Source organism: Leifsonia sp. NPDC080035 (genome assembly GCF_040050925.1).
Classification (GTDB): domain Bacteria; phylum Actinomycetota; class Actinomycetes; order Actinomycetales; family Microbacteriaceae; genus Leifsonia.
This window is the reverse complement of sequence record NZ_CP157390.1, coordinates 111,811-167,121: the sequence shown is the minus strand read 5'-3', so window position 1 is coordinate 167,121 and position 55,311 is coordinate 111,811. Positions and strand designations below refer to the sequence as shown.

Annotated in this window: 53 protein-coding genes and 1 riboswitch (2 of these 54 cut by a window edge); of the genes, 30 read left to right on the top strand and 23 right to left on the bottom strand. The window is 72.2% G+C overall.

Translation table 11 applies throughout. The features are described from left to right. Positions 1-671, top strand: the end of a protein-coding gene (locus AAME72_RS00830; RefSeq protein WP_348788368.1) for an aromatic amino acid lyase. Its footprint begins 778 nt before the window's first position; only the last 671 of its 1,449 coding nucleotides appear in the window; the start codon falls outside the window, past its left edge; its stop codon occupies positions 669-671. Positions 672-741: 70 nt separating this feature from the next. Here the strand turns inward: AAME72_RS00830 and AAME72_RS00825 are convergent, their stop codons facing one another. Beyond that, positions 742-1,251 carry a GNAT family N-acetyltransferase gene (locus AAME72_RS00825; RefSeq protein WP_348788367.1) on the bottom strand — a complete coding sequence of 170 codons (510 nt, stop codon included), beginning with the start codon at positions 1,249-1,251 and terminating at the stop codon, positions 742-744. Between the two features lie 219 nt (positions 1,252-1,470). Between AAME72_RS00825 and AAME72_RS00820 the strand changes: the two genes are divergently transcribed. From AAME72_RS00820 to AAME72_RS00805, 4 genes are all read left to right on the top strand, one after another. Continuing rightward, positions 1,471-2,370, top strand: coding sequence for an ABC transporter substrate-binding protein (locus AAME72_RS00820; RefSeq protein WP_348788366.1), 900 nt, complete (start codon positions 1,471-1,473; stop codon positions 2,368-2,370). 5 nt (positions 2,371-2,375) lie between these two features. Next, positions 2,376-3,362, top strand: a complete 987-nt coding sequence (locus AAME72_RS00815; RefSeq protein WP_348788365.1) for an amino acid ABC transporter permease — start codon at positions 2,376-2,378, stop codon at positions 3,360-3,362. Beyond that, a complete protein-coding gene (locus AAME72_RS00810) occupies positions 3,359-4,135 on the top strand; it encodes an amino acid ABC transporter ATP-binding protein (protein ID WP_348788364.1) in 777 nt (258 codons plus the stop codon). Before AAME72_RS00815 ends, AAME72_RS00810 begins: the two co-directional genes overlap by 4 nt. An 82-nt stretch (positions 4,136-4,217) precedes the next feature. Then, positions 4,218-4,970, top strand: coding sequence for an SDR family oxidoreductase (locus tag AAME72_RS00805; protein WP_348788363.1), 753 nt, complete (start codon positions 4,218-4,220; stop codon positions 4,968-4,970). Positions 4,971-5,060: 90 nt separating this feature from the next. Here the strand turns inward: AAME72_RS00805 and hrpA are convergent, their stop codons facing one another. Beyond that, the gene (gene hrpA / locus AAME72_RS00800; protein WP_348788362.1) at positions 5,061-8,921 is read right to left on the bottom strand and encodes an ATP-dependent RNA helicase HrpA; all 3,861 of its coding nucleotides are present in this window, start codon (positions 8,919-8,921) and stop codon (positions 5,061-5,063) included. Positions 8,922-9,065: 144 nt separating this feature from the next. Here hrpA and AAME72_RS00795 point away from each other — a divergent pair, with 144 nt between their 5' ends. Beyond that, positions 9,066-10,634, top strand: a complete 1,569-nt coding sequence (locus tag AAME72_RS00795; RefSeq protein WP_348788361.1) for a long-chain fatty acid--CoA ligase — start codon at positions 9,066-9,068, stop codon at positions 10,632-10,634. Positions 10,635-10,716: 82 nt separating this feature from the next. Here AAME72_RS00795 and AAME72_RS00790 read toward each other — a convergent pair whose 3' ends face one another. From AAME72_RS00790 to AAME72_RS00775, 4 genes are all read right to left on the bottom strand, one after another. Beyond that, the gene (locus AAME72_RS00790; RefSeq protein ID WP_348788360.1) at positions 10,717-11,127 is read right to left on the bottom strand and encodes a hypothetical protein; all 411 of its coding nucleotides are present in this window, start codon (positions 11,125-11,127) and stop codon (positions 10,717-10,719) included. A gap of 34 nt (positions 11,128-11,161) precedes the next feature. Further along, positions 11,162-11,404 (bottom strand): toxin, encoded by a 243-nt coding sequence (locus AAME72_RS00785; protein WP_348788359.1) that lies wholly within the window; start codon positions 11,402-11,404, stop codon positions 11,162-11,164. Continuing rightward, positions 11,401-11,661, bottom strand: a complete 261-nt coding sequence (locus tag AAME72_RS00780) for a ribbon-helix-helix domain-containing protein (RefSeq protein WP_348788358.1) — start codon at positions 11,659-11,661, stop codon at positions 11,401-11,403. The genes AAME72_RS00785 and AAME72_RS00780 overlap by 4 nt, the downstream gene beginning before the upstream one ends. Positions 11,662-11,791: 130 nt before the next feature. Beyond that, positions 11,792-12,625 (bottom strand): aldo/keto reductase, encoded by an 834-nt coding sequence (locus AAME72_RS00775; protein ID WP_348788357.1) that lies wholly within the window; start codon positions 12,623-12,625, stop codon positions 11,792-11,794. 37 nt (positions 12,626-12,662) lie between these two features. Here AAME72_RS00775 and AAME72_RS00770 point away from each other — a divergent pair, with 37 nt between their 5' ends. The 12 genes from AAME72_RS00770 to AAME72_RS00715 all read left to right on the top strand — a co-directional run bounded on the left by AAME72_RS00770 (position 12,663) and on the right by AAME72_RS00715 (position 27,174). Further along, a complete protein-coding gene (locus AAME72_RS00770; RefSeq protein ID WP_348788356.1) occupies positions 12,663-14,540 on the top strand; it encodes a DUF255 domain-containing protein in 1,878 nt (625 codons plus the stop codon). Between the two features lie 125 nt (positions 14,541-14,665). Continuing rightward, positions 14,666-15,715, top strand: coding sequence for a LacI family DNA-binding transcriptional regulator (locus tag AAME72_RS00765; protein WP_348788355.1), 1,050 nt, complete (start codon positions 14,666-14,668; stop codon positions 15,713-15,715). After that, entirely contained in the window at positions 15,712-16,662 is a 951-nt protein-coding gene (locus AAME72_RS00760; RefSeq protein WP_348788354.1) for a sugar ABC transporter permease, read from the top strand. Before AAME72_RS00765 ends, AAME72_RS00760 begins: the two co-directional genes overlap by 4 nt. Continuing rightward, the gene (locus tag AAME72_RS00755; RefSeq protein WP_348788353.1) at positions 16,659-17,534 is read left to right on the top strand and encodes a carbohydrate ABC transporter permease; all 876 of its coding nucleotides are present in this window, start codon (positions 16,659-16,661) and stop codon (positions 17,532-17,534) included. Before AAME72_RS00760 ends, AAME72_RS00755 begins: the two co-directional genes overlap by 4 nt. 31 nt (positions 17,535-17,565) lie before the next feature. After that, positions 17,566-18,858, top strand: a complete 1,293-nt coding sequence (locus tag AAME72_RS00750) for a sugar ABC transporter substrate-binding protein (RefSeq protein WP_348788352.1) — start codon at positions 17,566-17,568, stop codon at positions 18,856-18,858. Positions 18,859-18,907: 49 nt separating this feature from the next. After that, positions 18,908-20,062 (top strand): ADP-ribosylglycohydrolase family protein, encoded by a 1,155-nt coding sequence (locus AAME72_RS00745; protein ID WP_348788351.1) that lies wholly within the window; start codon positions 18,908-18,910, stop codon positions 20,060-20,062. After that, positions 20,062-21,441 (top strand): ADP-ribosylglycohydrolase family protein, encoded by a 1,380-nt coding sequence (locus AAME72_RS00740; RefSeq protein ID WP_348788350.1) that lies wholly within the window; start codon positions 20,062-20,064, stop codon positions 21,439-21,441. Before AAME72_RS00745 ends, AAME72_RS00740 begins: the two co-directional genes overlap by 1 nt. Then, positions 21,438-22,364 (top strand): ribokinase, encoded by a 927-nt coding sequence (locus AAME72_RS00735; RefSeq protein ID WP_348788349.1) that lies wholly within the window; start codon positions 21,438-21,440, stop codon positions 22,362-22,364. Before AAME72_RS00740 ends, AAME72_RS00735 begins: the two co-directional genes overlap by 4 nt. After that, a complete protein-coding gene (locus tag AAME72_RS00730; protein ID WP_348788348.1) occupies positions 22,342-24,435 on the top strand; it encodes an SUMF1/EgtB/PvdO family nonheme iron enzyme in 2,094 nt (697 codons plus the stop codon). Before AAME72_RS00735 ends, AAME72_RS00730 begins: the two co-directional genes overlap by 23 nt. Next, positions 24,432-25,619 carry a CoA transferase gene (locus AAME72_RS00725; RefSeq protein ID WP_348788347.1) on the top strand — a complete coding sequence of 396 codons (1,188 nt, stop codon included), beginning with the start codon at positions 24,432-24,434 and terminating at the stop codon, positions 25,617-25,619. The genes AAME72_RS00730 and AAME72_RS00725 overlap by 4 nt, the downstream gene beginning before the upstream one ends. Further along, the gene (locus AAME72_RS00720; RefSeq protein WP_348788346.1) at positions 25,616-26,404 is read left to right on the top strand and encodes a CoA ester lyase; all 789 of its coding nucleotides are present in this window, start codon (positions 25,616-25,618) and stop codon (positions 26,402-26,404) included. Before AAME72_RS00725 ends, AAME72_RS00720 begins: the two co-directional genes overlap by 4 nt. Next, positions 26,401-27,174 (top strand): alpha/beta hydrolase-fold protein, encoded by a 774-nt coding sequence (locus tag AAME72_RS00715; RefSeq protein ID WP_348788345.1) that lies wholly within the window; start codon positions 26,401-26,403, stop codon positions 27,172-27,174. The genes AAME72_RS00720 and AAME72_RS00715 overlap by 4 nt, the downstream gene beginning before the upstream one ends. Here AAME72_RS00715 and AAME72_RS00710 read toward each other — a convergent pair. The 4 genes from AAME72_RS00710 to AAME72_RS00695 form a co-directional block, all read right to left on the bottom strand. After that, positions 27,152-27,766 carry a dihydrofolate reductase family protein gene (locus AAME72_RS00710; RefSeq protein WP_348788344.1) on the bottom strand — a complete coding sequence of 205 codons (615 nt, stop codon included), beginning with the start codon at positions 27,764-27,766 and terminating at the stop codon, positions 27,152-27,154. The two genes, AAME72_RS00715 and AAME72_RS00710, sit on opposite strands and share 23 nt — an antisense overlap. 12 nt (positions 27,767-27,778) lie before the next feature. Next, the gene (locus tag AAME72_RS00705) at positions 27,779-28,114 is read right to left on the bottom strand and encodes a hypothetical protein (RefSeq protein ID WP_348788343.1); all 336 of its coding nucleotides are present in this window, start codon (positions 28,112-28,114) and stop codon (positions 27,779-27,781) included. A 143-nt stretch (positions 28,115-28,257) separates the two neighbouring features. Beyond that, positions 28,258-29,148: an aminodeoxychorismate lyase gene (locus tag AAME72_RS00700; protein ID WP_348788342.1), complete on the bottom strand. Its 891-nt coding sequence runs from the start codon at positions 29,146-29,148 to the stop codon at positions 28,258-28,260. A gap of 38 nt (positions 29,149-29,186) precedes the next feature. Next, positions 29,187-29,471 carry an acylphosphatase gene (locus AAME72_RS00695; protein ID WP_348788341.1) on the bottom strand — a complete coding sequence of 95 codons (285 nt, stop codon included), beginning with the start codon at positions 29,469-29,471 and terminating at the stop codon, positions 29,187-29,189. Between the two features lie 23 nt (positions 29,472-29,494). Between AAME72_RS00695 and AAME72_RS00690 the strand changes: the two genes are divergently transcribed. Continuing rightward, positions 29,495-31,015, top strand: coding sequence for a methyltransferase (locus AAME72_RS00690; protein ID WP_348788340.1), 1,521 nt, complete (start codon positions 29,495-29,497; stop codon positions 31,013-31,015). Positions 31,016-31,088: 73 nt separating this feature from the next. Here AAME72_RS00690 and AAME72_RS00685 read toward each other — a convergent pair whose 3' ends face one another. Then, entirely contained in the window at positions 31,089-31,604 is a 516-nt protein-coding gene (locus AAME72_RS00685) for a metallophosphoesterase (protein WP_348790188.1), read from the bottom strand. 41 nt (positions 31,605-31,645) lie between these two features. Here AAME72_RS00685 and AAME72_RS00680 point away from each other — a divergent pair, with 41 nt between their 5' ends. After that, positions 31,646-32,677 carry an aldo/keto reductase gene (locus AAME72_RS00680; protein WP_348788339.1) on the top strand — a complete coding sequence of 344 codons (1,032 nt, stop codon included), beginning with the start codon at positions 31,646-31,648 and terminating at the stop codon, positions 32,675-32,677. Positions 32,678-32,764: 87 nt separating this feature from the next. Here AAME72_RS00680 and AAME72_RS00675 read toward each other — a convergent pair whose 3' ends face one another. Next, positions 32,765-33,190 carry a hypothetical protein gene (locus AAME72_RS00675; RefSeq protein ID WP_348788338.1) on the bottom strand — a complete coding sequence of 142 codons (426 nt, stop codon included), beginning with the start codon at positions 33,188-33,190 and terminating at the stop codon, positions 32,765-32,767. An 8-nt stretch (positions 33,191-33,198) separates the two neighbouring features. Continuing rightward, positions 33,199-33,792, bottom strand: a complete 594-nt coding sequence (locus tag AAME72_RS00670; RefSeq protein ID WP_348788337.1) for an NADPH-dependent FMN reductase — start codon at positions 33,790-33,792, stop codon at positions 33,199-33,201. Between the two features lie 183 nt (positions 33,793-33,975). Between AAME72_RS00670 and AAME72_RS00665 the strand changes: the two genes are divergently transcribed. Beyond that, positions 33,976-34,287, top strand: coding sequence for a hypothetical protein (locus tag AAME72_RS00665; protein ID WP_348788336.1), 312 nt, complete (start codon positions 33,976-33,978; stop codon positions 34,285-34,287). A gap of 73 nt (positions 34,288-34,360) precedes the next feature. Further along, a complete protein-coding gene (locus AAME72_RS00660; RefSeq protein WP_348788335.1) occupies positions 34,361-37,276 on the top strand; it encodes an AAA family ATPase in 2,916 nt (971 codons plus the stop codon). 43 nt (positions 37,277-37,319) lie between these two features. Here AAME72_RS00660 and AAME72_RS00655 read toward each other — a convergent pair whose 3' ends face one another. Beyond that, a complete protein-coding gene (locus tag AAME72_RS00655) occupies positions 37,320-37,733 on the bottom strand; it encodes a TraR/DksA family transcriptional regulator (protein ID WP_348788334.1) in 414 nt (137 codons plus the stop codon). 68 nt (positions 37,734-37,801) lie between these two features. On the opposite strand from AAME72_RS00655, the gene AAME72_RS00650 reads away from it, so the two are divergent. Then, the gene (locus AAME72_RS00650) at positions 37,802-38,092 is read left to right on the top strand and encodes a hypothetical protein (protein WP_348788333.1); all 291 of its coding nucleotides are present in this window, start codon (positions 37,802-37,804) and stop codon (positions 38,090-38,092) included. Positions 38,093-38,113: 21 nt separating this feature from the next. Here AAME72_RS00650 and AAME72_RS00645 read toward each other — a convergent pair whose 3' ends face one another. The 3 genes from AAME72_RS00645 to AAME72_RS00635 form a co-directional block, all read right to left on the bottom strand. Then, entirely contained in the window at positions 38,114-38,602 is a 489-nt protein-coding gene (locus tag AAME72_RS00645; protein ID WP_348788332.1) for a glutathione peroxidase, read from the bottom strand. Between the two features lie 98 nt (positions 38,603-38,700). Beyond that, positions 38,701-39,621, bottom strand: a complete 921-nt coding sequence (locus AAME72_RS00640; RefSeq protein WP_348788331.1) for a rhodanese-like domain-containing protein — start codon at positions 39,619-39,621, stop codon at positions 38,701-38,703. A gap of 123 nt (positions 39,622-39,744) precedes the next feature. Further along, positions 39,745-41,130, bottom strand: coding sequence for an L-serine ammonia-lyase (locus tag AAME72_RS00635; RefSeq protein ID WP_348788330.1), 1,386 nt, complete (start codon positions 41,128-41,130; stop codon positions 39,745-39,747). 268 nt (positions 41,131-41,398) lie between these two features. On the opposite strand from AAME72_RS00635, the gene AAME72_RS00630 reads away from it, so the two are divergent. The 4 genes from AAME72_RS00630 to AAME72_RS00615 all read left to right on the top strand — a co-directional run bounded on the left by AAME72_RS00630 (position 41,399) and on the right by AAME72_RS00615 (position 44,176). Continuing rightward, positions 41,399-41,641: a helix-turn-helix domain-containing protein gene (locus AAME72_RS00630; protein WP_348788329.1), complete on the top strand. Its 243-nt coding sequence runs from the start codon at positions 41,399-41,401 to the stop codon at positions 41,639-41,641. Continuing rightward, positions 41,634-42,143 (top strand): Clp protease N-terminal domain-containing protein, encoded by a 510-nt coding sequence (locus AAME72_RS00625; protein ID WP_348788328.1) that lies wholly within the window; start codon positions 41,634-41,636, stop codon positions 42,141-42,143. The genes AAME72_RS00630 and AAME72_RS00625 overlap by 8 nt, the downstream gene beginning before the upstream one ends. 204 nt (positions 42,144-42,347) lie before the next feature. Continuing rightward, positions 42,348-43,361, top strand: coding sequence for an ATP-binding cassette domain-containing protein (locus AAME72_RS00620; RefSeq protein ID WP_348788327.1), 1,014 nt, complete (start codon positions 42,348-42,350; stop codon positions 43,359-43,361). Continuing rightward, positions 43,358-44,176 carry an ABC transporter permease gene (locus tag AAME72_RS00615; RefSeq protein ID WP_348788326.1) on the top strand — a complete coding sequence of 273 codons (819 nt, stop codon included), beginning with the start codon at positions 43,358-43,360 and terminating at the stop codon, positions 44,174-44,176. Before AAME72_RS00620 ends, AAME72_RS00615 begins: the two co-directional genes overlap by 4 nt. Before the next feature lie 183 nt (positions 44,177-44,359). Here the strand turns inward: AAME72_RS00615 and AAME72_RS00610 are convergent, their stop codons facing one another. After that, a complete protein-coding gene (locus tag AAME72_RS00610; protein ID WP_348788325.1) occupies positions 44,360-47,626 on the bottom strand; it encodes a BTAD domain-containing putative transcriptional regulator in 3,267 nt (1,088 codons plus the stop codon). 72 nt (positions 47,627-47,698) lie between these two features. On the opposite strand from AAME72_RS00610, the gene AAME72_RS00605 reads away from it, so the two are divergent. Continuing rightward, positions 47,699-48,280, top strand: a complete 582-nt coding sequence (locus AAME72_RS00605; protein WP_348788324.1) for a class I SAM-dependent methyltransferase — start codon at positions 47,699-47,701, stop codon at positions 48,278-48,280. A 31-nt stretch (positions 48,281-48,311) separates the two neighbouring features. On the opposite strand, the gene AAME72_RS00600 is transcribed toward AAME72_RS00605, so the two are convergent. Together AAME72_RS00600 and AAME72_RS00595 are read right to left on the bottom strand one after the other, a co-directional pair. After that, the gene (locus AAME72_RS00600) at positions 48,312-48,878 is read right to left on the bottom strand and encodes a CoA-binding protein (RefSeq protein WP_348788323.1); all 567 of its coding nucleotides are present in this window, start codon (positions 48,876-48,878) and stop codon (positions 48,312-48,314) included. 2 nt (positions 48,879-48,880) lie between these two features. Further along, a complete protein-coding gene (locus AAME72_RS00595) occupies positions 48,881-50,173 on the bottom strand; it encodes an O-acetylhomoserine aminocarboxypropyltransferase/cysteine synthase family protein (RefSeq protein WP_348788322.1) in 1,293 nt (430 codons plus the stop codon). Between the two features lie 89 nt (positions 50,174-50,262). Further along, a riboswitch (guanidine-III (ykkC-III) riboswitch) is annotated at positions 50,263-50,328 on the top strand. Between the two features lie 11 nt (positions 50,329-50,339). Between AAME72_RS00595 and AAME72_RS00590 the strand changes: the two genes are divergently transcribed. Further along, positions 50,340-50,654, top strand: a complete 315-nt coding sequence (locus AAME72_RS00590) for a multidrug efflux SMR transporter (RefSeq protein WP_348788321.1) — start codon at positions 50,340-50,342, stop codon at positions 50,652-50,654. A gap of 24 nt (positions 50,655-50,678) precedes the next feature. Here AAME72_RS00590 and AAME72_RS00585 read toward each other — a convergent pair whose 3' ends face one another. From AAME72_RS00585 to AAME72_RS00575, 3 genes are read right to left on the bottom strand one after another with little or no spacing between them, the layout of a single operon-like run. Further along, a complete protein-coding gene (locus tag AAME72_RS00585) occupies positions 50,679-51,701 on the bottom strand; it encodes a putative sulfate exporter family transporter (protein WP_348788320.1) in 1,023 nt (340 codons plus the stop codon). A 30-nt stretch (positions 51,702-51,731) separates the two neighbouring features. Beyond that, entirely contained in the window at positions 51,732-53,333 is a 1,602-nt protein-coding gene (locus AAME72_RS00580; RefSeq protein WP_348788319.1) for a S53 family peptidase, read from the bottom strand. A 29-nt stretch (positions 53,334-53,362) separates the two neighbouring features. Beyond that, positions 53,363-54,997 (bottom strand): phospholipid carrier-dependent glycosyltransferase, encoded by a 1,635-nt coding sequence (locus AAME72_RS00575; protein ID WP_348788318.1) that lies wholly within the window; start codon positions 54,995-54,997, stop codon positions 53,363-53,365. 25 nt (positions 54,998-55,022) lie between these two features. Between AAME72_RS00575 and rsmI the strand changes: the two genes are divergently transcribed. Beyond that, positions 55,023-55,311, top strand: the beginning of a protein-coding gene (gene rsmI / locus AAME72_RS00570) for a 16S rRNA (cytidine(1402)-2'-O)-methyltransferase (protein WP_348788317.1). It continues 530 nt past the right edge of the window; 289 of the gene's 819 nt are visible here — the first part of the coding sequence; the start codon lies at positions 55,023-55,025; the stop codon falls past the right edge of the window.

Here is a 55,311-nt window from a genome sequence, read left to right as displayed (position 1 = left end):
TCGACGGCAGCGCCCTGCACGACGCCGATCGCACGGTGTCGGTGCAGGATCCGCTGGCCTTCCGTTCCGCACCGCAGCTGCACGGCGCGCTCCGCGAGGCGGTCGCGCGGCTGCGCGCCGAGGTGGATACGGAGCTCGCCGCGCGCGCGGAGAACCCGGTCGTCGACGCGGCGAGCGGCCGGATGGTCTCGGGAGGCAACTTCCAGGCGCTGCCGCTCGCGCTCGCGCTGGAGAACCTGCGGCTGGCGCTCGCGCACGTTGCGGCGGCATCCGAGCGGCGCACGGCCGCGCATTCGGCCGCGCTCGCGCCGGCGCGGTCGGCCGGGCGCACGCGCATCCCGGGACTCCTCCTCTATGCGGCCGCGGACGCCGCCGCCGAGGTGCGGCACCTGGCCGCGCCCGCGACCCTCGCGTCGACGACGCTCTCCGGGGTCGAGGACCATTCCTCGCTCTCCCCGCTGGCCCTGCGCCTTCTGCAGCGTTCGCTTGCGCTCACGGGCGAGGTGCTCGCGGTCGAGGCGCTGCACGCCGCCGACGCACTCGCCGTGACGGGCGTCACGCCGACCGGCGCGGGCACCGCCCCGCTCGCCCGCGGCCTTGACGACCTCGTCGCACGCACACTCCCCGCCGCCGACCTCACCCGGCACGCCGCCTCCCTCCTCGCCCCATAGGCGGCCGAGCACAGGAAAAGTGTCGCGATCCGGCCGGGATCGCGACACTTTTCCTGTGCTCGGCGGCCCCTCAGAGGGACTTGCGGAAGCCGAGGTAGGAGACCTCTTCCCAGTCGCCGTCGAGGTCGAACAGCGGGGTGTAGCCGAGGGAGAGGTACAGGCCGACGGCCTCGGGCTGACGCGCGCCGGTCGTGAGGACGACGGTGTGCACGCCCCGACGGGCCGCCTCCGCCTCGAGCTCGGTCATCACGCGGCGGGCGAGGCCCTGGCGGCGGAAGCCGGAGTGCGTCCACACCCGCTTCACCTCGACGACGCCGTCGCCCTCGCGCATGAACGCGCCGCCGGCGACCGGCTGCCCGTCGGCGTCCACCAGCAGCAGGAACGTGCCGCCCTGCTCGGCGGTGAAACGCTCAGCCGGGTAGCGGGACAGCTCGACGGAGGAGGGGATGCCGTCGTTCAGTCCGTAGCGCTGGTCGTACTCCCGCGACAGCTCCTCGACGAGGGGCGCGGCGAGCGGGTCGTCCGGGCGCGTCACGACGACACGCGCGGTGCTGGCGAGGCCGGGTTGCGATTGGGTCACGTCCCGACCCTAACCCGGACGCGGGCGATGACGGGTTCGGTCGTCACACGGCGTCGCCCACGACGGAATCCGCGCAATGAAACACGAAATGTTCTCGAAACGTGCAGGAAAAGGGGCGTTTCACGCGCGAATTAGTATGCATGCAATGCATGCAGCCTGGGGTATTCTCCCCTTACCCGTCCTGCATACCTTGCACCAGGAAGAAGGATAACTACCATCATGCGCATCCGAATTGCGGCCCCTGCGGTCGCTCTCGCCGCCGTCGCCGCGCTCGCGCTGACCGGTTGTGTCGACAACTCCACGCCCTCCGGCGGTTCAACGACGAACGCCGCGTCCAGTGTGAAGAAGGACGACACTCTCGCCAATCAGCTGCCCGACAAGATCAAGTCCGCCGGAAGCCTCACCGTCGGCATGGACAACACGTACCCGCCGAACGAGTACAAGGACGACAACGGCCAGCCCGTCGGCTGGGAGGTCGACTTCACCAACGCCATCGCCGCGAAGCTGGGGCTGAAGGTGAACTACGCGATCGCGAAGTTCGACAACATCATCCCGAGCGTCACCGGAGGCAAGGACGACTTCGGCATGTCCTCGTTCACGGACACAACCGAGCGCGAGCAGCAGGTCGACTTCGTCAACTACTACAACGCCGGCATCCTCTGGGCCTCCGCCAAGGGCAAGACCGTCGACCCCGACAACGCCTGCGGCCTGAAGGTAGCCGTGCAGTCGACGACGTACGAGGACACCGACGAGGTCCCCGCCAAGTCGAAGAAGTGCACGGACGAAGGCAAGCAGCCGATCCAAGCGCTCCGCTACGACAACCAGGACGACGCGACCAACGCCGTCATCCTGGGCAAGGCCGACGCGCTCAGCGCGGACTCGCCGGTGACGCTGTACGCGATCTCCAAGTCCAACGGCAAGCTCCAGGAGGCAGGAAAGACCTTCGACGAGGCGCCGTACGGCATCCCGGTCGCGAAGAACTCGAAGCTCACCCCGGTGCTGCAGAAGGCCATCCAGGCGCTGATCGACGACGGCACCTACAAGAAGATCCTCGACAAGTGGGGCGTCGCCGACGGCGCCGTGACCACCGCCGAGATCAACGCCGCCTCGAAGGGCTGAGTTCCATGTCGCAGGGCACCCCTGCCGGACCGGCGACGGGTTCCGTCCCGTCGCCGGCCGGCGCCCCGCCGTCCGAGCCGATCAAGGCGATCAAGCTCAGGCACCCCTGGCGGATCTTCTTCGCCGTCGTGCTGATCCTGCTCCTGGTGTGGTTCGTCGTGGACGCCGCCCAGCGCGATGCCTACGGCTGGCAGTACGTGGGCAAGTACGTGTTCGACAAGCGGATCAGCGCCGCCGCGCTCGTGACGCTCCAGCTGACGGTCTACTCGATGATCATCGGCGTCATCCTCGGCCTGATCCTCGCGGTCATGCGGCTCTCGCCGAATCCGGTGGTGAAGTCGATCGCCTGGCTGTACCTCTGGGTCTTCCGCGGGACGCCTGTCTACGTGCAGCTGGTCTTCTGGGGCCTGTTCTCGCTGATCTACCCGCACCTCTTCCTCGGCGTGCCATGGACGAACCTGGGCGTGAACCTCGACCTGGGCTTCATGCAGAACGCGTTCATCATCGCGGTCATCGGCCTCGCGCTCAACGAGGCGGCGTACATGGCGGAGATCGTGCGCGCCGGCCTGCTCTCGGTCGACAGCGGCCAGGAGGAGGCGGCGACCGCGCTCGGCATGTCCTGGTGGCAGACGATGACCAGGATCGTGATCCCGCAGGCGATGCGGGTCATCATCCCGCCGACCGGCAACGAGGTCATCTCGATGCTGAAGACGACGTCGCTGGTGGCGGCGATCCCGCTGACCACCGACCTGTACGGCGTCGCGCGCGACATCTCGGCCGTGACCTACACGCCCATCCCGCTGCTGATCGTTGCATCGCTCTGGTATCTGCTGTTCACGTCGCTCCTGATGATCGGGCAGTACTTCCTGGAGAAGCGGTTCTCGCGCGGCGTGAACGCGCGGCGACCCGACAAGCAGGAGCCGGCGCTCGCCACCGGTGCGCTGCCCGCCGCCGGGGCTCCCGACGGCAACGACCTGGGAGGCAAGGGATGACCGACACGACCGTGACCCCGATGGTGCTGGCCGAGGGCGTCTCGAAGAGCTTCGGCTCGAACGAGGTGCTCAAGTCCATCTCCCTGTCGGTGAGGCCGGGCGAGGTGCTCTGCATCATCGGCCCCTCCGGCTCCGGCAAGTCCACGTTCCTGCGCTGCATCAACCACCTGGAGCGGGTGGATGCGGGACGCCTCTCCGTCGACGGAGAAGTGGTCGGCTACCGGCAGCACGGCGACAAGCTCTACGAGCTGAAGCCGAAGGAGGCGAACCGCCAGCGCCGCGAGATCGGGATGGTGTTCCAGCGCTTCAACCTGTTCCCGCACATGACGGCGCTCGAGAACATCATCGAGGCGCCGATCCGGGTGAAGGGCCTGCCGAAGGCGCGCGCGATCGAGCGGGCGAACGAGCTGCTCGCCAGGGTCGGACTCGCCGACAAGGGCGACCACTACCCGTCGCAGCTCTCGGGCGGCCAGCAGCAGCGCGTCGCCATCGCGCGAGCGCTGGCGATGGACCCGAAGCTGATGCTCTTCGACGAGCCCACCTCGGCGCTCGACCCGGAGCTCGTCGGCGAAGTGCTCGACGTGATGAAGGGGCTGGCGGCGTCCGGCATGACGATGGTCGTCGTCACGCACGAGATGGGCTTCGCCCGCGAGGTGGCGGACGAGCTGGTCTTCATGGACGGCGGCGTCGTCGTCGAGGCGGGCGACCCGCGCGAGGTGCTCGCCAACCCGCAGCACCAGCGCACCCGCAGCTTCCTCTCGAAGGTGCTGTAGCCCCTCGCCATCGCTTCCGGAGTTCTGCACGCTCGCGCCCGGCGTGTCGCGTGCAGAACTCCGGAACGGATAGCATCGCGGGATGCGACCCGTCGTCTTCGTCACCGGTGCCAGTCGTCCAGGCTCGATCGGGGACGGCATCTGCCGGCGCCTCGCCGCGGACGGCTGGGACGTCGCCTTCGGCTTCTGGGACGACTACGACGCCGGGATGCCGTGGGGCACCGGCGTCCACGACGAGCTGGCGGACGACCTGCGTGCGCTCGGCGCCCGGGCCCTGCCGGTCGCGGTCGACGTCGCGCATCCGCAGGCCCCCGCCGAGGCCATCGCCCGGGTGCACGCGGGGCTCGGCCCGGTGCGCGCGCTGGTCGCCAGCCACGCGCACTCGGTGGACAGCGGCATCCTCGACACCAGCGTCGAGGCCTTCGACCGGCACTTCGCGGTGAACACGCGCGGCACCTGGCTCCTCATCAAGGCGTTCGCCGAGCGGTTCGATGGCCCGCGCGGGTCGGGGCGGATCGTTGCGCTGACCAGCGACCACACCGCGCACAACATGCCGTACGGCGCGAGCAAGGGCGCGCTCGACCGCATCGTGATCGCGGCCGCGGTGGAGCTGGCGGCCCTCGGCATCACCGCCAACGTGCTGAACCCCGGCCCGATCGACACCGGCTGGATGACGCCGGAGCTCGCCGACGCGCTCGCCGCCGAGACCGCGCTCGGCCGCCTCGGCCGCCCCGAGGACACCGCCGACCTCGTCTCGTTCCTGCTCTCCGACCGCGGCGGCTGGATCAACGGCCAGCTCCTGCACTCCAACGGCGGCTTCCACCTGCCCGTCTAGCCTCGCTTCGGGCCGCCGAGCACAGGAAAAATGTCGCGAATCGACCCGAAAGGCGACCTTTTTCATGTGTTCGGCAGCTCGCCGGGCGAATCAGGAGCCGAGGACCTTGCGGATGCGCTGGAGGGAGACGGTCTCGGCGGTGCCGAGGGACTGCGCGAACAGGGAGACGCGGAACTCCTCCAGCATCCAGCGGGCGTGCACGAGGTGCTCCGGCGCGTGCGGCGCGGGCGGGATGCGGCCGCCGGCGTCCGTGTAGAGCGCCACCGCCGTCTCCACCTGCGTCTGCCAGGCGCGGTCGCGTCCGGGGTTCGTCGGGAGCGCCTGCATGCGCTGGGTGATCCCGTTCAGGTAGCGGGGGAGCTGCGCGAGCTGCGGCAGGCCGGTCGCCGAGACGAATCCAGGATAGACCAGCCCCGCGAGCTGGCCCTTGGCGTCGTTCAGCGCGGGCAGGTAGGCCAGGGCGGTCGTGCCCGAGATCGCCTTGTCCGCGGCCCGGGCGGCGGTCAGGATTCGGGTGACGAGTGCGACGGTCTCGAACATCGAGTCCATCACCACGCCGGAGACCCGGTCGCGCACCGCCTCGAACTCGGCCCGCATGAACAGTTGGCCGTCCGGCTTCATCCGGTACAGCACCGAGTCGATCACCGCGAGCAGGCAGTCGTCGAACAGTGCCTTGGTATTCGGGTACGGGCTGGCCGCGAGGGTGAGCTTCTCGTTCGACGTGAGGTGCTGCTGCACGTACGCGACGGGCGACGGGATGCTCGCCAGCAGCAGCCGGCGTACGCCTCCCGGGATCGCCCGGGCCTGGTCGGCCGGCGTCGACATCAGCCGGATGCTCACGCTCTGGCCGTCGTCCACCAACGCGGGATACGCCCGGATGGTGTTCGTGGTGCCGTTCGGGCCCTTCTGCGTGCTGTCGAGGAACCGTGGCAGCTCGTCGAAGTCCCACGTCGTGAGCCCGGCGCGCTCCAGAGCGTTCGGGGTCCGCGCCTCCGCCACGCGCGCCACCGAGTCCCGCGCGCGCGACCGGAGCCGGTCCTGCAGCGCGCCGAGGTCCTTGCCGGAGGCGAGCGGGCGGCCGCGTTCGCCGATCACCTGGAAGGTCGGGCGCAGGTGCGCGGGCAGCCGCTCGAGGTCGAAGTCGCTTCCGCTGACGCGGGAGCCGGTGAGCCGCGAGATCGTCGCGGCGAGCGTGTCGGCGAGGGAGGCCGCGGGCTTCGCGCCGTCGTGTGCGCGCATCCCGGCGGCATCGGAGAGCTCGCCGAGCAGGCGCTGCGCCCAGTCGGCGGCGGGGACCACCTGGCGGCGGATCGCCTTCGGCAGCGACTTGATCAGCGCGGTCACGAGCTCGTGCCGGAGCCCGGGGACCTGCCAGTCGAAGCCGTCCGGCAGGAGGCCGGCGAGGAGGGGCAGCGGCACCTGGACGGTCACCCCGTCGTCCTCCGCGCCCGGCTCGAAGCGGTAGCGCAGCGTGAGCCGCTGGTCGCCCTGCCGCCACACGGGAGGGAACGCCTCCTCGTCGACGTCGGCGGCCTCCTCGTCGAGGAGCGCCTCCTGGGTCATCGTGAGCAGGTCCGGCGTCTCGTTCCTGGCCTTCTTCCACCATCCCTCGAACGTGCGGGTGGAGACGACGTCGGCCGGGATGCGGCGGTCGTAGAACTCGAAGACCGCCTCGTCGTCGTTCAGGATGTCGCGTCGCCTGGTGCGCTCCTCCAGCTCGCGCAGCTCGGCGCGCAGCTTCCGGTTGGCGCGGTCGAACGCCTGGTGCGAGTCCCACTCGCCGTCGACGAGTGCATGCCGGATGAACAGCTCCCGGGAGAGCTCAGCGTCGATGCGCGCGTACTGCACGCGGCGGCGAGAGATGATCGGGACGCCGTACAGCGTGACCCGCTCGTACGCGACGACCGCGCCCTGGTTCTTCTCCCAGTGCGGCTCGCTGTACTGCCGCTTGCAGAGATCCCCGGCGATCGGCTCCGCCCAGGCCGGGTCGATGGCGGCGTTGGTGCGCGCGAACAGCCGGGAGGTCTCCACCAGCTCGGCGGACATGATCGTGTTCGGCTGCTTCTTGGCGAGCGTCGATCCGGGGAAGATCACGAACCGCGCCTGCCGCGCGCCGAGGTACTCCGACTGCCGCGAGCCGCGCGCGCCGCCCTTGTTGCCGGAGGCGGTGAGGTCCTTGATGCCGATGTGCGAGAGCAGCCCGGCCAGCAGCGAGCGGTGGATGCCGTCCGGGTTCACCGAGGGCTCGCCGATCGTGAGGCCGAGCGGCTTCGCCAGCTGGCGAAGCTGCCGGTAGACGTCCTGCCACTCGCGCACCCGCAGGAAGTTCAGGTACTCGGCCTTGCACAGCCGGCGGAATGCGGAGGAGGAGAGCTCCTTCTTCTTCTCCTCCAGGTAGTTCCAGAGGTTCAGCAGGGTCAGGAAGTCGCTGGTCGGGTCGGCGAAGCGCGCGTGCTTCTCGTCCGCGCTGCCGCGCTTCTCGACCGGGCGCTCGCGAACATCCTGGATGGTGAGCCCGGCGACGATGGCCATCACCTCGCGGGAGGTGTTGTGCCGCTTCGACTCCACGACCATCCGGGCGAACCGCGGGTCGATCGGGAGCTGGGCGAGCGAGCGGCCGACCTTGGTGAGGGCGTTGGACCCGTCCTTCCCCTTCACCACCGCGCCGAGCTCCGCGAGCAGGTCGAGACCGTCCTTGATGCCCCGCGAGTCCGGCGGGGTGAGGAACGGGAACGCGGCGATGTCGCCGAGGCCGAGCGAGATCATCTGCAGGATGACCGCAGCGAGGTTGGTGCGCAGGATCTCCGGCTCGGTGAACTCGGGACGCTTCTCGAAGTCCTCCTGCGAGTACAACCGGATGGCGATGCCGTCGCTGGTGCGGCCGGAGCGCCCAGAGCGCTGGTTGGCGCTCGCCTGCGACACCGCCTCGATCGGCAGCCGCTGCACCTTCGCCCGCGTGGAGTAGCGGCTGATGCGCGCGGTCCCGGCGTCGATCACGTACTTGATGCCGGGGACGGTGAGGCTGGTCTCGGCGACGTTCGTCGCAAGCACCACCCGGCGCCGCACGCCCGGCATCGCCGAGGGCTGGAAGACGCGGTGCTGCTCGGCGGCGGAGAGCCGGCCGTAGAGCGGCAGCACCTCGGTGCCCGGCAGGTTCCTGCCGCGGATCGCGTCCGCCGCATCCCGGATCTCGGTCTCGCCGGAGAGGAAGACGAGCACATCGCCACCGGCCTCGCGGGCGAGCTCGTCGAGGGCGTCGTTGATGCCCTGCAGGTAGTCGCGGTCGGCGCCGGGGACGGGATCCGGGTCGTCCTCGTCCTCCTCCAGCTGCTCGGCGACGAGCGGCCGGTAGCGGATCTCGACCGGGAACGTACGGCCGGACACCTCGACGATCGGCGCAGGAGTGCCGTCGGCGGCGGCGAAGTGCGCGGCGAAGCTCTCCGGGTCGATCGTCGCCGACGTGATGATCACCTTCAGGTCGGGACGCTTCGGCAGCAGCTCCCTGAGGTAACCGAGCAGGAAGTCGATGTTGAGGCTGCGCTCGTGGGCCTCGTCGATGATGATCGTGTCGTATTTGCGCAGCAGCCGGTCGCGGTGGATCTCGTTCAGCAGGATGCCGTCGGTCATCAGCTTGATCCTGGTCGCCTGCGACACCCGGTCGGTGAAGCGGACCTGGTAGCCCACCAGCTCGCCGACGGACTGGCCGAGCTCCTCGGCGATGCGCTCGGCGATCGTGCGCGCGGCGATCCGCCGCGGCTGGGTGTGGCCGATCGAGGTGCGCCCGAGCTCCAGGCAGATCTTCGGCAGCTGCGTCGTCTTGCCCGACCCGGTCTCGCCGGCGACGATCACGACCTGGTTCTCGCTGATCGCGCGCGCGATGTCGTCCCGCCGCTGGCTGACCGGCAGCTCGGGCGGGAACGTGATGCGGGGGAGGGCGGCGGGGGCAGACATGAGCCCTCCAGTCTATCCGGCGGAGGGGGCGGGAGTGCAGCCGGGGCGGCCGCCCGCACGGGGGCGTTGCGGCGCGGGTGGCGGTGACGTAGGTTTCCCTCAACCCGAACGGGTCCTGTCAACGACGACGAAGGAGCCCCCGAAATGAACCACGGCTTTGCCACCATGTCGGTCGCCAGCATCCTGGCCGAGACCGCGCACCGGCTGCCCGACAACGTCGCCCTCGTCTTCGGCGGGGCGGAGATCCGGTACGGCGAGCTGTGGGAGCAGACCAGGCGCTACGCGGGGGCGCTGCGCGACCGCGGCGTCGGGCCCGGGGACCGGGTGGCTCTGATGATCCCGAACGTGCCGGACTTCCCGCGCGCCTACTACGGCGTCCTCGCGCTCGGCGCGGTGGTCGTCCCCATCCACGCGCTGCTGAAGGCGGAGGAGATCGTATACGTGCTGCGCGACTCCGGGGCGTCGCTGCTGATCTGCGCGGCCCCGCTGCTCGGCGAGGGTGCGAAGGGGGCGGCGCTCGCCGGGGTGGACACGCTCTCGGTGCTGGTGCCGGACGAGCTGGCCGACCAGCTGCCGTTCCCCCGGCTGGAGCAGGAGGCGGCCGCCGCGACGCCGATCGACACGTACCTGCCGCGCGACCCGTTCGACACCGCGACGATTCTGTACACGAGCGGGACGACCGGCAAGCCGAAGGGTGCGGAGGGCTGCCACTTCTCGCTCGTCGAGCAGGTGAACGTGCTCCTCGCCGGCGCGCTGGACGTGGAGCCGGAGGACCGCATCCTCGGCTGCCTTCCGCTGTTCCACACGTTCGGCCAGACGTGCGTGATGAACATGGGCTTCCGGGCGGGCGCGGCCGTCGTGCTCGTGCCGAAGTTCGACGGCGCGACCGCCCTGCAGCTCCTGAACGCGCACGGCTGCACGATCATGACCGGCGTCCCGACGATGTACATCGCGCTGCTGGAGGCGGCGAAGTCGAATCCGGAGCGGCCGCCGCTGCGCTACGGGATGAGCGGCGGAGCGGCCATCCCTGTCGCCGTCATCGAGCGGATGAAGGAGGTGTACGGCATCGACGTGCACGAGGGCTACGGGCTCACCGAGACCTCGCCCGTCGCGTCCTTCAATCACCGCGGGCTGCCGACCAGGGTCGGGACCGTCGGCACGCCGATCTGGGGCGTGGACGTCGAGATCGCCGACGCGGAGGTGGACGACCGGATCGAGCTGCTGCCGCGCGGGGAGCTCGGCGAGATCGTGGTGCGCGGCCACAACCTCATGAAGGGGTACCTGAACCTGCCGGAGGCGAACGCCGAGGCGGTCGTGGACGGCTGGTTCCGCACGGGCGACCTCGGCACCAAGAGCGACGACGACTACATCACCATCGTGGACCGCAAGAAGGACATGATCGTGCGCAACGGCTACAACGTGTACCCGCGGGAGGTGGAGGAGGTGCTGTCGACGCATCCCGCCGTCGCGATGGTGGCGGTGTTCGGCGTCGCGCACGAGACGCACGGCCAGGAGATCATGGCCGCGGTGACGCTGATGCCGGGCACGAGCGCCGAGGCGGAGGACCTGCTGGCGTTCGCTCAGGAGCACGTGGCGGCGTACAAGTTCCCGCGCCGGGTGGAGATCCTGGAGGCGCTGCCGCTCGGGCCGAGCGGCAAGGTGCTCAAGCGCGAGCTGGTCGCCCGCTACGAGGCGGAGACCCCGGTCGCCTGACCGTCGAGTACGCAGAAAATGCGCCCGAAACCGACGAGTACGGAGAGAATCTTCGTACTCGCGGGCTTCGCGCGGGCTGGGATCAGGGGGCGACGTCCATGCTGTGCAAGCGGTAGGAGGAGTGCAGGTAGAACACGGCGAGCAGCGCGTACGCCAAGAACGCGACCGCGGGCACGAACGCGTTCTCCGGCTTGCTGGAGAACGCCCCGACACCGGCGATGAACGCCAGGAAGGCGAGGATGCCGCCCAGCCAGAAGCCGGCCGCGGGGCGCGCGGTTGCCCGCCACCAGGCGCGCGGGTCGTCGCGGTTCTCGCCGGCGCCGCGGAAGGTGCGCACGCCCACGATCACGTAGGCCACGTTGAGCACGGCCACGATCAGCACGTCGATCGTCGGGTTCAGGTACGGAAAGAGGAACAACCCGTTCAGCACAAGGATGAGCCCGAACACGCCGACGATGTAGATGATCTTCCCGGTGATCGTCGTAATCCTCACCCCGCGAGCCTAGCCGCGGAAGCACGAAGCACGGTCAGTCGAGAAGCTCGTAGTACGCCGGTCGCGCCTTCATCGCGTGGATGAGCAACTCCTCGCCGCTGTCGAAGCGTAGGACGACGAGTTCGAGCAGGCGGCCCGCTGCGTCGAAACCGAGTCGGAATTCCCGCGCGGGGCTCTCATCGTCGAGGTCCGAAAAGAAGACGGCGTGCTCGGCCGCGTAGATGCCGTCGGTTTCGCTGATGTCGTGTTTCAGGGCCGACCTGTGCGCCCGGATCAAGCGGCGTCGATCCACGCCTTCACGGCGGCACGGATCGCCTCGGACCGGCTGACGTGATCGTGCGCGGCCCTGGCGCTCAGCGCATCCAAGAGTTCCTTGTCCATGCGCACGGGCACCACAGCGCCGGCCGTCGTGCCGACGGGCTTCCGTCCGCGCTTGCGCAGCTGGGGGACGGAATAACCCGCCTCGGCCTCGTCCGCCCATCGCTCGATCTCGGCGTCGCTGACCGGGCGCCCGTTCACCGTCTCACCATCCACGCACAAATCGTATTACACAATTCGAAAGTTCGGTACCCTCAGCACGAAGCGCACGTCGTTGTCGCTTTTCGCGGGCGAAAGCGACAACGACGTGCCCTTCGGCAGCCGAGGTGCGAGGTGCGAGGTGCGGTCAGTTGACCTCGTCGGGGTGGGCGCTGACGCGGCCCTCCCGCTCCATCGCCGAGATCGCGGCCACCTCGTCGGCGGTCAGCTCGAAGTCGAAGACGTCGAAGTTCTCGGCCATCCGCTCCCGGCGGTTGGACTTCGGGAACACGATGTTGCCGGTCTGCAGGTGCCAGCGGATGACGACCTGGGCCGGGGTCTTGCCGTGCGCCTCGGCGGGGCCTGCGACCTCGGGGGCGTCGAACAGCGGGTACTTGCCCTGGCCGAGCGGGCCCCAGGCCTCGATGTGGATGCCGTGCTCGCGCGCGAACGCGGTGACCTCCGGCTGCTGGTGCGCCGGGTGCAGCTCGATCTGGTTGACGGCCGGCACGATGTCCGTGTTCGCCAGCAGTTTCTCCAGGTGCGGGACGAGGAAGTTGGAGACGCCGATCGCCTTCGCGCGGCCCGAGGCGTAGATGGTCTCCAGCGCCTTCCAGGCCTCGACGAAGGTGTCCTTCTGCGGGGTCGGCCAGTGGATCAGGTACAGGTCGACGTAGTCGAGACCCAGCTTGGCGAGCGACTCGTCGAACGCGGCGGGCGCGTCCGTCTGCCGGTCGTTCCACAGCTTGGTGGTCACGAAGAGCTCGTCGCGGGGGATGCCGGAGGAGGCGATCGCGGCGCCGACGCCCTCCTCGTTGCCGTAGATGGCGGCGGTGTCGATGTGGCGGTAGCCGACCTCGAGCGCGTCGGTGACGATGCGCGTGGTCTCGGCCGGGTCCACCTTGAAGACGCCGAAGCCCAGCTGGGGGATCGTGGTGCCGTTGTTCAGGGTGAGAAGCGGGGTATTTGCGTTTGCAACCATATCCACAACGCTACCAGGACGGTCGTAGGGTGTGCGCATGGCGAATCGGCTCGCGGACGCGATCAGCCCGTACCTGCGCGCCCACGCGGAGAACCCGGTGGACTGGTTCCCGTGGGGCCCGGAGGCGTTCGCCGAGGCGCGGCGGCGGGATGTCCCCGTGCTGATCTCGATCGGCTACGCCACCTGCCACTGGTGCCACGTGATGGCGCGCGAGAGCTTCAGCGATCCGGTGCTGGCGCAGAGCCTCAACGAACGGTTCGTGGCGATCAAGGTGGACAGGGAGGAGCATCCCGACGTGGATGCCGCCTATCTCTCCGCCGCGAGCGCCTTCACCGACAACCTGGGCTGGCCGCTGACCGTCTTCGCCACCTCGACCGGCCGCGCGTTCTTCGCCGGGACTTACTTCCCGCCCCTGCCGGTGGGTGGCCGCGCCTCGTTCGGCCAGGTGCTCGACGCGGTCTGGGACGCGTGGCAGGAGCGCAGGACCGAGGTCGAGGCCGACGCGGGCAAGGTCGTCGCGGCGCTCGGCGCGGCCGCCGCCGAGGCGACGAGCGTCGCCGACCTCCCCGGCGACCGCGAGCTGGATGCGGCGGTGGCGCTCCTTGCCTCGGTGGAGGATCCGCTCTACGGCGGGTTCGGCACCGCGCCGAAGTTCCCCGTGGCACCCGTGCTCGGCTTCCTGCTGGAGCAGCCGTCCGGCCGCGACCTCGGGCTGCGCACACTGCGGAGGATGGCCGCGTCGGCCCTGCGCGACGAGCTCGACGGCGGCTTCTTCCGCTACGCGACCCGGCGGGACTGGAGCGAGCCGCACTACGAGCGGATGCTGTACGACAACGCGCTGCTGCTCGACACCTACGCGACCGCCTGGCAGCAGACCGGGGAGGCGTGGGCGGAGACGACCGCGGACGCGGTGGCCGCCTTCCACCTCGCCGTCCTGCGCCGGCCCGGCGGCGGGTTCGCGTCCGCCCAGGACTCGGAGAGCGTCATCGACGGCGCGCGGGTGGAGGGCGAGTACTACCGCCGGCCGCCCGCCGAGCGCGCCCGGCTGGAGCCGCCGCCGGTGGACGCGAAGGTGCTGACCGGTTGGAACGGCTTCGCGATCGGTGCGCTGGCGCGCGCGGCGCGCATCCTGGACCGCCCGGCGTGGATCGTCGCGGCCGGCGAGGTGGCGCGAACGCTCCTCGAGAGGCACAGGAGGGAGGACGGCACCCTGCTGCGCGCGTCGCTCGGCGAGCGCGTCTCCGACGCCGGTGCGACGCTGGAGGACTACGGCGGGCTGGCCGCCGGCCTGCTGGAGCTGTCGCTCGCGGGCGGCGACGCCGGGTTCGCCTCCGCCGCCCGCGACCTGGTCGACCTGTGCCTGGATGCGGCGGGAGCGGTGCTGGGCGGCGACTGCCCGTTCGAGACGCCGGGCGGCGGCGACCCGGTGCTGGAGGCGACAGGGCTCGCGGTGCGCGTCGATCCCTCCGAGGGGGCGTACCCGTCGGGGCTCAGCGCGATGGCCGGCGCGGCGCACACGCTGTTCCTGATGACCGGCGACCGGCGCTACGAACGCGCGGCCCGCGAGGGGATGCGCCTGGTCGCGGGCCAGGCGACGGGCGCGCCGAACGCGTTCGGCGCCTCCCTCGCCCTGATGTCGCGGCTCGCGCGGGATGCGGTGCAGCTGGTGGTCGTGCGGCCGGACGGAGAGGCGGGCGCTCCGGGCGACCCGCGCGACCCGCGCCGGCTCGTCGCGGCCTCACGGACGCATCCCGCTTCCCTGGTCGCCGTGGCGACCGAGAGCCAGGTGCGCGCATTCTCCGCGGCCGGCTTCGAGCTGTTCGCCGAGCGCGCCGTCCGCGACGGCCTGCCGACGGCCTACCTCTGCCGGGACTTCGTCTGCCGGCTGCCGGTGACGGAGCCCGGCGCGCTCTGAGCCCCTCCGCTCGCCGGCCCGGTTGACAGCGCCGCCAGGGTGCGTGCTACTGTCGTGTAAACGTTCTCGTAAACGTTTCCAAGCATCAGCACCAGCCCCACCCTCCAATGAAGCAGGAGCAGCGCATGTCCGAGCAGCCGACGTCGGAGCCCAAGCGGTCGACGCTCGTCCTCGTCGCCGAGCGCGCCGGCGTCTCGATCGCCTCCGTGTCCCGCGTCCTCAACGGCCAGCCCGCGTCCGCACAGCTCGCCGAGCGCGTGCGCCGCGCAGTGGACGAGCTCGGCTACGTGCCGGACGCGAGCGCACGGACGCTGAAGACCGGCCGCACCGATCAGCTCGCGCTCGCCGTCGCCGACCTCGGCAACCCGGTCTACGTGAAGATGATGCACGAGGTCGCCAGGGTCGCCGCGAAGAACGGCTACCGGCTGGTGCTCTCCTCGACCGGAAGCGAGGCGGCCGACCAGATCGAGCTGCTCGGCAGCCTGAACCGCGGCTTCGCCGACGGCCTGCTGCTCAGCCCGCTGCGCGTCACGGACGAACTGGTCGCGGCGCTGCGCGCGAGCCGCATCCCCGCGGTCGTCATCGGCTCGCTTCCGCCGGACGTGGAGCTGGACAGCGTCCGCGCCGACTCCGTCGCGGGCGTCGGTCTCGCCGTCGAGCATCTCGCCGAGACCGGCCGTCGCCGGATCGCGTTCGTCAACGGACCGGTCGACACGGTCCCCGGCGCCGCGCGCCTCGAGGGCTACCTGCGAGCGGTCGAACGCCTCGGGCTCGGCACGAACGCTGACCTCCAGGTCGCCGCCTCCGACTTCACCTACAAGGCCGGGCGCAAGGCCGCCGCGCGCCTCCTCGGCCAGTGCACGCCGGACGCCGTGGTCTGCGCCAACGACCTGATCGCCGTCGCCGTGCTCAAGGAACTCGCCGCGCGCGGGCTCCGCGTCCCGGAGGACGTCGCCGTGGTCGGGATGGACGACAGCGAGGCCGCTGAGCTTGCCAACCCGGCGCTCACCAGCGTGAACCTCGGATCCGCCAAGCGAGCGCGCACCGCCGCGAAGCTCCTGATCCGGCGGCTGGAGAACCCCGGCGTCGCGCCGCGCACGGTCGTCATCGAGCCGACGCTGCAGGTGCGCGAGTCCTCCGTCGCCGCACGCGTCGCGGACGGGGCGGGCGCATGACCGCGACCATCGTGCCCCCGGCCGCGACCACCGTCCCGCGGCCGCCGCGGAAGCGCCGCCGCCGCAGCGGTCCCGCGGGAGGCAGCGGCAAGGACGCCTGGCTGCTCGTCCTGCCCGCGCTGATCCCGATCGTCATCTTCAGCGTCTACCCGCTGGTGCAGGGCATCCTGCTCGGCTTCACAGACGCGCGAGCGGGCTACAACCTGCCGATCCACTTCAACGGGATCGACAACTACACCAAGCTCGGCAGCAACACGCTGTTCTGGAACTCGTTCGGCATCGGTCTGCTCTGGGCGTTCAGCGTCACCATCCTGCAGTTCCTCGCCTCGCTCGGGCTGGCGCTGCTGCTCAACATGAACCTGCGGCTGCGCTGGCTCGCGCGCACCCTCGCCCTGGTGCCGTGGGCGATGCCCCCGGTGATCATCGCGATCATGTGGCGGTTGATGCTCAACCCGAGCTACGGGCCGATCAACCAGGGCCTGCGCGCCCTGGGGCTCCCGGGCGACATCAACTGGCTGGGCAACGCCTCCATCGCGCTGCCCGCGGTCATCGTCGTCGGCGTCTGGGCCGGGATGCCGCAGACGACCATCACGCTGCTCGCCGGGCTGCAGTCGGTGCCGACCGAGCTGCACGAGGCGGCCGCGATCGACGGGGCGAGCGCCTGGCGCCGGTTCTGGCACGTGACGCTCCCGGCGCTGCGGCCCGTGATCGTCGCGATCACGACGCTCGACCTGATCTGGAATTTCAACTCGTTCGCGCTGGTCTTCGTCCTGACCGCGGGGGGACCGGGCGGCACGACGATGCTGCCGATGCTGTTCGCCTACAACGAGGCCTTCCGGTACGGGAACTTCGGCTACGCGGCCGCCATGGGCAACGTCATGGTCGTCGTGATCGCGATCTTCCTGTTCCTGTACCTGCGCGGCCAGATGAGGAGTAGGAACGCATGACCACTCTCGCCTCCGGCCCCGTGAAGAGCGCGTCGGTGAAGCGCGCGCGGATGATCTCGCGCCCCCTGCAGTACATCGCGCTCGTGCTCTACATGATCTTCCTGGGCTTCCCGCTGCTGTTCCTGCTGACGACGGCGTTCAAGACGCCGCGCGAGCTGCAGTCGCCGAACCCGGGATTCCTGCCGACCACGTTCGACCTGCAGAACTTCGTGCAGGCGATCGAGAAGGCCAACCTGTTCACCGCCGCGGGCAACAGCCTGATCGTGGCGGTCTGCACGACCGTGCTGGTGACGATCATCGCCCTGCCTACCGCCTACGCCCTGGCGCGGTTCCGCACCAAGCTGCGCGGGATCGCCACGGGGTGGATCCTGCTCAGCCAGGTCTTCCCGTTCATCCTGATCATCATCCCGCTGTTCCTGGTGCTGAAGAACATCGGCCTCATCAACAACCTGGCCGGTCTGGTGCTGGTCTACACGGTGTGGTCGCTGCCCTTCGCGCTGTGGATGCTGCAGGGCTATATCGTCGGCATCCCCGTCGAGCTGGAGGAGGCGGGAGCGATGGACGGTGCCAGCCGGTTCCGCACGCTCCGCACGATCGTGCTGCCGCTGCTCGCGCCCGGCCTCGTCGCCACGAGCCTGTTCACCTTCATCAACGCGTGGAACGAGTTCTTCTTCGCGCTGGTGCTCATCCAGGACCCGAACCTGCAGACCCTGCCGCTCGCGCTCGCGCGCTTCGTCGGGGCCGAGGGCCAGGTCCAGCTCGGTCAGCTCGCGGCGGCCTCGCTGCTCGCGACCATCCCGAGCCTCGTGTTCTTCCTGCTCATCCAGAAGCGTCTGACCTCCGGCCTGCTCAGCGGCGCCGTGAAGGGCTGAGACGTCACCCACCCCCAACCAAGGAGAAACCATGCGCAAAGGCACCATCCGCGTGGGCGCCATCGTCGCCGGCATCGCCGCCGCGTCGCTCGCCCTCGCCGGCTGCTCGTCCTCGGGCAGCTCGGACAGCGCCAGCGGCGGCAAGGTCACGCTGACCTTCCAGTCGCTCGCCTACCAGGACACCACGGTCGCCGCGACGAAGCAGATCGTGGATTCGTGGAACAAAGCCAACCCGGACATCCAGGTGAAGCTCCAGCAGGGCAGCTGGGACAACGTGCACGACCAGCTCGTCACGCAGTTCCAGGGCGGCACCGCGCCGGACATCATCCACGACGAGTCCGCCGACATCATGGGCTTCGCCCAGCAGGGCTACCTGGCCGACCTGAGCAGCGAGCTCAGCTCCGACACCAAGAAGCAGGTGTCGAAGGATGTCTGGAAGTCCGTGACCACCCCCGACGGCAAGATCGTCGCGGCGCCGACGCTCCTGCAGACCTACGTCGTGTTCGCCAACAAGAAGGCGTTCGCGGACGCGGGTGTCGAGGTGCCCACGGGCAAGACGCTCTCGTGGGACGACTTCCAGGCCCTCTCGAAGAAGCTCACGGCGAGCGGGAAGTTCGGCACCGGCTGGGGCATGAAGTCCCCGACCGCGACCGTGATGAACCTCGCCCTCGGCTTCGGCGGCACGTTCTTCGACACCAAGGCCGGGAAGTCGACCATCCACGTCGGCGACGACGAGCTGCAGGTGCCCAAGCGCATCAACGCGATGGCCTACGACGACAAGTCGCTCGACCCGGTCTCCCTCACGCAGAGCGGCACGGACGTGCTGCCCGGCTTCTTCGGCGGCAAGTACGCCATGTACGTCGGCGGCAACTACGTCGCGCAGCAGATCAGCGAGTCGGCCCCGAGCGGCTTCGACTGGGTCGTCCTGCCTCCGCTGGCCGGCAGCGAGGGCGCGGCACAGGCCGCCAACCCGCAGACGATGTCGGTGTCGGCGCAGAGCAAGCACATCCCGCAGGCCGCGAAGTTCATCGACTACTTCATGAAGGCCGACAACCAGGCGAAGCTGGCCGAGGGCGACTGGCTCATCCCGGCCTCCTCCGCTGCGCGCGACCAGGTGAAGAAGGACACCGCGGGCAAGAACGGCTGGGACGTCATCCTGGCCTCGGGCGACGAGCTGACCGCCGCCCCGTTCCAGGCCGCGACGAACTACCCCCAGTGGAAGGACCAGTACGCGACCCCGGCGCTGCAGAAGTACCTGGCGAACAGCATCAGCCTGGACGACCTGAAGAAGCAGCTGACGGACGGCTGGTCCGCGGTCGGCTGATCGCCCGCACCGGCACCGCAGAACACACGCAACAGACGAAGGAGAGACGATGGATGCCCTGGTGAACGCCAGCACGGGTGCGCTCGCGGGCGCGGCCGTGGGAGACGCGCTCGGAGGAGCGGCCGAGGGGAACACGCCCGAGGCGATCCAGGAACGCTACGACGGCTTCATCCAGGGCGTCGTCCCTCCCTTCCTGGCCGACTGGCGCAACGCCCGCCCGATCGCGCCCTACCACAAGGGCGACGGGCACATCACGGACGACACCTTGATGACGACCGCGCTCGTCGAGGTGTACGACACGGTGCGCGACCACCTGGACGCGTTCGCCGTGGCGGACCACCTGGTGCCGCTGCTGATCGGCGAGAAGCGCTGGATCCCGGAGTTCGAGTCGGAGGCGCTGCTGCTGCAGCGCATCTTCCTCGCCGAGAAGTGGCTGGTCGCCCGGCTGCACTACGGCCACATCGACCCGCGCGAGGCGGGCGTCGGCAACATCGTGAACTGCGGCGCGACCATGTACGTCGGCCCGATCGGCATCGTGAACGCCGGGAACCCGGAGGGCGCGTACGCCGAGGCGATCGATGTCGCCGCCGCGCACCAGTCCAGCTACGGCCGGGAGGCGGCGGGCGTGTTCGCCGCCGCCGTCGCCGAGGCGATGCGGCCGGGAGCCGACGTGGACAGCGTCGTCGCGACCGCGCTGCGGCTGGCGAAGGACGGCACTCGCGACGCCATCGAGGCGGTCGCGGAGGTGGCGGCCGGGGTGACCGACTGGCGCAGCGGCCTCGCGACGCTGCGCGCGGCGGTCGAGCCGTTCGACACCGTCGGCCCGCACTACCGGGCCCCGGCGAAGGATGCGCGCATCCCGAGCCGCACCAAGTCGATCGAGGAGCTGCCGATCGCCCTCGGTATGCTGATCGCCGCCCGCGGGGACTACCGGGAGGCGGTGCTCGGCTCGATCAACTACGGTCGCGACTCCGACTCGATCGCCGTGATGGCCGGCTCCATCTCCGGCGCGCTCGGCGGCCTGGAGGCCGTCCCCGCGGAGTGGATCGAGGCGGTGAACGAGGGCAGCAGGATGGACGTCACCGCGACCGGCCCGGTGATCGCCGCCGTCGCCCGCGACGTCTGGGCGAAGGATGCTGCGCGCGCCGTCGCCGTCGCCGCCGCCCGGTCGGCGTACGCGTCGGTCGCCGCTGAGGCGGTCTGATGCTGCGGCTGAGCTGGACGCAGCCGGAGGACCTGCTGCCGCACGCCTTCGTCGCGGCCGAGCTGGACGGCCGCGCGGTCGGCGACCTGCGCGAGCGCTGGGTCGCGGCGGGCGGGCCGTCGGCTGCGCCGGTCAGCGGCGCAACACCGCAGCCGGCGCCAGAACAGCTGCGCCGGCTGGCGCGGGAACTGCTCGCCGAGGTGGACCAGCGTCCCGACCCCGCCGCGCTCGTCGCCGCGGAGCCGGACGACCTGGAGGCGATCCTGGCGGCGGCGCCCGGGGCGCAGCCCGGTGCGCCGGTCGCCGCGGACCGCGCCGACCGCCTCGCTGACGACGCGCTGGACGACCGCGTCCTCGGCGCCTGGCGCGGCCGCGCCGCCGGCTGCCTGCTCGGCAAACCGGTGGAGAAGCTGCCGCTGGAGGGCATCCGCGCGATCGCCCGCTCGACCGGCAACTGGCCGGTCGCGTCCTACTTCACCGAGGTCGGTCTTGAGAAGAAGATCGCCGCCCGGTACCCGTGGAACCGGCGCAGCCGTCCGACCAGCCTGGTCGAGAACATCGACGGGATGCCGGAGGACGACGACATGAACTTCCCGCTGATCGCCCTGCAACTGCTGGAGACCGCCGGCCGCGGCTTCACGACCGACGCCGTCGCGCAGGCCTGGCTCGACGCTCTGCCCGGCGGCCGGGTCTTCACCGCCGAGCGGGTCGTCTACCGCAATCTCCTCGACGGCTACGAGCCGGAGGTGGCCGGCCGGGTCCAGAACCCGTTCCGGGACTGGATCGGCGCACAGATCCGCACCGACGTGTACGGCTGGGCGACGCCGGGCGACCCGGTCGCAGCGGCGCGCCTCGCCTGGACCGACGCGCGTCTGAGCCACGGCCGCAATGGCGTGTACGGCGCGATGTTCGCCGCCGCCGCGTGCAGCGCGGCCGTCGCCGGCGCACGGATCGACGGCGTCCTCGCCGCCGGCCTCTCCGTGGTGCCCTCCGGCAGCCGGTACGCCGCGGCCGTCCGCCGCGGTGCGGAGCTGGCGGCCGGCGATCCCGACGACGAGGCGGCGGTGGATGCGCTGCACGCCGAGTTCGGCCACCTGCACTGGGTGCACGTGCTGAACAACGCCGCGCTGCTCGCCTTCGCGCTGGTGCGCGGCGACGGCGACTTCCAGCGCACCATCACGCTCGCCGTCTCCGGCGGCTGGGACACCGACTCCGTCGGCGCCACCGCCGGCTCCATCGCGGGTGCGCTCACCGGCGCCTCCGCCCTCCCGGCACGCTGGATCGATCCGCTGCACGACCGGCTGGCCACCTCCGTCCCCGGCTTCTCGGACGTGCGCTTCGCCGACCTGGCCAGGCGGACGCGGGCGGTGGCGGCATGACGACGACCGTCGTCGGCAGCGCCAACCTCGACCTCGTCTACCGGGTCGAGCGCATCCCGTCGCCCGGGGAGACCGTGCTCGCGTCATCCTCGGACGCGGTGCCCGGCGGCAAGGGCAACAACCAGGCCGTCGCCGCGGCTCGGGCCGGTGCGGACGTGACGTTCGTCGTCGCGCTCGGCCGCGACGCGGCGGGGGACCGCCTCGCCGAGGAGGCCCGCGCGGCGGGAGCGACTGTGCTCGACCGCCGGATGCACGCCCCGACCGGCACCGCGCTCATCACGGTGGACACGGCGGGCGAGAACAGCATCGTCGTCGACTCCGCCGCGAACGCCCTGCTCACCGACCTGACCGTCGCCGAGCGCGACGCCATCACCGCCTCCGATGTACTGCTGCTGCAGCTGGAGACGCCGCTGGAGACGGTTTCCGAGGCCGCGGCCCTCGCGCACGCAGCCGGCTCCCTCGTCGTGCTGAATGCGGCGCCGGTGCGCCACCTGCCGGACGCGCTGCTCGCGGCCGTCGACATCCTCGTCGTCAACGAGCACGAGGCGAGCCTCCTGGCGCCGGACGCCGCATCGCCGCAGGCGGCCGCCTCCGCCCTCGCCCGCGACGGCCGCGCCGTCGTGCTGACGCTCGGCGGCGCGGGCGCGCTCGTCGTCGCGCCCGGCGCCGAGCCCGTCGCGGTGCCCGCGCACCGCGTCGAGGTCGTGGACACGACCGGTGCCGGCGACACCTTCTGCGGCGCGCTCGCCGCCGAGCTCGACCGCTCCGGCGCCGCGCGCGGCGACCGCGCCGGGCTCGGCGACGCCCTCGCCTCCGCCGCCCGCTTCGCGTCGGCCGCCGGCGCGCTGTCCGTGCAGCGCGCGGGGGCCGTCCCGTCCATCCCCACGCTCGAGGAGATCCGTGCTCTCATCGCCGACCGCTGACCCCGACGAGGCCAGCACCAACCAGTTCGACCCGCTCGTCCCGCGGCCGATCGACCGGCCGACGACGCTGCCCGCCGGCGGGGCACTCGACCCCGAGGTCGGCGACATCGCCAAGGTGTTCGCCGCGCCAGACGACCCGGCCGACTGGCCGGCCTGGCGCGCCGACCTCGCCGCCTGGCGCAGCGCGGCCCGCGAGCGGCTGGCGTACGCCGGCGAGCTCTACGACCGCCCAGAGACCCGCTGGGCGCAGACCGCCTACGCCGTCGCTCAGGTGTGGCTGTGGGACGACCGGCTGTTCGACCACGAGCGCCAGGAGTTCACGGTCGACGGCTTCCTCGACGCGGTCGCCGCGCAGGGCGGGCTCGACGGCGTCGTGCTGTGGCACGCGTACCCCGTGATCGGCATCGACGACCGCAACCAGTTCGACTTCTACCGCGACGTCCCCGGGCTGCTGGACGTGATCGACCGCTTCCACGAGCGAGGCCTGCGCGTCTTCGTCGACTACAACCCGTGGGACGTCGGAACCCGCCGCGCCGCTCGTCCCGACGCCGAGGAGCTCGCCGCACTGGTGCAGGAGTTCGGCGTGGACGGCGTCTTCCTCGACACGATGAAGGAAGGCGACTCCGCGCTGGTCGACGCGTTGCTCTCCGCGTCCCCTCCGCAGGTGCTGGAGGGCGAGTCCCGGGTGCCGAACCAGCGCATCAGGGACCACCAGCTGAGCTGGGCGCAGTGGTTCGCCGACTCGGCGGCGCCGGGCGTGATGCGCGCGCACTGGTTCGAGCGGCGGCACATGATGCACGGCGTCCGGCGCTGGAACCGCGACCACTCCGACGAGCTGCAGGCCGCGTGGATGAACGGCACCGGCATCCTGGTCTGGGATGCGGTGTTCGGCGTCTGGGTCGGCTGGAACCCGCGCGACGAGGCGACCCTGCGGGGGATGCTGCGGGCGCAGCGTGCGCTCAGCGCGGTGCTGGTCGCAGGCGACTGGGCGCCGCTCGACGGCGCGACCGAGACGGCCGTGGCTGCAGGCGTCTACGTCTCACGCTGGTCGCTGGACGGCGTGACGCTCTGGACGATCGTGAACCGCGGCGAAACGGACTGGACGGGCGACCCGCTCGCCGCGCCGCTCGCCGCGGGCGCCTCCCGTCACGACGTGATCGGCGGGGCGCGGGATGTGCGCGAGATCACCATCCCTGCGCGCGGGATCGGCGGCGTGGTCGAGATCGTGGCGGGCGTGGCGGAGCCGGAGGGGCTGGATGCGCTGCTCGCGGCCGCGGCCGCCGACCGCGGTGCGTCCGATGCGACGTTCCCGGCCCGCGAGGCCGTTCGGGTCGGCCGGACGGCCGTCGCCGCGGCGCCCGTCGCCGCGGCGCCCGTCGCCGCCGCGCCCGTCGCCGCCCCGGCCATCCCCGCGGACGCCGTGCGGGTGGCCGCGGGCGAGCGCGAGCTCTCGGTGACCTTCCGCCGCCGCGAGACCGGCTTCTACCAGGGCGCGCCCTACGTGGAGGAGTGGAAGCCGCTGCCGCCTCGGCTGCACGACGACCGCGCCGAGACGCTGGCCGTCACGGTCGAGAGGCCGGTCGTCGTCGCCGCCCGCGAGGTGTCCGTCGCCGAATTCCGGGCGTTCCTCGATGCGACCGGATACCGTCCCGCCATCGCCCACCGCTTCCTGGTCGGGACGGACGGCGCCGCCCCGGATGCGCCGGTCACCGGCGTCTCCCTCGCCGACGCGCGCGCGTACGCCGGCTGGGCCGGTGCACGCCTGCCGGACGAGTTCGAGTGGCAGCTCGCCGCCGAGTCCGGTCTGGAGCGCCGCCGGCCCGCGGTGTGGAACCTCACCGAGAGCGAGCACGACGACGGCATCACGCGCTTCGTCATGCTCAAGGGCGGCTCCGACCACCGCTCGGAGGGCTCCGACTGGTACGCCGACGGAGGCGTGCAGCAGTCGTCCTTCTCGTTCAAGTACCTGCTGCCGGGCCTCGGGATCGAGCGCTCGGCGAGCATCGGGTTCCGGGTCGCCTGGGATCTCGACGGAGACCCCGACCGCGACGCAGAGGGGGTGGCCCGATGACCGCGCCCCTCGACGGCGTCCGGGTGTTGGACGTCTCCACCCTGTTCGCCGGACCGCTCGCGGCGACCTTCCTCGGCGACTTCGGCGCCTCCGTGACCAAGGTGGAGCATCCCACCCGTCCCGACGCCGCGCGCGGCCACGGGCCGGCGAAGGACGGCGTGAACCTCTGGTGGAAGACGCTCGGCCGCAACAAGCGCACGATCACCATCGACCTCGGCACCCCCGATGGCGCGGAACTGCTGCTCGCGCTCGCCGCCGAGGCGGACGTCCTCATCGAGAACTTCCGTCCCGGAACGCTGGAGCGCTGGGGCCTCGCTCCCGAGCGGTTGCAGGAGGCGAACCCGCGGCTGGTCATCGCCCGCGTCACGGCCTTCGGTCAGACCGGTCCGTACTCGTCGCGTCCCGGCTTCGGCAGCCTCGCGGAGGCGATGAGCGGGTTCGCCGCACTCACTGGCGAGCCGGACGGGCCGCCGACCCTGCCGCCGTTCGGCCTCGCCGACGGAATCGCCGCGCTCACCTGCGCGTACGCCGTCTCGGTCGCGCTCCGCGCGGCGGAGCGCGACGGCCGCGGCCAGGTCATCGACCTGGCGATCATCGAGCCCATCCTGATGCTGCTCGGCGGTCAGATCACCGCCTACGACCAGCTCGGTGTCGTGCAGCCGCGCACCGGCAACCGCTCGGTCAACAACGCGCCGCGCAACGTCTACCGCACCGCGGACGGCGACTGGGTTGCCGTCTCCACCAGTTCGCAGTCCATCGCCGAGCGCGTGATGCGCCTGGTCGGCCGGGAGGACGTGGTCGCCGAACCGTGGTTCGCCACCGGCCACAGCAGGGCCGAGCACGCCGACGAGCTGGATGCCGCTGTCGGCTCCTGGATCGCCGCTCGCCCGACCGACGAGGTCGTGTCCGCGTTCGAGGAGGCGCAGGCCGCGATCGCGCCCGTGTACGACGTGCGCGGCATCCTCGCCGACCCCCAGTACCGTGCCCTCGGCACGGTGCAGACCGTCCCGGACGACGAGCTCGGGCCGGTGAAGATGCAGAACGTGCTGTTCCGCCTCTCCGGCACGCCCGGCGGCATCCGCTGGGCGGGCCGCCGCCACGGGCAGGACACCGACGCGGTTCTCGCCGAGATCGGCGTGACCCCCCAGCAGCTGGCGGCGCTGCGGGAGCGGGGCGTCGTATGACCGCCATCACCGCCCTCTACGTGCCCGGCGACCGCCCCGACCGCTTCGAGAAGGCCGTCGCCGCTGCGCCGGACATCGTCATCCTCGACCTCGAGGACGCCGTCGCCCCCGCCGCCAAGGACGCCGCGCTCGCCGCGGTGACGCAGTGGCTGACGGCGCGGGACGCCGCGAGCGGCCCGCGGATCCAGGTGCGGGTGAACCGCGGCGCCGAGCACGAGCTGGACGCGCTGGTCGCCACCGGGGTGTCGCTCGGGCTGCGGCTTCCCAAGGTGGAGTCGACCCACGAGCTCGACCGCGTCGCCGCGCTCGCGCCCGGCGTGCCGCTGACCGCGCTGGTGGAGTCCGCTCTCGGCCTCGAGCGGGCGTTCGAGCTGGCCTCGCATCCCGCGGTCGTCGCCCTCGGCGCGGGGGAGTCCGACCTCGCCGCGGAGCTCGGCACCCGCGAGGACGCCGTGCTCGACCACATCCGCATGCGGCTCCTCGTCGCCGCCCGCGCGGCAGGGCTGCCCGCGCCGATGCTGGCCGCGTACCCCGGCATCCGCGACCTCGACGGCCTGCGCACCGACACCGAGCGCGGCCGCCGGCTGGGCTGGCACGGCCGCTCGGCCATCCATCCCGCCCAGCTGCCGGTGATCCGGGAGGTGTTCCGGCCGCGCGACGAGGAGGTCGCGTGGGCGCACGCCGTGCTCGACGCGCTGGCGACCGACGGCGTCGCGACGTTGCCGGACGGGCAGATGGTGGACGCGGCGATGGCCGCCCGCGCCCGGGGGATCCTCGAGGAGTGACCGCGCCGCGGTGGGCCGCGATCCCGAGCGCCGCGCTCGGCGAGGAGCTGCGGTTCCTGCTGCGCGCGCCGCGCGGCCCGGGGCCGCATCCGGTCACCCTGCTGCTGCACGGCCGCGGCGACGGCGCCGAGAGCTGGGAGCCGGTGTTCGATGCGCTCCCGGACGGCGTGGTCGTCATCCCGGACGCGCCGTGGCTGGACCGCGCCGGATACTGGGTAGACTCCGCGCATCCCGACGGCCGGGCGGTCGAGACGGCGGTCGTGCGCGACCTCCTCGGCTGGGTGGACGCCGAGCTGCCCGTCGTCCACGACCGCGGGGCGCGCACGGTGGCCCGCTACTCCATGGGCGGCGCCGGGGCCGTGCGCCTCGGGCTCGCGCACCCCGCGCTGTTCGGCACGGTGATCGCGCTCAGCCCGGCGATCTACGAACCGGACCCGCCGCCCGGGTCGTCGGCCCGCGAGTCCGGCGCCTTCGGCACGGCCACCGCGCGGTACGACCCGTCCGAGTACACGCGGCTCGGCCACCGGGCGGCGCTCGAAGCGCATCCCGGGACGCCGACGCGGCTTCTCGTCGCGACCGGGGATGCGGAGCCCGCGCATCCCGGAGCGCCCGCCGCGCTCGCGGTCGGCGCGCAGGCGCGGGAGCTGGTCCGGCTCGCCGGCGACACCCCCGGCATCGAGGCGACGTTCCGGGAGTTCCCGGGCGGCCACGGCTGGGAGACCTGGCGGCCGGCGCTGCGCTGGGCGCTCAGCGCCGCACGCGATAGCTGAGGTGCGCCACCTCCGGCGTCACCCGCTCGCGCAGCAGCTCCAGTTCCAGCGCGGGCACCCGGTCGAAGACGCGCTCGCCCGCGCCGAGCGTGATCGGCACGACGTGCAGCCGCAGCTCGTCGACGACGCCCGCCCACAGCGCCTGGTTCAGCGTCTCGGCGCCGCCCGCGATCGCGACGTCCGCGTCGCCGGCCGCCGCGCGCGCCCGGTCGAGGGCCGAGTGGATGCCGTCCGTCACGAACGTGAACGTCGTCCCTGTCATCTCCAGCGGCTCCCTGGCGTAGTGCGTCAGCACGAACACCGGCGCGTGATACGGCGGCTCGTCGCCCCACCAGCCCGTCCAGTCGCCGAGCGGCTCGCCGGACGCCGGCCACTCGTCGCGCACCGGGCCGAACATCTTCCTTCCCATCACGTAGGCGCCCGCCGCGGTGATCGCGTCGATCTCCTCCGCGTGCCGGTCGGCGTACTCGTCGAACATCCAGGTGTGCAGGCGGCCCTCCACACCCTCGCCCATCGGCTTGTCGATGGACTGGTTCGGGCCGGCGGCGTAGCCGTCGAGGGAGAGGGCGATGTCCGCGGTGACGATTCCCATGCGGGAAGTCTGCTACGCCCGCTCCACCTTGTCGAGCATGCCCCAGACGGCCTCGCTCAGCTCGGGATGCTCGAGCGCGATGCGCCGCAGCACGCCGTACTCGAAGCGCGCGAAGGTGTCGCGTCCGGCGGCGGGATGGTGCGCCCGCGACTGCTCCTCGGCGAGGTCGAACTCCTCGATGGCGCCCGCACGGAGAGCGATGACCACCTGTTCGTCGACGCTCGGGAGGTCCGGGATGAAGTGCCACGGGTCCTCGCCCGCGCGGCAGCGGTGCTCGATGATCGCGGACAGCTCGTCGCGCGCCTGCTGACGCAGCACTTCGATGCTTCTCGGGACCTGCTCGCTCACGTCGACCTCCCTCCGCTGTCGGTGGCGCCGGCCTCTTCGCCGGTACGGTGCGTACAGCCTAAGCGGCGAATCCTCCGGGCCGCGAATCGGGGCGTAACGTCGTGTCTACCGGCGGCCGAACGGCCGGGCGTCCGCGGCCGGGCTCAGTGGGTGCGGGACAGCAGGAAGCGGTTCAGCTCCGCGGTGAGGTCGGCGTCGACGCGGTACGCGCGGCCGTCCAGGTCGGTGATCGGGGCCGCCATCCGGACGCTCGAGACCAGCCAGAGCGCGTCGGCCGTCGTGAGCTCCTCCGCCGTGATGCGCCGGTACTCCGTCCGCAGGCCCTTCGCCTCGAAGAACTCGAACACGGACGCCTGGGTCGTCCCGGCGAGGATGCCCTGGTCGGTCTGCGGCGTGCTCACCATGCCGCCCGAGAGCACGATGACGTTGGAGGTCGGGCCCTCCAGTGCGAACCCGTCGGAGCTGAGGAACAGGACGTCGTCCGCGCCCCGCCGGACGGCCTCGCGCTGTGCGGCGCGGTTGACGGCGTAGGAGAGGGTCTTCGCGCCGGCGAGCAGCCAGGGCGCGGTCTCGGCGACGTCGTGGCGCAGGCCGCGGTCGAGCGTGACGACGCGGATGCCGAGGCGCTGGGTGCGGAAGTCCTCGCCCTCGTCCACGAAGATCCATCCGCTCGGCCGGCCGGTGCCCTCGACGCCGCGGGTGTAGATCAGCTTGGCGTATAGCTCGCTCCCACCGCCGTTGCGGGTGCGGTAGTCGGCGATGCCGGCGAGCACGGCCTCGTGCCACACGTGCTCTGCGGGCTCAGGCAGGTCGAGCAGCACGGCGGAGTGCGCCAGGCGCATGAGGTGCGGGCCGAGCGCCTGCGGGTGTCCGTCGATGACGGCGATCGTCTCGAAGACGCCGTCGCCGCGGGTGATGCCGAGATCGGTGATGCGCACCTGCGGTGCACCGAAGTCGGCGATGGCGTAGCCGGGGTCCCCGGCGTCGTGGTCGCCCGTGGGCGCGGTGACGGTGAGCAGCGTGGCGCGGGTCATGTCCCCATTCTCACCCCGGGGACGGCTCGCGGTGAGTCCTAGACCGTCTGGCGGATGCGGAACTCGTCGTCGCCGTCGACCGTGGCGTCGGCGACCTCCACGGTGTCGACGCCGCTTCCGGGAGGGCCGGTCCGCAGCCAGTCGAGCATGCGCTCCACGGCGTCCGGCTCGCCCTCCACCTCCACCTCGACGCTGCCGTCGGCGCGGTTGCGCGCCCAGCCCGCGACGCCGAGGCGGTGCGCCTCTTCGCGCGCGCTCCAGCGGAACCCGACGCCCTGCACCTGGCCGGTCACGATCGCCCTCTTGCGGATCACGAGGCCCATTCTGCTCCTGCTTCAATGGATGCGTGAGCTCACCCGCCGTCGCCGCCCTCCGTTCCGACCTCTCCGCCGCCGGTTTCACCGTCGACGGTCTCGATGCGCTGTGGGGCGCGGAGGCGGCCGCCGCGCTGCACCGCGGCCAGCGCATCCCGGCCGAGCGGGCCCTCGGGTCCGCCGACGGACCGCTCGCCACGCTCGCGGCGCTGTTCGTGCTCGGGCGGCCGGTCCCGCGCGAGAGGCTGATCGCTGCGCTGCCGTCGACCGGAATCGAGGGCGCCCTGTCGCTCGGGCTCGTCACCGACGAACGGGGTGCCGACGCCGTGGCCCCCGCCGTCGACCTGCGGCCGTACAGCTTCGTGGATGCGCTCGGGCCGGCCGAGTGGTGGATCGTCTCGGACCTCGGCGAGCTGGCCATCGGCGGTCCGCTGCCGGAGGACCACGTGCTCGGCGTCGGCGGGGCGTCGATGACCCTGAGCGGCCTGATGCTGCAGCGGCCGGTCGAGAGCGTTCTCGACCTCGGAACCGGCTGCGGCATCCAGGCGCTGCACGCCTCACGGCACGCGCGCCGCGTGGTCGCGACCGACATCTCCGAGCGGGCGCTGCTGCTCGCCGCCCTCAACGCCGAGCTGAACGGGATCGAGGGCATCGACTTCCGGCTCGGCAGCATGTTCGAGCCGGTCACGGGGGAGCAGTTCGACCACATCGTCTCGAACCCGCCGTTCGTCATCACACCGCGTGTTGAGGGCGTGCCGTCGTACGAGTACCGCGACGGCGGGATGGTCGGCGACGAGCTCGTCGCGGCGTTCGTCGCGGGATGCGGCGAGCACCTGACGCCCGGCGGCGTCGCCCAGCTGCTCGGCAACTGGGAGTACCGCGGCGCCGGCGACGCGTTCGACCGGGTGCGCGGCTGGGTCGACGGCTCCGTGCATCCCCTCGACGCGTGGGTGATCGAGCGCGACGTCGAGGACGCGCCGCAGTACGCCGAGACCTGGATCCGCGACGGCGGCACCCGCCAGGGCACGCCCGGCTTCGACACGATGCTGTCCGCCTGGCTGGACGACTTCGAGGCCCGCGATGTGCGGCAGGTCGGCTTCGGCTATGTGCTGCTGCGCCGCGCGGAGGGCGTCCCGACGCTGCGGCGCTTCGAGCGGATGCACGGGGCGCTCGGCGCGAACGAGGCGGGACTCGGCGTGCATCTCGGCGCGTGCCTTGCGGCGCACGACGCCCAGGCGGCGCTGCACGACGCGGCCTTCGGGTCGCTGCGGCTCACAGTGGCCGGCGACGTGACGGAGGAGCGGCACCTCTGGCCCGGCGCGGACGCTCCGACGGCCATCCTGCTGCGGCAGGGCGGCGGGTTCGGCCGGGTGGTCGCGGCGGACACGGGCCTCGCGGCACTGGTCGGCGCCTGCGACGGCGAGCTCAGCGTCGCCGCGATCATCGGCGCGCTCGCCCAGCTGCTCGAGGTGGACGAGGACGCCCTGCGCGCCGACCTCGTCCCCGTCATCCGGTCCCTCGTCCAGGACGGCTTCCTGCAGCTTCCCGCCTGACTCGCCATCCGTTCCGGAGTTGTTCCCGCTCAGCGTCGGCGTGTCGCGTGAAGAACTCCGGAAGCGATGGCGGTCAGGGCCGTGCCGTCTGCGGGAGGGCGACCAGGCGCACGTCGGTCAGGCGGCCGTCGGCGACCTCCGCGGTGAGATAGGTGCACGCGGGCTGGCGGCGGCGGTCCGTCGGCGAGCCCGGGTTGAGCAGGCGCATCCCGCGAGGTGAGACGGTGTCCCACGGGATGTGCGAGTGGCCGAACACGAGCACGTCCGTGTCCGGGAACGCCGCATCGCAGCGCACCTCCCTACCGGTCGCCTGCCCGGTCTCGTGGACGACGGCGAACCGCAGGCCGCCGAGCTCGGCCCGCGCCACCTCGGGGAGCCGCGCCCGCAGCTCGGTGCCGTCGTTGTTCCCCCAGACCCCGATCAACCGGCGGGAGCGCGCCTCCAGCAGGTCGAGCGTCGCCGCGTCCACCCAGTCCCCGGCGTGGATGACGACGTCCGCCGCGTCCACCTCGGCGAGCACGGCGCCGGGCAGGGCCTTCGCGCGCTTCGGCAGGTGCGTGTCCGAGATGATGAGCAGTCTCACGTCGATGAACGGTATGCGAAACGGGACGTACGGGCTAGCGTCGCAGCATGGACCTCAGGAATCTCGGAAACAGCGGAACGATCGTGTCGGAGTACGCCCTCGGCACGATGACCTTCGGAGCGGAGGCGGACGAGAGCACCTCGCACGCCATCCTCGACCGCTTCATCGATGGAGGCGGAACGTTCATCGACACGGCGGACGTCTACAGTTCCGGCGTCTCGGAGTCGATCATCGGCCGCTGGCTGGCGCGCAACCACGGCAGCAGGGACCGGCTCGTGATCGCCACGAAGGGCCGCTTCCCGATGGGCGACGGACCCAACGACCTCGGGCTCTCGCGCACCCACCTGCGGGCGGCGCTCGACGCGTCCCTGCGCCGGCTCGGGGTCGACCACATCGACCTGTACCAGCTGCACGCGTTCGACGCCCTCACCCCGCTCGAGGAGACGCTGCGCTTCCTCGACGACGCCGTGACGGCCGGCAAGATCTCCTACTACGGCTTCTCGAACTACCTCGGCTGGCAGCTGACGAAGGCGGCGGCGGTCGCGCAGGCGCACGGCTGGGCTCCGCCGGTCACGCTGCAGCCGCAGTACAGCCTCCTGGTGCGCGGCATCGAGCACGAGGTCGTGCCTGCGGCGCTGGACGCGGGCATCGGCCTGCTGCCCTGGTCGCCGCTCGCGGGCGGCTGGCTGAGCGGGAAGTACCGCAGGGACCAGGCGCCGACCGGCGCCACCCGGCTCGGCGAGAACCCGACGCGCGGGATGGAGGCGTGGGAGGCGCGCAACGCCGACGCCCACACCTGGGCGGTCATCGACGCTGTGCAGACCGTGTCGGAGCAGACCGGCGCCAGCATGTCCCAGGTCGCGCTCGCCTGGCTGGCGGACCGGCCGGCCGTGACCTCGGTGATCCTCGGCGCGCGCACGGTCGAGCAGCTGGAGGACAACCTCGGCGCCGCCGACCTGGAGCTGACGGACGAGCAGCGCTCGGCGCTCGACGAGGCGAGCGAGCCGCGCGCCGAGGTCTATCCCTACGGCGAGCAGGCGGTCGCGCAGCGGCACCGCAAGCGCACCGGCGGCCGCTGAGCCGCTCCGGGACCGCTCCGGGGACGCGACATGCCGTGCCGGCGCGGCCGCCGCGGCGTGTCGTGTCCCCGCTGAGCAGGCGGCCGCTCAGGAGCGCCGGGCGGCCTCCCCGGCCAGGGCGACGGCGGCGTCGCGCACGTCCTCGTCCGTGAGCCGGAGTCCGACGACGACATCGGTCGTGTCGCCGGGTGGCGCCCCCGGCGCGCGCATCCCGAGCACGGCGACCCGCACCTCGACCCCGCCGCCGGGGATGCGCCGCCCGCTCAGCGACAGGACGGGCTCGGTGAACGTCAGCGCCGCCCACTCGTCGGCTCCGAGCGTCAGGTCGCCGGCCAGGCCGGCGAGCCAGGCGGCAAGCTCCGTCGCCTCCTCGACGGTGAGGACGGGCGCCGTCAGTGTCCAGGAACGGTCGCCGTCCACCGCCTCGACGGTGACGGCCGGAGCGGCTCCCGCCGTCGCGGCGCCGATGTCGAGCCGCAGCGCACGCGGCTCCGACGCATCCGTGAGGAGCACCCGGCGCCTCAGCGGGGGCTCGGGACCACGGTGAGCACGCGCTCGATGTACTCGAAGAACGCGTTCATGAAGCCGCGCAGGAACTCCTCCGAGCCGGGGTCGGTGACGTCGCCCTCCTCCGTGATGAGGCCGGGTGTCAACCGGATGTAGGCCTCGGGGGCGTTCATCTGCGGCGCCTGCAGGAAGCTCAGCACGCTGCGCAGCTGCTGCTGGGCGACGGCGGTGCCGATGGCGCCGCTGGAGGCGCCGATCACCGCGGTGGCCTTCCGCGCGATCACGTTCTCCCCGTAGGGCCTGCTCGCCCAATCGATCGCGTTCTTGAGCGCGCCGGGGATCGATCGGTTGTACTCCGGCGTCACGAAGAGCAGCGCGTCCTGGGCGGCGATCGTCGCCTTGAAGTCGCGGGCGACCTGCGGGTAGTCCGCGTCGTAGTCGCGGTTGTAGAGCGGCAGTCCGCCGATCGGGATCTCGGTGAACGTGAGATCGCGCGGCGCGAGCCGCAGGAGGGCCTTCGCGAGCGTCCTGTTGATGGACACCGTGGAGAGGCTCCCGACGAGGTAGCCCACCGCGTACGGCGGCTGGAGTTCGTTGATCGTTGCCATGCAGTCAGCTTGCTCCGGCGGACCCGGCCTGTCGAGGGCGGGCGTGGCCGTCGGTTCCGTGCTTATGAGGGCGGGGCGGGAGGGGAGGGGGAAATAGGGCATCTGCCCGATGCAGGGCACCTGCCTTAGCGACGACGCTTGATCGTGACGAAGGACGAGAAGGCATCGAGAAGGGGAGCGACGATGATGCTGGCAGACGAGTACATGACCGGCCGGGTGGGTGCGGCGGACGCCGTCCGCGCTGAGCAGGAGCGCGAGCGGGACCGCCGCCGCCGCGAGCGCGTGGAGGAGCTGCTTCAGGTGCGCGCGGAAGGGCTGATCGCGAAGCGACTGGCCAGGGCGCGGGCCGCGCGGGATGCGCAGCGGGCGGCCGCGGCGGCGGGGCGCGCCCCGGTCGCCGAGCCCGCCGGCGCGGCGGTCGCGGAGCCGGTCCCGGCGCGGGTCGCGGAGCACGCCCCGGTCCCGGAGCGGGAGCTCGCGCACGCCGGCCGGTGACGCCCGTTCTGCCCTGCGCAGAGCAGACGGCGACGGCACCCCCGATGTCGGTGGTCCATGGCACGATGAAGCCATGCGGTCACCGGCGTCGAGCCCCACGATGATCGGGCGGGAGCCCGACCTGGAGGCTCTGCGCGCCGAGCTGGCCGTTGCCTCCGGGGGAGAGCCCCGCGCCGTCGTGATCGGCGGCGAGGCCGGCATCGGCAAGTCGCGGCTGCTGGGGGAGTTCCTGGCCGAGTCGGGGGAGACGGCCACGGTCCTGCTCGGCCGCTGCGTCGACCTCGGCGGAGACGGTGCGCCGTACGCGCCACTGGCGGCCGTGCTGCGGCGGCTCGTGCAGGTGCGCGGCCTGGATGCGGTGCTCGAGGCGGCCGGTCCGGGCGCCGGGGTGCTCTCGGTGCTGCTGCCCGAGCTCGCCGACGAGTCGGCGGTCCCCACGCGCACCGGCGCGGAGCGGCTCTACGAGCTGGTCACCGTGCTGTTCGAGACGCTGTCCGCCGAGCAGCCGATCGTCGTCGCGGTCGAAGACATCCACTGGGCGGACACGTCCACGCTCGAACTGCTGCGCTTCGTGGTGCGCATGACCGACCGCGGCCGCATCCTCTTCCTGTTGAGCTACCGCAGCGACGAGGTCTCGCGCGGGCACCCGCTGCGCGCCTACCTGGGCGAGCTGGAGCGCACCCGCCGCGTCACCCGCTGGGAGCTGGCGCGGCTCGGGCGCGAGCAGGTCGCAACGCTAGTGGAGCGACTCCTCGGCTGCGAGCCGGACGCGGCGACCGTGGACACGGTATACCGGCTGAGCGAGGGCGTCCCGTTCTTCGTGGAGGAGCTCGCAGGCATCGACGGCCTCGTGGCCGGCGAGGACCTGCCGGAGACCCTCCGCGAGATCCTGCTCGCCCGCTACGAGCGGCTCACCGACCCGGCGCAGCGACTGCTGCGGCTGCTCTCTGCAGGCGGGGTGTGCGTCGAGCACGACCTGCTCAGCGCGGTCTACGACGGGAGCCCGGAGGAGCTGGACGCGGCCGCGCGTGAAGCGGTCGTCGCCAACGTGCTCACGGCCGACTCCACCGAGTACTCGTTCCGGCACGCGCTCGTGCGCGAGGCGGTGCACGCCGACCTGCTGCCGGGGGAGCGCAGCCGGTTCCACACCCGGTACGCGCAGGCGCTGGAGCAGAGCCCGCAGCGCTCCGCGCTCCAGCTCTCGACCCACTGGCTCGCCGCCCACGATCTGCAGCGCGCGTTCGTCACCGCGGTGGAGGCCATGGAGGAGGCGCGGCTCTCCTACGCGTACGCGACGATGGCCGCGATGGGCGATCGCGCGCTCGAACTCTGGGGGAGCGTGCCCGACGCCGAACGGCTCGGCGGCCTCACCCTCACCGACCTGCAGAAGAAGACCGCCTCCGCGCTCCGCAACGCCGGCGACAGCGAGCGCGCGCTGGCGCTCGTGAACGTGGCGCTCTCGGAGGCGGCACAGCTGCCGCCCGCCCAGCACGCGCGGCTCCTGCGCGACAAGGCGCAGTACCTGGACAACCTGGGCAGGCCCGGCGTCGGCGCCCTCCTGCGCGAGGCCCTCGACGTGGTCCCGCCGGACGCGGTGCCGGCCGAGGACGGCCTCCGGCCGCAGCTGCTCGCCGAGCTCGCCGCCGAGCACATGCTCATGGCGCACTTCGACGCCGCGATCGCCGTCGCCTCGCAGGCCATCGCCGAGGGCGAACGGGCGCCGGACTCGCTGCGCTCGGTCGCGCACAACATCCGCGGCAGCTCGCTCGTCGCCTCCGGACGCATCGAGAGCGGCCTGGCCGAGCTGGAGGAGGCGCGACGCCTCGCAGGGATGGAGCCGGCGGCGTCCCTGCGCTATGCCGTGAACGCATCCGACGCCCTGAACGGGCTCGGCCGTCACGAGGAGGCGGTGCGGATCGCCGAGGCCGGCGTCCGCAAGGCGCGGGCGCGCGGCGTCGAGCGCACCTCCGGCGTCATCCTGTCCTCCAACACAGTGGAGCCGCTGCTCGCCCTCGGCGAGCTGGCGCGTGCCGAGGCGCTGCTCGACCCCGCTCTCGCGCTCGACCCACCGCCGAGCTTCCGGGCGCACCTGCAGCGGATGAAGCTCTGGCTCACGCTCTGGCGCGGCGAGAGCGAGCGCGCGGAGCTGCTGTTCCGGCGCTGGCAGTCCGGGTTCCGGGCGATGGCACAGCGCGAGGCCCAGTCGGAGCTCGGCGTCGCCCGGCTCGCCGCCGAGCTGGCGCTCGCTCGCGGCGACCACGCGGCCGCGTGGGAGGAGTCCGCCTCCGTGCTCGCGGAAGGTCACGGCGTCGTCCCCGCCTACGAACTGCCCGTGCTCGCCGCGGCGGCGCGCGCCCTCGCGGACGCGGCCGTCGCCCGGACGCCGCTAAACGGTGAACGGCTCGACGTCGCGGCGCAGTCCACGCGGCTGGAGGCCGTGCTCGCCGCCGTCTCGTCCTGGCCGACGGCGGTGGCGTGGGGTCCCGTGATCCGGGCGGAGCTGGCGACCGCCGTCGCGGCGAGTGGCGCCGAGGACGCTCCCGAGCCCGCGCCGGCATGGGATGCGGCGATCGCCGCCACCGAGTCGTCCCTCGCGCCGGCGCACCTGCGCCCGTACGCGCTCATCCGCGCCGCACGCGTCGCCCTCCTCGCCGGCGACCGGCCGCGCGCCGAGCGCCTCGTCGACGCGGGCCGCCACGAGGCAGAGCGATTCGGCTTCGGCCTGCTCGTGACGGCGGCCGACGAGCTCAGCCTCGCGCGAGGGCACCGCACGACCGGCTCCGCCGCCCCCGGCACGGCGGCCCCGCTCACCGAGCGGGAGGAGCAGGTGCTCGCGCTGATCGAGCAGGGCCTCAGCAACAAGCAGATCGGCGAGCGGCTGTTCATCAGCGCGAAGACGGCGAGCGTCCACGTGTCCAGCATCCTGCGCAAGGTCGGCGCCTCGACCAGGACGGAAGCCGTCTACCGGGCGTCACGCACGCCCAGCTGACACCCCGGGCGAACCGCGCCGCTCGGCGCTACCCGCTCGGCGCTCAGCGCTCGGCGGCCACGGCGCAGGAGATGCACAGCTCGGCGGTCGGCCGGGCGCGCAGGCGCGCCTCGCCGATCTGCCGTCCGCAGTGCACGCAGACCCCGTAGACGCCGTCGCGCATCCGTTCGCGTGCGGCCTCGATCGCCGCCAGATCGTCGACCGCGTCGGTGCGCAGCGCCTGCAACCGGCTCCACTCCGAGCTCAGCGTCGGACCCTCGGGGTCGTGCTCGTCGTCCGCCGTCGACTCCGACCGCGACGACAGCAGCGAGCCGAGCGACTCCGCGATGTGCTCCGATTCTGCCAGCCTGCCGTGCTCGCGCTCGTCCAGCAGGCGCGCGAGGTCGGCCAGGGCGCCCTCGCTCAGTGGAAGCTCGCTGAGTCGCAGGCTCGCGGTGTCCAGTGGTTCGGTGTGCATCTGCGCACCCCCTTCGATGCTCGTGTCAGCGTACGCCGGCCGTCGGCGGATCGCCGTAGGCTCGACGCGTGCCTTCGTTCCGTGTAGTGGTCCCCGTCGGACGTCTTCACGCCGGTGTTCCGGCGCCCTCCATCGAGCCGGCGGCGGCCGAGGCCGCGGCGCAGGTCGCCGTGGTGGAGGCGACGAGTGTGGATGTGGTGGCCGGGGAGGCCCGCATCACCGTGCGGTTCACCGCGGACCGGCTGGATGACGCGCTCGCGGTGGCGTTGCACACCGTGCGCGGCATCGACCGGCTGGCCGAGACCGGCTCCTGGCGGCTCACCGAGCGCGTCGGTGGCCGCTGGTTCCGCCGGGCGTGAGCGCCCGCACGCCTGGAGCGCTCAGGCGACCGCCGGCAGCGACTCCTCGATCAGCCCCACGATCGCCGGATCGTCCGGTTCCGTCGTCGGGCGGAACCGGTGCACGGCGCCATCCGGCGTGATCACGAACTTCTCGAAGTTCCACTTGATCTTGCCGGCCTTGCCCTCGGCGTCCGGGTGCGTCGTCAGCTCCGCGTAGAGCGGGTGCGCCGACCGGCCGTTCAGCCGGACCTTCTCCATCATCGGGAACGTGACTCCCCAGGTGGTGGAACAGTACTCCTTGATGGCGTCCGTCGAGCTCAGCTCCTGCAGGAACTGGTTGCTCGGGAAGCCGATCACCGTGAAGCCGCGGGCGCCGTACGTCTCCTGCAGGCGCTCCAGCTTCTCGTACTGCGGTGCGAGTCCGCAGCGCGAGGCGACGTTGACGACGAGGACGACCTTGCCCGCGTACTGCGCGAGGGAGGTGGGTTCGCCGTCGATGGTGTGGAACGGGATGTCCATCAGGCTCATGCTGCGAGCCTACGTCGCGCCCGGCTGAGCGTCCCCTGGATTCGGTGAAGTGTCAGCAATCGGCGGGGACGCCGCAACCCCGGGGTGCGGCGATGCCGCTACGCCGCCACGCTCGCGAGCGGAGCGGCCGGATCGGACACCCACTCGCTCAGCGAGCCGTCGTAGACGGTGACGTCGTCGCGGCCGAGCAGGGCGAGAGCGAGCGCGTCCGCGGCGGCGGCGATGCCGGCTCCGCAGTACGCGATCACCGGATCCGGCGAGGCGAGCACGTCCGCGAAGACCGCGCGCAGCTCGGCGCGCGGCAGGAAGGTGTTCGTCGCGCGGTCCACCAGGCGCACGGCGGGCGTGCTGATGCTGCCGGGGATGTGGCGTGCGGCGAAGTCGCGCGGCGGCGTCCCGCAGATCAGGGTCGCGGGTCGCTCGCCGCTCAGGATGGCCTCGACATCGGTCCTGTCGCTCCAGAATCCGTCGCGCTCCTCGGCGGCGAACGGGACGTCGGCGGGCACGGAGGCGGCGAGCCCCGACTCCACCGGGCGCTCCTCCGCGGTCCACGCGACCGAGCCGCCGTCGAGCACCGCGACGCGGTCGTGCCCGAATGAGCGGAACAGCCACCACAGCCGTGACGCCCACTGCCCGACCGCGCCGTCGTAGACGACGACCGTGGTGTCCGGCCCGACGCCCGCCGCCGTCGCCGCGGCGGCGAACGCCCCCGCAGTCGGCCGGGTGAACGGGTGCTCGGCGTCCGGGTCGCTGAACGCGCGGAGGAGGTCGGCGAACCGTGCACCCGGGATGTGCGCCTCCTCGTGCCGGAGGCGTCCGCTGCCGTAGGTCGGGCGGCCGTCGGCGCCGGTCGCGGGGACGACGCTCGCGTCGAGGACGACCAGGCCCTCCGCCCCCAGGTGGTCGGCGAGCCACTGCGTGGAGACCAGGGGGCCGGCGATGCCGGCGTCGATCGCCGATGCCGTCGCGGTCGGTGTCGCGGTCGCGGTCTGCCGGGTCTGCTCTGCTTCGTGGCTCATGCGCACCAAGCTAGCGGCGACCCCCGACGCCGCCCACGGGCGCCGCAACCCGGCGTAACGCGACGCCGGCGCGACGCCGGCCTGTCGTCGCGCGCCCGCTGGGCCGCTGCGCGCCCGGCCGGGTCAGCACTCGATGACGTTGACGGCGAGCCCGCCCTCGCTCGTCTCCTTGTACTTGGTGGACATGTCCAGCCCGGTCTGCCGCATGGTCTCGATGACGGTGTCCAGCGAGACGAGGTGGGAGCCGTCGCCGTGCAGCGCGAGCCGGGCGGCGGAGACGGCGGTGGACGACGCGATGGCGTTGCGCTCGATGCACGGGATCTGCACCAGGCCGCCCACGGGGTCGCAGGTGAGGCCGAGGTGGTGCTCCATCGCGATCTCCGCCGCGTTCTCGACCTGGTGCGGCGTGCCGCCGAGCACGGCGCACAGCGCACCGGCCGCCATGGCGCACGCCGAGCCGACCTCGGCCTGGCAGCCGCCCTCGGCGCCGGAGATGGAGGCGTTGGCCTTGAAGAGGGAGCCGATCGCGGTCGCGGTCAGCAGATACTTGCGGATGCCGTCGAGGGAGGCGCCCGGCACGAAGCGCAGGTAGTAGTGCGCGACGGCGGGCACGATCCCGGCCGCGCCGTTGGTGGGCGCCGTGACGACACGGCCGCCCGACGCGTTCTCCTCGTTGACGGCCAGCGCGAACGCGTGCAGCCACTCCAGCGCTGTCGCGCGGCCCGGGTCGTCCTGCACGCTCTCCAGGTGCTCGCGCATCGCCGCGGCCCTGCGCTTGACGCCGAGACCGCCCGGAAGCGTCCCGTCGCCCGCGAGCCCGCGCGAGACGCACTCGGCCATCGCCTCCCAGATCAGGTCGAGCCGGGCGTCGGTCGCCTCCGCGCCGTGCAGTGCCACCTCGTTCCGGCGGGCCACTTCGCAGATCGGGATGTCGAGCCGCGCGCAGATGTCCAGCAGTTCGACGGCGGAGTCGTAGGGGAGCGGGTGGGACGCGCGCGCCGCGAGCTCCGCCTCCTCGCCGTCGCGGCGGATGAAGCCGCCGCCGATGGAGTAGTAGGTCTCCTCGAACAGCGGCAGCGGCTCGCGGGAGCCGTCGGCGGAGCGGCCCCACGCGCGCAGGGTCAGGGCGTTCGGGTGTCCGGGCAGCCGGGTGCGCGGTTCGAAGTCGATGTCTGCCCGGGAGAGGGGGATGCTGCGCACCGCCGCGAGCAGCAGCGTCCCGTCGTCGCCGAGGTCCGACCACGCGCCGCGGACGTCCTCCGGCCGGCAGTTCTCCGGGACCAGACCGCGGAGCCCGGCGACGACGGCGTCCGGCGTTCCGTGGCCGATCCCGGTCGAGCCGAGGGAGCCGTAGAGGGTGCAGGTGACCTGGTCGACGCGGTCGACGATGCCCTGCTCGACCAGCCGGTCCGCGAACGCTTTGGCGGCCCGCAAGGGTCCGACGGTGTGCGAACTCGAGGGGCCGATGCCGATCGAGAACAGGTCGAAGGCGGAGACGTACGCTGTCACTTCTCCAGTCTACGTCGCGTGCTACGCGCGATTCCGGCGTCACGGCGCGCATCCGCGCACGATTCCTGCGCGGCTCCGGGGGCGACTGATGGGAGCGGATGGCCCCACTTGTTCGTCGCTCGGTGTCGCATCCATTCGTCACGAATGTGCGGGGTTCGTCACGACCGGCGCCCATTCGTGACGAAGCGGGAGCGGGGAGGCGGCGCATGGCTCGACGAAACGAGCAACCTCGGTTGACAAATCGAAATAGGCAACTATGGTTGCTTGTATGACCCCACCAACCAGCACGCCGGATCCGCTGGGCGGCCCCGCGGACGGCCTCGCCGCCGTCATCGCGCTGCGCGAGCTGGCCGACCGTCTCGAAGACGCCGAGGTCGAGCGCGCGCTGCGCGAGGGCTGGACCTGGTCGCAGATCGCCGACGCGCTCGGCATCACCCGCCAGGCCGTCCACAAGAAGCACCTGCGCCGCGTCGCCGCGGCCGGCGTCGTCCTGAGGAGACGCAATGTCTGAGACCACCCCCGGCACCGCCAACAACGCCCCAGGGCAGCCGCTCTCCCGGCGGCTGCGAGAGCTCATCGTCCGCGCCGTCGCGGAGGCGCAGAACCGCAACGCCTCGCTCGTCGAGGCCGAGCACCTGCTCCTCGCCCTCACCACGGCGGAGGACTCGCCCGTCCAGGCCGTCCTCGCCCAGGCGGGACTCGACACAGCCGGGGTCGACGCCGCCCTCTCCGCCGAGCGCGCGGCGAGCCTACGCGTCGCCGGCGTCGAGCCGCTGCCCGCCGAGCGCCTCGTCGCCTCTCCACGGGTGACGCGTCCGCGCTGGGGGGCATCCGCCAAGGACGTGCTCGTGCGCGCCCACAAGGCCGCCGCGGCCCAGCGTCGCCAGCGCTCCGCCGAGATCGACCTGCTCGCCGGCCTCTTCGCCCTCGAGCTCGGCACGGTCCCGCGTGCGCTCACGCTCGCCGGCGTCGACCGGCCCGGCCTCCTCGCCGCCGCCCGACGCGCCGCCTGACCCGCACCGTCTGACCCGCACCGCCACGCCGCCGAGTGCGCAGAAAGTCGCGCGAAAGCACGCGAGTACGTAGAGAATCCGCGTACTCGGCGGCTGCTTACGGCCGCTTACACGCGGGGGCGGGGGGTGTAAGCGGGGTGTGAGGGCGGTGTAAGGGCGACCCGGCAGCATCGCAGAGTACCCATCCACCCAGGAAGGACCACCATGACTTCACGCACCGAGTGGGCCGTCGAAGCCCACGGGCTCGTCAAGGTCTTCGGCGACAACCGCGCGGTCGACGGCGTCGACCTGAACGTCCGCGCCGGCACCGTCTACGGCGTCCTCGGGCCGAACGGCGCCGGGAAGACCACCACCATCTCTATGCTCGCCACCCTGCTCCGGCCGGACGGCGGGGATGCCTACATCTTCGGTCACGACATCCGGAGGGAGCAGCAGATCGTCCGGCAGCTCCTCGGCGTCACGGCCCAGTTCGCGTCCGTCGACGAGACGCTCTCCGCCAACGAGAACCTGATGATCTTCGGGAGGCTGCTCGGCCTGAGCGGCCGCGAGGCGAAGCGGAAGACCGCGGAGCTGCTCGAGGAGTTCGGGCTGACCGAGGCGGCGAAGCGCCCGCTGAAGAAGTTCTCCGGCGGGATGCGCCGCCGCCTCGACCTGGCCGCGAGCCTCATCGCCCAGCCGCCCCTCATCTTCCTCGACGAGCCGACGACCGGCCTCGACCCGCGCACCCGCGCGCAGATGTGGGACACCATCCGCCGCCTGGTCGCCACCGGCTCCACCGTGCTGCTCACCACGCAGTACCTGGACGAGGCCGACCAGCTGGCCGACCGCATCGCGGTCATCGACCGCGGCCGCGTCGTCGCCGAGGGCACCGGCGACGAACTGAAGTCCTCCGTCGGCGACTCCTCGCTGCAGCTGCGGCTCACCGACCCCGCCGACATCGAGGACGCCCGCAGGGCGATCTCCGCGGTGCTCGGCGTCGAGGCGGTCGTCTCCCCGGAGGGCTCGCGCCTCACCGCGCCGATGCGCGACGCGGACGCGGTCACCGACCTGTTCGTCACGTTCCGCGAGGCGGGCATCCACCTGGCGGAGATGTCCGTCCAGAAGCCGACCCTCGACGAGGTGTTCCTCACCCTCACCGGTCACGGCGTCGAAGAGGAGACGGCGGACGAGTCCGCCGGCGACGAGAAGTCCGTCGCATCGGAAGGAGTCCGGGCATGAGCGCCATCGCCACCATCACGCCGCCGTCGGAGCGGAACCTCAAGAACCACGTCAGCCTCTCCCAGACGCTGGCGAACACCCTGACCATGGCCCGCCGCGGGCTGCTGAAGATCAAGCGGACGCCGGAGCAGCTCTTCGACGTCACGCTGCAGCCGATCATCTTCACGCTGATGTTCGCGCTGCTGTTCGGCGGCGCGATCGCGGGCAACGTGCAGAACTACCTGCCCGCGCTGATCCCCGGCATCCTGGCGCAGACCGTCATCACGACCTCCGTCGTCACCGGCGTCCAGCTGCGCGAGGACATGGACAAGGGCGTGTTCGACCGCTTCAAATCCATGCCGATCGCCCGCATCGCGCCGCTCTCCGGTGCGCTGCTCGCCGACACGCTGCGCTACGCGATCGCCACCGCGATCACCTTCATCACCGGCTTCTTCATGGGCTACCGGCCCGCGGCCGGCCTCGGCTTCGTCATCCTCGCCGGACTGCTCGTGATCGTCTCGGCGTGGGCGATCAGCTGGATCTTCGCCTTCTTCGGCGTGATCGCCCGCACGGCGGGATCGGTCCAGGGCATCTCGTTCCTGGTGCTGTTCCCGCTGACGTTCTTCTCGAACGCGTTCGTGCCGGTGGACACGATGCCGGACTGGCTGCAGTCGTTCGTGAACGTCAACCCGGTCTCGCACCTGGTCACGGCGGTCCGCGACCTCGCCAACAACGGCACCTTCGGCGCCGACGGCTGGTGGGCGCTGCTCGGCGCCGCGGTCATCGTCGCGGTGTTCGCGCCGCTCACGGTGCGCGCCTACATGCGGAAGGCCTAGCCTCCCGCTCCCGGACGGCGGCCGTCGCACCCCTGCGGAGGGGGAGCGGCGGCCGCTTCGCGCGCTCGGACGGCGGCCGGACGCCGGCTGGGCCGCCGAGCACAGGAGAAGTGTCGCGAACCGCCCGGATTCGTGACCTTTTTCCTGTGCTCGCCGGCCAGCGGCGGCGCCGAGGGCCAGCGGCTACGCGCGGACGGAGGAGAGGAGGGCGAGGCCGCGGGTCGCCGCCTCCTCGCGGGAGAGCGCCTCGACGGCGGTGAGCGCGGCCTCGAGTCCCGCGTCGCCGTGGACGCGGCGGATGCGCTCCGCCAGCCGCTCGCGGTTCAGCGTCGGCAGGTCCTGCCGGGAGCTCGACCGGGACGCCAGCGCGAACAGCTCCAGCCCGGCCGCGACCCAGTCGGCGTCTCGGGATGCGGCGGTCGCCGGGTCGAGCATCCAGATCGCGTAGCCGATCAGGCCGGTGCCGACCACCGGCTTGTCCAGGTAACTGGGGTTCAGCCGGGAGCCCACCAGGACCCGCAGCCGCAGCCGGCGGGCGTGCTCGTCGGTCTCCGCGCGGTCCACGACGCCCGGCTGCTCCTCGTGGGCGCGCAACCGGGCCGCGACGTCGGCCGTGCCGAGGATGGTCAGCCACGGGTTCGCGACCACCTCGCGCTCGGCGACCGCTTCGTCGGTGTACACGCCGATCGCCTCGCCGTAGAGCCGGACGCCCTCCGCCAGATCGCCCTCGGCCAGCGCGATCTCCGCCATCCCCGAGTAGCCGATGCCGTAGTAGTCGACGTAGTCGAACCCCGTGCGGTCGACGTCGTCCGTCAGGTAGTTCTCCAGCAGCGCCCTGCCGCGCGCGAGGTCGCCCTCGGCGATCGAGTTGATCGCGATCAACCAGTCCAGCTGCCGCAGGTCGCCCGTCGCCTGCAGTAGCACGATGCCCTCGTGCGCACGCTCTGCCCACTCCAGCGCCTCGGCCGGATGCGCGAGCTGGCTGTGCAGCTGGGCGATGCCCTGCGCCGCCGTGGCCATCGACCAGGTGTCGCCGGCCTCGACCGCGAAGCGGTAGGCGCGCCCCGCGGTCTCCAGCGCCGTATCGAGCTCGCCCGCGTTCTCCTGCAGCTGCCCGGTCAGGAGGTTGCCCATCGCCGCCTGCTCCGGGTCGCTCGACCTGCTGTACTCCTCCAGCAGTCGCAGCCCCGGCTCCACGTGCCCGGCCGCCATCACCAGGCCGGCGATCGCCGACAGGCGGGCGTCCGTGAACGGGCGCCCGCGGCTCAGGCGCTTCAGCCGCACGATGGCGCGGACGGCCGTGCGGAGCCCCGCGAACAGGAACGTGCCGCCGATCATCGTGTAGCAGGCGGCCGCCGCATCGCGATCCGCGTCCTCCGGCTGCCAGCCCTCCAGGGCCTGGAGGACCGTGGCGCCGAAGCCGAGCACCTCGGAGTGCGCGCTGCGCAGCGACCAGTAATAGGCGAGCAGAGCGAAGACGGACGCGACCGTGCGCGGCCTGCCGCCGTCGAGCGCCGAGCGCAGCACGCCGACGAGGTTGTCCTGCTCGGCGGTGACCCTGCCGAATGTCGCCACCTGCTCGTGGCCGTGCATGCGGGCGAGTGCGTCCCGAGAGAACGCGATCGCCCACTCGTCCATCCCCTCGAGCACCTCGGCGCCGTCGCCCGCCGCCTCCAGCTCACGGTCGCCGAACTCGCGGACGGTCTCCAGCATCCGGTACCGCAGGATGCCGGTGTCCGGGTCCTCGCTCACGCCGACGAGGGACTGCGCCACCAGCGCGTCCAGGTCGTCGAGCACCGAGTCGGCGCCTGTCCCGGCGACCGCTTCGGCCGCCTCGGCGCTGAAGCCGTCCGGGAAGCGGGAGAGCCGGCGGAGCAGGCGCTGCTCCGAGGAGCCGAGGAGGTTCCAGCTCCAGTCGATCACGGCGAAGAGGGTGCGATGCCGTTCGGGAGCGGTGCGCTCGCCGCCGGTCAACAGCGCGAACCGGTTCCCCAGCCGCCGCTCGACCTCCTCGACCGACATGGACCGCGTGCGCGCCGCCGCGAGCTCGATCGCAAGCGGAAGCCCGTCGAGCCGCGAGCAGAGCCGGGCGACGGCGTCCGGCGGCAGCACGACCCCGGGTCGCGCAGCGCGGGCGCGCTCGGTGAACAGCGCGACGGCAGGGCCGTCCGCCTCGGCGGGCAGCGGTTCGAGGGCGTAGACGCGTTCTGCGCCGATGGCGAGCGGCGCGCGACTGGTGGCGAGGACCCGGACGCCGGCCGTGGAGTCGAGGACGTCCGAGATGTACGCGGCCGCCGCATCCACGATGTGCTCGCAGTTGTCGACGATCAGCAGCGTCTCGCGCTCGGAGAGGACGCCGAGGATGCGCGAGCGCAGATCCAGCATCGCGCCCGGCTCGTTCGGGCGTGCGGTGCGCGCCTCCCGGATGCCGAGGGTGGAGGCGAACGCCAGCGAGAGGTCCTCCCCGGTGCGCACGCTGGCCAGCTCGACCACGATGACCGCGGGAGTGTGCACCGCGCGGCGACCGACCTCCTGCGCCAGCCGGGTCTTGCCGAGACCGCCGGCGCCGAGCACGGTCGTCAGTCTGGACGTCGCGACCAGGTCCTCCACGGCCTGCAGGTCGTACTCGCGGCCGATCAGCTCGTTCGGCGCGGTGCGCAGCCCGATCCGCACGCGGCGGGGCGCGGCGGCCTCGCGGTCGTCGTCCTCCGCGAGCAGCTCGGCGTTGAAGGCGACGAGTGCCGGCCCTGGACGGGTCCCCAGCCGGTCGAGGAGCGCCTCCTTCACCTCGGCGAACGCGAGCAGTGCCTCGCTGCGCCGGCCCGCTGCGGCCAGCGCGCGCATCCGTTCCAGCTGCAGCGTCTCGTTCAGCGGGTTCTCCGCGACCAGCGGCTGCAGGTCGGCCAGGGCGGCGGTCGCGTCCCCCGTCGCGCGGTGCGCCCGGGCGCGCAGCAGCAGCAGCTCCGAGCGGAGCGCGGCGGCGGTGGCCGCAAGCTCGGACGCCAAGGGGCTGCCGCCGAGCTCGCGGCCCGGCTCGCCACGCCAGAGCGCGAGTCCGTCGCTCGCCGCGCGCACGGCGGCGGCCGCATCCCCGGCGGCCTCGGCGTCGCGGGCGGCCTCGGCGCAGCGCCGCGCCAGCCCGAGGTCGGTGTCCTCCGGCTCCACGGCGAGCGCATACCCGCTCGGTGTCGAGGTGAGCAGGCCGTCGGCGCTCGCGGTCCGGACGCGCGAGACGAGCGTCTGCAGTGCCGCGCGCTCCTGCCGGGGCGGTGCGTCGTCCCACAGGTCGGAGACGAGGGAGGAGACGGAGAGGCCGCCGCGCGCGAGCACGAGCGCGACGATCAGGCTCTTGCCGAGCGCTCCCGCCGGCTCGCTCAGCCGCCCGGCGCGGTCCTCGACGAGCACCGGGCCGAGCACGGCGATGCGGGGCGAGGGAGGCGCGGGATCCACTCGCCGATCTTAGCCAGCGCGCAACCCGGCGCGCTTCCCCGCGCGCCGCTTCCCGCGCGTAGGCTCGCAGGCATGGCGTTCGACTGGTCGCAGTTCTACGAGAAGCAGGGCGGCCGCGGCGTGCGTCCGACGTTCGAGACCGCACTGGACGCGTGGGACGACGCCCCCGGCTTCGCGATCGACCTCGGCTGCGGTGACGGCGTCGAGACGCGTGCGCTCGCCGAGCGCGGCTGGCGGGTGCTCGCGGTCGACGCCGACGAGGGGGTCGCGGATAGGGTCCTCTCCGGACTGTCCCCAGCGGATGCGGCCCGTGTCGAGGCACGGAGCGCCCCGTTCGAGTCACTCGGCGAGCTGCCGGCGGCCGACCTGGTCTACGCCGGCTTCGCCCTGCCGTTCTGCGAGCCGGGGCACTTCCCGTACCTCTGGGCGGACATCCGCGACGCGCTCAACCCCGGCGGTCTGTTCGCCGGTGAGCTGTTCGGCCCGCACGACGAGTGGTTCGGCCGTCCCGGCATGAACTTCCACGACCGCGCCGGAGTGGAGGGGATGCTCGCCGGCATGGACGTGCTCACGCTCGCCGAGGACGACCGTCGCGGGATGTCGTTCGAGGGCCCCAAGCACTGGCACGTCTTCCACATCGTCGCCCGCGCCTGAGCCGGCCCGTCTCGGCCGCCGGGGCGCCGCGTCAGCGGATGGTCTTGCGGGCGGTGATCTGACCGGTGTCGAAGCCGAGCAGGTGCAGGCCGCCGTGGAACCGGGCGTGCTCGATCTTGATGCAGCGGTCCATGACGACGGTCAGGCCCTTCGACTCGCCGTACTCCGCGGCCTCCTGGTTCCAGATGCCGAGCTGCACCCACACCGTCGGCGCGCCGACCGCGATGGCCTCGTCGATGACGGCCGGGATGTCCGACGGCTTGCGGAACACGTCCACGATGTCCGGGACCTCGGGCAGCGACGCCAGGTCGGGGTAGGCCTTCTCGCCGAGGATCGTGTCGGCGTTCGGGTTCACGAAGTACACCCGGAAGTCGCTCGACTGCTGCAGGTAGGTGCCGACGAAGTAACTGGAGCGGGCGGGGTTCGGCGATGCGCCGACGATGGCGACCGACTTCGCACCACGCAGGATGCGCAGCCGCTCCTTCGCGTCAGGGCCGACCCAGGTGCGCTGCGACTTCAGCAGCTTGGCGAGCGGCGAGTCGGCGGGCAGCGAGCAGCTCAGCCCGTTGACCAGCTGGACCTCGGTGGTGTCGGTCATCGTCACGCCTCCTTCACGGCCTCGGTCAGTGCCTGGTCGAGATCGTAGATGATGTCGTCCACATCCTCGATGCCGACGCTGATGCGCACGACGCCGGGCAGCACGCCCGCGTCGAGCAGCTGCTGCTCGGTGAGCTGCGCGTGCGTGGTGGATGCGGGATGGATGACGAGCGTCTTCGCGTCGCCGATGTTCGCCAGGTGGCTGGCCAGGTTCACCGACTCGATGAACCTCTGGCCGACCGCGCGTCCGCCCTTCACGACGAAGCTGAACACACTGCCCGCGCCCTTCGGCAGATACTTCTGCGCGCGGTCGTGGTGCGGGTGCTCCGGCAGCCCGGCCCAGAAGACCTTCTCGATGCGCGGGTCGGCGTCCAGCCACTGGGCGACGGCGCGGGCGTTGTCCACGTGCGCCTGGATGCGGTACGGCAGCGTCTCGACACCCTGGGCGAGCAGGAAGGCGGAGTGCGGGGCGAGCACCGGGCCGATGTCGCGCAGCTGCTCGGCCCGCAGCCGCGTGAGGAACGCGTACTCGCCGAAGTTGCCCGACCACTGCAGGCCGCCGTAGGAGGGCACCGGCTGGCCGAACAGCGGGAACTTCTCGGTGTGCCAGTCGAAGCGTCCGCTCTCGACGACCACGCCGCCGAGGGTCGAGCCGTGGCCGCCCAGGAACTTGGTGGCCGAGTGGATGACGACGTCCGCCCCCCACTCGATCGGCCGGTTGAGGTACGGCGTCGCGATGGTGGAGTCGATGATGAGCGGGATTCCTGCCGCGTGCGCGACCTCGGCGAGCCCTTCGATGTCGGCGATCTCGCCGGACGGGTTCGCGATGGTCTCGGCGAACAGTAGCTTGGTCTTGTCGGTGATCGCGGCAGCGTAGTCGGCCGGGTCGGCGCTCTGGACGAACGTCGTCTCGACCCCGAACCGGCGCAGCGTCACGTCGAGCTGCGTGATCGAGCCGCCGTAGAGGTTCGCGGAGGCGACGATGTGGTCGCCCGCCCCGGCGAGCGAGGCGAAGGTGATGTACTGCGCGCTCAGACCGCTCGCGGTGGCGACGGCGCCGAGGCCCCCCTCGAGGCTGGCGATGCGCTCCTCGAACGAGGCGACCGTCGGGTTCGCGAGGCGGGAGTAGATGTTGCCGTACTTCTGCAGGGCGAACCGCGCCGCCGCATCCGCCGTGTCGTCGAACACGAACGCGCTGGTCTGGTAGATCGGCAGGGCGCGCGCGCCGGTGACGGGGTCGGGGATGTTGCCCGCGTGGATCGCACGCGTGCGGAAGCCATATTCGCGATCTGCCATGCGGCAACGCTACCGGAGCGGTGCGCCCGGGCTCCGGCCGTCCGGGCGGCGCGCGTAACACTCCGCAACGATGTTTTGATACACTTGTGCTAGATCGCCGTTCCGGCGGTCCCGGACGACGGTTCAGTACCCGGTGAGCGACAAGACTGGCCAAGGAGTCGTGACCGTGTCCTGGATCGTCCTCATCCTCTCCGGCGTGCTCGAAGCCGTCTGGGCGACCGCCCTCGGGAAGTCGGCCGGGTTCACCCGGCTGTGGCCGAGCGTCGTCTTCGTCGTCGGGCTGCTGGCATCGATGGCGGGCCTCGCCTACGCCATGCGCGAGATCTCGACCGGCACCGCCTACGCGGTCTGGGTCGGGATCGGGGCCGCGCTGACCGTGCTCTACGCCATGTTCTTCGGCGGCGACGGCTTCTCCGTCGTGAAGCTGCTGCTCATCCTCGGTCTGGTCGGCTGCGTCGTCGGGCTCAAGCTCGTGCACTGATCCGCATGGCGCCCCACCGCGGCGTCAGGCCGACAGCCGGACCGCGACGAGTGCGAGCGCCGCGATCAGCGCCCAGGAGAGCAGGCCGGTGGCCAGGGCGCGCCAGCCGGTGCCGACCAGCGAGCGAAGCCGCACGGCCGTTCCCAGCCCGAACAGCGCCACCGCCAGCAGCGCCGTCTGCAGGGCGTCCGCCCCGTCCGTCACCACGGCCGGGAGCGGGATGAACGAGCGGATCAGCACGGCGGCGATGAACCCGGCGACGAACAGCGGGACGATCGGCGGACGCTTGACGCTCGGGTCGCCCGCCACGTGGCGCCGGCGCTCGCCCACGGCCGCGATCGCGACCGTGGGCGCGAGCATCAGCACGCGGGTCAGCTTCACCACGAGGGCGACCGCGAGCGCGCCGGAGCCGGCGATCTGGGCGGTTGCGACCACCTGCCCGACATCGTGGACGCCGCCGCCCACCCAGTGCCCGAACTGCAACGGGGTGAGGCCCAGTGGATGCCACAGCAGCGGCAGCACGAAGATCGCGAGCGTCCCGCACAGCGTGACGAGCGCGACCGGTGTCGCCGCCTCCTCGTCCTTCGGCTTCACCACGCCGCTCATCGCGCCGATCGCCGAGGCCCCGCAGATGGAGAACCCGGTGGCGATCAGAAGCGGCTGGTGTCCGGGCAGCCGGAACAGCCGCCCGATCGCGAAGGTGCCCGCGAAGCCGAGCACGACGATCCCGATCGTGGTGAGGATGGTGACCCAGCCGAGCGAGGCGATGTCGCCGAGGCTCAGCTTCAGCCCGAGCAGCACGACGCCGATCCGCATCAGCCGCTTGGCGCTGAGCGAGAGGCCGGGCGCGAGCACGCCGGTGACCGCGGCCCGGGCCGCCGGCAGCTGGCCGACCACGATCCCGAGGACGACCGCGGCGGTCAGCAGTGGCACGGCCGGGACGAGCCAGTGGACGCCCCAGGCGACCGCTGCCGCGACCGCCGCCACGGCGACCCCGGGAAGCCAGGGGATCCCGGTGCGGACGGCGGGGGAGGCGGACGGACTCACCCGTCCATTCTGGCCGCGTCGACCGCCGCGTCAGACCACGCCGGTGAGGGTGGACCCTTCCGGGACCCCGAGGCCGGTGCACGCGTCCCATCCGCTCCCGGCGGTGTACGCCCCGTTGTCCCCGCTCGTGATGTCGCGGAACCCGGCGGCGACCTGGCCCGCACGGATGGAGTCGTACAGCTTCGGCTGGAGCAGCCCGAGCCGTGTGCCGGAGGACTGCACGAGGCGGGCGATCAGCGCGGCCCAGAGGGGAGCGACCGCGCTCGTTCCGCCGATCACGATGTCCTTGCCGTCGACGCGGATCCGGTACCCGGTCTGCGGGTCGGCGACGGCGGAAACGTCGGGCACCCCGCGCCCGCCAGGTCCGTTGGCGCCGCCTCCCGCGTCCGTGCCGCCGGCGCCGGAAGGGACGCCGACGTTCGCCTGCCAGGAGGGCAGCGGGAAGACCGCGCTGACGCCTCCGCCGGTCGCGCCGCTGCCGGTCCCGTTGTTCCACACGGTCTCCGAGCGCACGGTTCCTGTGGTCCCGTCCGCGTCCAGCCGGGTCCCGCCGCAGGCGAGCGCGTGCGGGGACGACGCCGGGAAGTCGACGTGCGCCTTGCCGTCTCCGACGCGGTCGCTGCTGCCGTCGTCGCCCGCCGCCACGGTCGTCGTCACGCCGAGGGCGGCGGCGTCCTGCAGCGCCTGGTCGAACGCGGTGCGCGCCTGCGCGGTCCACTGGTCCTCGGACTGGCCCCAGCTGATGCTGATCGCCGCGGGGGTCGGGTCGGCGTGCGCGGCCGTGCTCACCGCATCCAGGAACCCGGCGTCGGTGTTGGGCGCGAAATAGACGAGGATGTCGGCGCCGGGGGCGAGTGCCCCGGCGACCTCGATGTCGAGCATCACCTCGCCGTCGGCGCCGTTCGGGTCCTGGCCGGGGTTGTTGTCGCCGCCGTCGACGCCGACGGCGATCACGGACGGCGGCGTGATGCCGAGGCCGGCGAAGTACGTGTCGAGATCGGCCTGCTCGTAGCCGCCGCCCAGCTCGATGATCGCGATGGTCTGGCCGCTGCCGTCCGTGCCGTCCGGGAACGCGTAGACCTTTCCGAGCTGCGGCGGCGTGTAGCTCGTGTTCACCGCCGCGGGCATCGCGATGCGGAACTGCGCGCGCGCCTGCGGGCGGTCGTCCAGGCCGAGCACGGCCGTCACGACGCCGTCGAGGGCCGCGGGGATGCTGAGGCCGCCGCTGCGCTGCCGGTAGCTGGGCGCGGTGTCGTCGGCGTCCTCTCGCTTCGCGGCGGCGAGGTCGGTGCCGAAGACGCGCGCCATGACGCGCGCGGGGCCGGAGACGCGGACCCGTCGTTCCGCGGCGTTCTCCTCCTCGATCGTGACCCCGAGCGGGGCCAGCGTCCGCGTCACCAGCGCGACGTCGTCGGGGGAGGCGCCGTAACGTTCGGCCAGTTCATCCCGGGTGAGCGGGCGGGACTGCGACGAGGCGAATGCGTCCTCCGGCAGCGGGGACCTGCGCCGGAGCACCAGCGTCGCCTGGACGGGCGCCTCCGCATCCAGTGCGCCGTGCGCGATGTAACCGGAGCGCTCCGGCCGCTCGCTGCCGGGCAGGGGGACCAGGTTCAGGGGCTCTTCCGCATCCATACCCACGGTCTACACCTGGGCTGTGACAATCACACCCAGCTCGGCAGCCACATGTGGATCTGCCAGAACCAGAAGGGCACCTGCTGCCCGGTCCAGATGGGGAAGAAGAACGCGCTCACCGCGGCGACGGCGACGAGGAACACCGTCGTCCAGGCGATGCCGGTCCGTCTGCGCCGTTCCGGGTCTGTCCGCCTGCCGAGCACGACGGCGATCGCCGCCGTCAGCGCCAGGATCAGGTAGGGCTCGAACGCGATCGAGTAGAATTGGAAGATCGTGCGCCCCATGTAGAGCAGCCACGGCACGTAGCCGGCCGCGAGTCCGGTCAGGATCAGGCCGACCTGCCACTCGCGGAAGCGGATGAGCCGGTACACGAGGTACAGGATCGCCGCGGCGGCGCCCCACCAGATCAGCGGGTTGCCGATGGACGTGATCGCGGCGGAGCAGCCGCCGGCCGACATGCAGCCGCCCTGGCCGTCCGCGTTCCCGACGTAGAACATGCTCACCGGCCGGATCATTAGCAGCCACGTCAGCGGGTTCGACTGATAGGGGTGCGCGACGTGCAGGTTGATGCTGTAGCCGTACATCTCCGTCTGGTAGTGCCAGAGGTTCTGGATCCACAGCGGCACCCAGGAGAGCGCGCCGGACCACTGCATGTGCACCGACTCCGCCCAGTGCCGGTAGTAGCCGTTCCCCGTCGCGATCCATCCGGTCCAGGTGGCGATGTAGCTCACGAACGCGATCGGCACCATGAGCACGAACGTCGCGGGCGCCTGCTTGAGCAGCCCGCCGCTGATGAAGAACGGCAGCTTCGCGCGGCGCCGGGCGACGATGTCCACCACCACGGTGTAGACGGCGAAGAACGCGAGGAAGTAGAAGCCGCTCCACTTGACCCCCGCGCACAGGCCGGTCAGGATGCCCGCCGCGATCAGCCAGGGCCGCCACCAGAGCACCGGCCCCCAAGCCGGGTCGCGGCCGATGTCGCGCTCGGCGGCGACGCGAGCGGCGAGCCTGCTCGCGTGCCACTCCCTGTCCAGCAGGATGCAGCCGAAGGCCAGCAGCGCGAGGAACATCACCGAATTGTCGAGCAGGGCGACCCTGCTCATCACGATCGCGTGACCGTCCACCGCCATCAGGAAGCCCGCGATGGCGGCGATGAGGGTGGAGCGGAACAGCTTCCGCGCGATCAGGAACACCACCAGCACCGCGAGGATGCCGACCACGGCGGTCGACACGCGCCAGCCGAACGAGTTGCCCGCGCCGGTGGCGGCCATCCCGAGCGCGATGATCCACTTGCCGAGCGGGGGATGGGCGACGAACGACGGGTCCTTCTCGAACACATCGGTGTCACCGGACGCGAACAGCTGGTCCGCCTTGTCGGGCCAGCCGCCCTCGTAGCCCAGGTGGAAGAGCGACCAGGCGTCCTTCACGTAGAAGGTCTCGTCGAAGACGAGCACGTGCGGGTAGCCGAGATTCCACAGCCGCAGCACCGCCGCGAGCAGGGTGACCGCGACCGGCGCTCCCCAGTACCAGAGGCGCAGCCGCTGCGGGGTGCCGAGCACGCGTGCCCACCACTGGTCGAGCCGGCTGCCGGTGCGCTCGGGAGCCCGGTGCGCGACGGCCTCATGGGTCGCGGTGGCCTCGCTGGCGTCGATGTGACTGGTCACCGGAACATCCTGACAGACTGAAGCCATGATCATCCTCGCCGCGACGCCCATCGGCAATCTCGGTGACGCGTCCGCCCGGCTGGTGGAGGTGCTGTCGGCCGCCACGGTGGTCGCCGCGGAGGACACCCGCGTCGCGCAGCGCCTTCTCGCGGGGCTCGGCATCGAGAACCGGCCGCGGCTGATCCCGCTTCACGAGCACAACGAGCGCGAGCGGGCGGGTGAGCTGGTGGAGCTCGCGCGCGACACGGACCTGGTGGTGCTCTCCGACGCCGGGATGCCGACCGTCTCCGACCCGGGCTTCCCGCTGGTCGAGG

What these genes read in the sequence shown, in the direction of transcription:
- AAME72_RS00795 (WP_348788361.1), top strand. Translation starts at nt 9,066, where the DNA reads ATGAACCACGGCTTTGCCACCATGTCGGTCGCCAGCATCCTGGCCGAG.
- AAME72_RS00805 (WP_348788363.1), top strand. Translation starts at nt 4,218, where the DNA reads ATGCGACCCGTCGTCTTCGTCACCGGTGCCAGTCGTCCAGGCTCGATC.
- AAME72_RS00815 (WP_348788365.1), top strand. Translation starts at nt 2,376, where the DNA reads ATGTCGCAGGGCACCCCTGCCGGACCGGCGACGGGTTCCGTCCCGTCG.
- AAME72_RS00615 (WP_348788326.1), top strand. Translation starts at nt 43,358, where the DNA reads ATGAGCGCCATCGCCACCATCACGCCGCCGTCGGAGCGGAACCTCAAG.
- AAME72_RS00725 (WP_348788347.1), top strand. Translation starts at nt 24,432, where the DNA reads ATGACCGCGCCCCTCGACGGCGTCCGGGTGTTGGACGTCTCCACCCTG.
- AAME72_RS00580 (WP_348788319.1), bottom strand. Translation starts at nt 53,333, where the DNA reads ATGGATGCGGAAGAGCCCCTGAACCTGGTCCCCCTGCCCGGCAGCGAG.
- AAME72_RS00755 (WP_348788353.1), top strand. Translation starts at nt 16,659, where the DNA reads ATGACCACTCTCGCCTCCGGCCCCGTGAAGAGCGCGTCGGTGAAGCGC.
- AAME72_RS00670 (WP_348788337.1), bottom strand. Translation starts at nt 33,792, where the DNA reads ATGGCAACGATCAACGAACTCCAGCCGCCGTACGCGGTGGGCTACCTC.
- AAME72_RS00740 (WP_348788350.1), top strand. Translation starts at nt 20,062, where the DNA reads ATGCTGCGGCTGAGCTGGACGCAGCCGGAGGACCTGCTGCCGCACGCC.
- AAME72_RS00735 (WP_348788349.1), top strand. Translation starts at nt 21,438, where the DNA reads ATGACGACGACCGTCGTCGGCAGCGCCAACCTCGACCTCGTCTACCGG.
- AAME72_RS00665 (WP_348788336.1), top strand. Translation starts at nt 33,976, where the DNA reads ATGATGCTGGCAGACGAGTACATGACCGGCCGGGTGGGTGCGGCGGAC.
- AAME72_RS00720 (WP_348788346.1), top strand. Translation starts at nt 25,616, where the DNA reads ATGACCGCCATCACCGCCCTCTACGTGCCCGGCGACCGCCCCGACCGC.
- AAME72_RS00695 (WP_348788341.1), bottom strand. Translation starts at nt 29,471, where the DNA reads ATGGGCCTCGTGATCCGCAAGAGGGCGATCGTGACCGGCCAGGTGCAG.
- AAME72_RS00640 (WP_348788331.1), bottom strand. Translation starts at nt 39,621, where the DNA reads ATGAGCCACGAAGCAGAGCAGACCCGGCAGACCGCGACCGCGACACCG.
- AAME72_RS00770 (WP_348788356.1), top strand. Translation starts at nt 12,663, where the DNA reads ATGGCGAATCGGCTCGCGGACGCGATCAGCCCGTACCTGCGCGCCCAC.
- hrpA (WP_348788362.1), bottom strand. Translation starts at nt 8,921, where the DNA reads ATGTCTGCCCCCGCCGCCCTCCCCCGCATCACGTTCCCGCCCGAGCTG.
- AAME72_RS00760 (WP_348788354.1), top strand. Translation starts at nt 15,712, where the DNA reads ATGACCGCGACCATCGTGCCCCCGGCCGCGACCACCGTCCCGCGGCCG.
- AAME72_RS00660 (WP_348788335.1), top strand. Translation starts at nt 34,361, where the DNA reads ATGCGGTCACCGGCGTCGAGCCCCACGATGATCGGGCGGGAGCCCGAC.
- AAME72_RS00700 (WP_348788342.1), bottom strand. Translation starts at nt 29,148, where the DNA reads ATGACCCGCGCCACGCTGCTCACCGTCACCGCGCCCACGGGCGACCAC.
- AAME72_RS00630 (WP_348788329.1), top strand. Translation starts at nt 41,399, where the DNA reads ATGACCCCACCAACCAGCACGCCGGATCCGCTGGGCGGCCCCGCGGAC.
- AAME72_RS00750 (WP_348788352.1), top strand. Translation starts at nt 17,566, where the DNA reads ATGCGCAAAGGCACCATCCGCGTGGGCGCCATCGTCGCCGGCATCGCC.
- AAME72_RS00605 (WP_348788324.1), top strand. Translation starts at nt 47,699, where the DNA reads ATGGCGTTCGACTGGTCGCAGTTCTACGAGAAGCAGGGCGGCCGCGGC.
- AAME72_RS00620 (WP_348788327.1), top strand. Translation starts at nt 42,348, where the DNA reads ATGACTTCACGCACCGAGTGGGCCGTCGAAGCCCACGGGCTCGTCAAG.
- AAME72_RS00680 (WP_348788339.1), top strand. Translation starts at nt 31,646, where the DNA reads ATGGACCTCAGGAATCTCGGAAACAGCGGAACGATCGTGTCGGAGTAC.
- AAME72_RS00600 (WP_348788323.1), bottom strand. Translation starts at nt 48,878, where the DNA reads ATGACCGACACCACCGAGGTCCAGCTGGTCAACGGGCTGAGCTGCTCG.
- AAME72_RS00765 (WP_348788355.1), top strand. Translation starts at nt 14,666, where the DNA reads ATGTCCGAGCAGCCGACGTCGGAGCCCAAGCGGTCGACGCTCGTCCTC.
- AAME72_RS00710 (WP_348788344.1), bottom strand. Translation starts at nt 27,766, where the DNA reads ATGGGAATCGTCACCGCGGACATCGCCCTCTCCCTCGACGGCTACGCC.
- AAME72_RS00745 (WP_348788351.1), top strand. Translation starts at nt 18,908, where the DNA reads ATGGATGCCCTGGTGAACGCCAGCACGGGTGCGCTCGCGGGCGCGGCC.
- AAME72_RS00775 (WP_348788357.1), bottom strand. Translation starts at nt 12,625, where the DNA reads ATGGTTGCAAACGCAAATACCCCGCTTCTCACCCTGAACAACGGCACC.
- AAME72_RS00645 (WP_348788332.1), bottom strand. Translation starts at nt 38,602, where the DNA reads ATGAGCCTGATGGACATCCCGTTCCACACCATCGACGGCGAACCCACC.
- AAME72_RS00595 (WP_348788322.1), bottom strand. Translation starts at nt 50,173, where the DNA reads ATGGCAGATCGCGAATATGGCTTCCGCACGCGTGCGATCCACGCGGGC.
- AAME72_RS00625 (WP_348788328.1), top strand. Translation starts at nt 41,634, where the DNA reads ATGTCTGAGACCACCCCCGGCACCGCCAACAACGCCCCAGGGCAGCCG.
- AAME72_RS00810 (WP_348788364.1), top strand. Translation starts at nt 3,359, where the DNA reads ATGACCGACACGACCGTGACCCCGATGGTGCTGGCCGAGGGCGTCTCG.
- AAME72_RS00820 (WP_348788366.1), top strand. Translation starts at nt 1,471, where the DNA reads ATGCGCATCCGAATTGCGGCCCCTGCGGTCGCTCTCGCCGCCGTCGCC.
- AAME72_RS00655 (WP_348788334.1), bottom strand. Translation starts at nt 37,733, where the DNA reads ATGCACACCGAACCACTGGACACCGCGAGCCTGCGACTCAGCGAGCTT.